The sequence below is a fragment of the Streptomyces marokkonensis genome (genome assembly GCF_008312835.1).
In the GTDB taxonomy this organism is placed as follows: Bacteria; Actinomycetota; Actinomycetes; order Streptomycetales; family Streptomycetaceae; genus Streptomyces; species Streptomyces marokkonensis_A.
This window is the reverse complement of the sequence record NZ_VSKS01000032.1, coordinates 1-55333: the sequence shown is the minus strand read 5'-3', so window position 1 is coordinate 55333 and position 55333 is coordinate 1. Positions and strand designations below refer to the sequence as shown.

At 71.6% G+C, this 55333-nt stretch carries 59 protein-coding genes, 1 tRNA gene and 1 riboswitch (1 of these 61 cut by a window edge); of the genes, 27 read left to right on the top strand and 33 right to left on the bottom strand.

Annotated elements, in window-relative coordinates; all coding sequences use genetic code 11:
• A protein-coding gene (locus F1615_RS34170) for a DoxX family protein (protein ID WP_149552932.1) crosses the window boundary here: on the top strand, positions 1 to 1160 show its 3' portion. It extends 499 nt beyond the left edge of the window; the window shows 1160 of its 1659 coding nt (coding positions 500–1659); its start codon lies off the left edge, out of view; its stop codon occupies positions 1158 to 1160.
• Between the two features lie 84 nt (positions 1161 to 1244).
• Here F1615_RS34170 and F1615_RS34165 read toward each other — a convergent pair whose 3' ends face one another.
• The 4 genes from F1615_RS34165 to F1615_RS34150 form a co-directional block, all read right to left on the bottom strand.
• Entirely contained in the window at positions 1245 to 1976 is a 732-nt protein-coding gene (locus F1615_RS34165; protein ID WP_149552931.1) for a nucleotidyltransferase family protein, read from the bottom strand.
• Between the two features lie 304 nt (positions 1977 to 2280).
• Complete coding sequence (locus F1615_RS34160) at positions 2281 to 2736, bottom strand: hypothetical protein (protein ID WP_149552930.1); 456 nt, start codon at positions 2734 to 2736, stop codon at positions 2281 to 2283.
• 188 nt (positions 2737 to 2924) lie between these two features.
• Positions 2925 to 4013, bottom strand: coding sequence for an ABC transporter ATP-binding protein (locus F1615_RS34155; protein ID WP_149552929.1), 1089 nt, complete (start codon positions 4011 to 4013; stop codon positions 2925 to 2927).
• A gap of 210 nt (positions 4014 to 4223) precedes the next feature.
• Positions 4224 to 5195 (bottom strand): helix-turn-helix transcriptional regulator, encoded by a 972-nt coding sequence (locus F1615_RS34150; protein WP_208818473.1) that lies wholly within the window; start codon positions 5193 to 5195, stop codon positions 4224 to 4226.
• A gap of 99 nt (positions 5196 to 5294) precedes the next feature.
• Here F1615_RS34150 and F1615_RS34145 point away from each other — a divergent pair, with 99 nt between their 5' ends.
• Both F1615_RS34145 and F1615_RS34140 read left to right on the top strand, forming a co-directional pair.
• A complete protein-coding gene (locus F1615_RS34145) occupies positions 5295 to 5705 on the top strand; it encodes a DUF3224 domain-containing protein (RefSeq protein ID WP_149552927.1) in 411 nt (136 codons plus the stop codon).
• 85 nt (positions 5706 to 5790) lie between these two features.
• Positions 5791 to 5864 (top strand) — tRNA-Thr (locus F1615_RS34140).
• 97 nt (positions 5865 to 5961) lie between these two features.
• On the opposite strand, the gene F1615_RS34135 is transcribed toward F1615_RS34140, so the two are convergent.
• Together F1615_RS34135 and F1615_RS34130 are read right to left on the bottom strand one after the other, a co-directional pair.
• Positions 5962 to 7161, bottom strand: coding sequence for a tyrosine-type recombinase/integrase (locus tag F1615_RS34135; protein ID WP_149552926.1), 1200 nt, complete (start codon positions 7159 to 7161; stop codon positions 5962 to 5964).
• A complete protein-coding gene (locus F1615_RS34130) occupies positions 7142 to 7690 on the bottom strand; it encodes a helix-turn-helix domain-containing protein (RefSeq protein ID WP_208818472.1) in 549 nt (182 codons plus the stop codon). Before F1615_RS34130 ends, F1615_RS34135 begins: the two co-directional genes overlap by 20 nt.
• 120 nt (positions 7691 to 7810) lie before the next feature.
• Between F1615_RS34130 and F1615_RS34125 the strand changes: the two genes are divergently transcribed.
• The 9 genes from F1615_RS34125 to F1615_RS36920 all read left to right on the top strand — a co-directional run bounded on the left by F1615_RS34125 (position 7811) and on the right by F1615_RS36920 (position 15786).
• Entirely contained in the window at positions 7811 to 8023 is a 213-nt protein-coding gene (locus F1615_RS34125; protein WP_149552925.1) for a helix-turn-helix transcriptional regulator, read from the top strand.
• On the top strand, positions 8020 to 8265 hold the full coding sequence (locus F1615_RS34120) for a hypothetical protein (RefSeq protein WP_149552924.1): 246 nt from the start codon (positions 8020 to 8022) through the stop codon (positions 8263 to 8265). Before F1615_RS34125 ends, F1615_RS34120 begins: the two co-directional genes overlap by 4 nt.
• Positions 8266 to 8269: 4 nt before the next feature.
• A complete protein-coding gene (locus F1615_RS34115) occupies positions 8270 to 9748 on the top strand; it encodes a hypothetical protein (RefSeq protein WP_149552923.1) in 1479 nt (492 codons plus the stop codon).
• A gap of 176 nt (positions 9749 to 9924) precedes the next feature.
• Positions 9925 to 10302 (top strand): hypothetical protein, encoded by a 378-nt coding sequence (locus tag F1615_RS34110; protein ID WP_149552922.1) that lies wholly within the window; start codon positions 9925 to 9927, stop codon positions 10300 to 10302.
• 100 nt (positions 10303 to 10402) lie between these two features.
• Positions 10403 to 10795, top strand: a complete 393-nt coding sequence (locus F1615_RS34105; RefSeq protein ID WP_149552921.1) for an HNH endonuclease — start codon at positions 10403 to 10405, stop codon at positions 10793 to 10795.
• A 101-nt stretch (positions 10796 to 10896) separates the two neighbouring features.
• Positions 10897 to 11046 carry a hypothetical protein gene (locus F1615_RS35865; protein ID WP_167533941.1) on the top strand — a complete coding sequence of 50 codons (150 nt, stop codon included), beginning with the start codon at positions 10897 to 10899 and terminating at the stop codon, positions 11044 to 11046.
• A complete protein-coding gene (locus tag F1615_RS34100) occupies positions 11043 to 11309 on the top strand; it encodes a hypothetical protein (RefSeq protein WP_149552920.1) in 267 nt (88 codons plus the stop codon). The genes F1615_RS35865 and F1615_RS34100 overlap by 4 nt, the downstream gene beginning before the upstream one ends.
• Positions 11310 to 11594: 285 nt before the next feature.
• Positions 11595 to 12806, top strand: a complete 1212-nt coding sequence (locus tag F1615_RS34095) for a phage major capsid protein (RefSeq protein WP_149552919.1) — start codon at positions 11595 to 11597, stop codon at positions 12804 to 12806.
• 10 nt (positions 12807 to 12816) lie between these two features.
• A complete protein-coding gene (locus F1615_RS36920; RefSeq protein WP_149552918.1) occupies positions 12817 to 15786 on the top strand; it encodes a phage tail tape measure protein in 2970 nt (989 codons plus the stop codon).
• A gap of 129 nt (positions 15787 to 15915) precedes the next feature.
• Here F1615_RS36920 and F1615_RS34085 read toward each other — a convergent pair whose 3' ends face one another.
• From F1615_RS34085 to F1615_RS34035, 12 genes are all read right to left on the bottom strand, one after another.
• A complete protein-coding gene (locus F1615_RS34085; RefSeq protein WP_149552917.1) occupies positions 15916 to 18120 on the bottom strand; it encodes an FtsK/SpoIIIE domain-containing protein in 2205 nt (734 codons plus the stop codon).
• An 87-nt stretch (positions 18121 to 18207) separates the two neighbouring features.
• Positions 18208 to 18393: a DUF6257 family protein gene (locus tag F1615_RS34080; RefSeq protein ID WP_149552916.1), complete on the bottom strand. Its 186-nt coding sequence runs from the start codon at positions 18391 to 18393 to the stop codon at positions 18208 to 18210.
• A 2-nt stretch (positions 18394 to 18395) separates the two neighbouring features.
• Positions 18396 to 18557, bottom strand: coding sequence for a hypothetical protein (locus tag F1615_RS35860; protein ID WP_167533940.1), 162 nt, complete (start codon positions 18555 to 18557; stop codon positions 18396 to 18398).
• Positions 18558 to 18572: 15 nt separating this feature from the next.
• Positions 18573 to 18875, bottom strand: coding sequence for a hypothetical protein (locus tag F1615_RS34075; protein ID WP_149552915.1), 303 nt, complete (start codon positions 18873 to 18875; stop codon positions 18573 to 18575).
• Entirely contained in the window at positions 18872 to 19819 is a 948-nt protein-coding gene (locus tag F1615_RS34070; RefSeq protein WP_149552914.1) for a hypothetical protein, read from the bottom strand. Before F1615_RS34070 ends, F1615_RS34075 begins: the two co-directional genes overlap by 4 nt.
• 184 nt (positions 19820 to 20003) lie before the next feature.
• Positions 20004 to 20225: a hypothetical protein gene (locus tag F1615_RS34060; protein WP_149552912.1), complete on the bottom strand. Its 222-nt coding sequence runs from the start codon at positions 20223 to 20225 to the stop codon at positions 20004 to 20006.
• Positions 20222 to 20599: a DUF6907 domain-containing protein gene (locus F1615_RS34055; protein WP_149552911.1), complete on the bottom strand. Its 378-nt coding sequence runs from the start codon at positions 20597 to 20599 to the stop codon at positions 20222 to 20224. The genes F1615_RS34060 and F1615_RS34055 overlap by 4 nt, the downstream gene beginning before the upstream one ends.
• Positions 20600 to 20601: 2 nt before the next feature.
• Entirely contained in the window at positions 20602 to 20751 is a 150-nt protein-coding gene (locus F1615_RS35855; RefSeq protein WP_167533939.1) for a hypothetical protein, read from the bottom strand.
• The gene (locus F1615_RS34050) at positions 20751 to 21299 is read right to left on the bottom strand and encodes a DUF6907 domain-containing protein (protein WP_149552910.1); all 549 of its coding nucleotides are present in this window, start codon (positions 21297 to 21299) and stop codon (positions 20751 to 20753) included. Before F1615_RS34050 ends, F1615_RS35855 begins: the two co-directional genes overlap by 1 nt.
• 407 nt (positions 21300 to 21706) lie before the next feature.
• Entirely contained in the window at positions 21707 to 22603 is an 897-nt protein-coding gene (locus F1615_RS34045; RefSeq protein ID WP_425385678.1) for an aminoglycoside phosphotransferase family protein, read from the bottom strand.
• Between the two features lie 46 nt (positions 22604 to 22649).
• Positions 22650 to 23624, bottom strand: a complete 975-nt coding sequence (locus tag F1615_RS34040) for a zinc-binding dehydrogenase (protein WP_149552908.1) — start codon at positions 23622 to 23624, stop codon at positions 22650 to 22652.
• 85 nt (positions 23625 to 23709) lie between these two features.
• Entirely contained in the window at positions 23710 to 24870 is a 1161-nt protein-coding gene (locus F1615_RS34035; protein WP_149552907.1) for an NAD(P)-binding protein, read from the bottom strand.
• 144 nt (positions 24871 to 25014) lie between these two features.
• Between F1615_RS34035 and F1615_RS34030 the strand changes: the two genes are divergently transcribed.
• Positions 25015 to 25692: a pentapeptide repeat-containing protein gene (locus F1615_RS34030; RefSeq protein WP_149552906.1), complete on the top strand. Its 678-nt coding sequence runs from the start codon at positions 25015 to 25017 to the stop codon at positions 25690 to 25692.
• 50 nt (positions 25693 to 25742) lie between these two features.
• On the opposite strand, the gene F1615_RS34025 is transcribed toward F1615_RS34030, so the two are convergent.
• Entirely contained in the window at positions 25743 to 26243 is a 501-nt protein-coding gene (locus tag F1615_RS34025) for a hypothetical protein (protein WP_149552905.1), read from the bottom strand.
• A gap of 50 nt (positions 26244 to 26293) precedes the next feature.
• On the opposite strand from F1615_RS34025, the gene F1615_RS34020 reads away from it, so the two are divergent.
• Positions 26294 to 27712 carry a M1 family metallopeptidase gene (locus F1615_RS34020; protein ID WP_149552904.1) on the top strand — a complete coding sequence of 473 codons (1419 nt, stop codon included), beginning with the start codon at positions 26294 to 26296 and terminating at the stop codon, positions 27710 to 27712.
• Between the two features lie 102 nt (positions 27713 to 27814).
• Here F1615_RS34020 and F1615_RS34015 read toward each other — a convergent pair whose 3' ends face one another.
• The gene (locus F1615_RS34015; protein WP_030829245.1) at positions 27815 to 28390 is read right to left on the bottom strand and encodes a TerD family protein; all 576 of its coding nucleotides are present in this window, start codon (positions 28388 to 28390) and stop codon (positions 27815 to 27817) included.
• Between the two features lie 196 nt (positions 28391 to 28586).
• Between F1615_RS34015 and arfB the strand changes: the two genes are divergently transcribed.
• On the top strand, positions 28587 to 29024 hold the full coding sequence (gene arfB, locus F1615_RS34010) for an alternative ribosome rescue aminoacyl-tRNA hydrolase ArfB (protein ID WP_149552903.1): 438 nt from the start codon (positions 28587 to 28589) through the stop codon (positions 29022 to 29024).
• 212 nt (positions 29025 to 29236) lie between these two features.
• Here arfB and F1615_RS34005 read toward each other — a convergent pair whose 3' ends face one another.
• On the bottom strand, positions 29237 to 29707 hold the full coding sequence (locus tag F1615_RS34005; RefSeq protein ID WP_149552902.1) for a GNAT family N-acetyltransferase: 471 nt from the start codon (positions 29705 to 29707) through the stop codon (positions 29237 to 29239).
• Positions 29708 to 29781: 74 nt separating this feature from the next.
• On the bottom strand, positions 29782 to 30273 hold the full coding sequence (locus F1615_RS34000) for a flavin reductase family protein (protein ID WP_425385677.1): 492 nt from the start codon (positions 30271 to 30273) through the stop codon (positions 29782 to 29784).
• Positions 30274 to 30679: 406 nt separating this feature from the next.
• On the opposite strand from F1615_RS34000, the gene cdgB reads away from it, so the two are divergent.
• Both cdgB and F1615_RS33990 read left to right on the top strand, forming a co-directional pair.
• Entirely contained in the window at positions 30680 to 32368 is a 1689-nt protein-coding gene (gene cdgB, locus F1615_RS33995; RefSeq protein WP_149552900.1) for a diguanylate cyclase CdgB, read from the top strand.
• Positions 32369 to 32478: 110 nt separating this feature from the next.
• Positions 32479 to 33414: a carbohydrate-binding protein gene (locus tag F1615_RS33990; RefSeq protein ID WP_149552899.1), complete on the top strand. Its 936-nt coding sequence runs from the start codon at positions 32479 to 32481 to the stop codon at positions 33412 to 33414.
• Positions 33415 to 33420: 6 nt separating this feature from the next.
• On the opposite strand, the gene F1615_RS33985 is transcribed toward F1615_RS33990, so the two are convergent.
• The 3 genes from F1615_RS33985 to F1615_RS33975 all read right to left on the bottom strand — a co-directional run bounded on the left by F1615_RS33985 (position 33421) and on the right by F1615_RS33975 (position 36557).
• A complete protein-coding gene (locus tag F1615_RS33985; protein ID WP_149552898.1) occupies positions 33421 to 34350 on the bottom strand; it encodes a 1-phosphofructokinase family hexose kinase in 930 nt (309 codons plus the stop codon).
• A gap of 117 nt (positions 34351 to 34467) precedes the next feature.
• Positions 34468 to 35613, bottom strand: coding sequence for an N-acetylglucosamine-6-phosphate deacetylase (gene nagA / locus F1615_RS33980; protein WP_149552897.1), 1146 nt, complete (start codon positions 35611 to 35613; stop codon positions 34468 to 34470).
• Complete coding sequence (locus F1615_RS33975; RefSeq protein WP_149552896.1) at positions 35613 to 36557, bottom strand: ROK family protein; 945 nt, start codon at positions 36555 to 36557, stop codon at positions 35613 to 35615. The genes nagA and F1615_RS33975 overlap by 1 nt, the downstream gene beginning before the upstream one ends.
• A gap of 171 nt (positions 36558 to 36728) precedes the next feature.
• Between F1615_RS33975 and F1615_RS33970 the strand changes: the two genes are divergently transcribed.
• Both F1615_RS33970 and F1615_RS33965 read left to right on the top strand, forming a co-directional pair.
• Positions 36729 to 37943 (top strand): extracellular solute-binding protein, encoded by a 1215-nt coding sequence (locus F1615_RS33970; protein ID WP_425385676.1) that lies wholly within the window; start codon positions 36729 to 36731, stop codon positions 37941 to 37943.
• 10 nt (positions 37944 to 37953) lie between these two features.
• On the top strand, positions 37954 to 38214 hold the full coding sequence (locus F1615_RS33965; RefSeq protein WP_149552894.1) for a DUF3263 domain-containing protein: 261 nt from the start codon (positions 37954 to 37956) through the stop codon (positions 38212 to 38214).
• A 214-nt stretch (positions 38215 to 38428) separates the two neighbouring features.
• Here the strand turns inward: F1615_RS33965 and otsB are convergent, their stop codons facing one another.
• From otsB to F1615_RS33950, 3 genes are all read right to left on the bottom strand, one after another.
• Positions 38429 to 39289, bottom strand: coding sequence for a trehalose-phosphatase (otsB, locus tag F1615_RS33960; protein ID WP_149552893.1), 861 nt, complete (start codon positions 39287 to 39289; stop codon positions 38429 to 38431).
• A 56-nt stretch (positions 39290 to 39345) separates the two neighbouring features.
• On the bottom strand, positions 39346 to 40749 hold the full coding sequence (locus F1615_RS33955) for an alpha,alpha-trehalose-phosphate synthase (UDP-forming) (RefSeq protein WP_149552892.1): 1404 nt from the start codon (positions 40747 to 40749) through the stop codon (positions 39346 to 39348).
• Between the two features lie 111 nt (positions 40750 to 40860).
• Positions 40861 to 41832 carry a glucosyl-3-phosphoglycerate synthase gene (locus tag F1615_RS33950; protein ID WP_149552891.1) on the bottom strand — a complete coding sequence of 324 codons (972 nt, stop codon included), beginning with the start codon at positions 41830 to 41832 and terminating at the stop codon, positions 40861 to 40863.
• Positions 41833 to 41970: 138 nt separating this feature from the next.
• A riboswitch (SAM riboswitch) is annotated at positions 41971 to 42118 on the top strand.
• An 18-nt stretch (positions 42119 to 42136) separates the two neighbouring features.
• Here F1615_RS33950 and thrC point away from each other — a divergent pair.
• The 5 genes from thrC (at position 42137) to F1615_RS33925 (ending at position 47802) form a co-directional block, all read left to right on the top strand.
• On the top strand, positions 42137 to 43432 hold the full coding sequence (thrC, locus tag F1615_RS33945; protein WP_149552890.1) for a threonine synthase: 1296 nt from the start codon (positions 42137 to 42139) through the stop codon (positions 43430 to 43432).
• Positions 43433 to 43513: 81 nt separating this feature from the next.
• Positions 43514 to 43789, top strand: a complete 276-nt coding sequence (locus F1615_RS33940; RefSeq protein ID WP_149552889.1) for a MoaD/ThiS family protein — start codon at positions 43514 to 43516, stop codon at positions 43787 to 43789.
• Between the two features lie 430 nt (positions 43790 to 44219).
• Complete coding sequence (locus F1615_RS33935) at positions 44220 to 44423, top strand: cold-shock protein (RefSeq protein WP_004929928.1); 204 nt, start codon at positions 44220 to 44222, stop codon at positions 44421 to 44423.
• A gap of 382 nt (positions 44424 to 44805) precedes the next feature.
• Positions 44806 to 46428, top strand: coding sequence for a chaperonin GroEL (groL, locus tag F1615_RS33930; protein ID WP_149552888.1), 1623 nt, complete (start codon positions 44806 to 44808; stop codon positions 46426 to 46428).
• Between the two features lie 243 nt (positions 46429 to 46671).
• Positions 46672 to 47802 carry an NADH:flavin oxidoreductase gene (locus F1615_RS33925; protein WP_149552887.1) on the top strand — a complete coding sequence of 377 codons (1131 nt, stop codon included), beginning with the start codon at positions 46672 to 46674 and terminating at the stop codon, positions 47800 to 47802.
• Between the two features lie 122 nt (positions 47803 to 47924).
• On the opposite strand, the gene F1615_RS33920 is transcribed toward F1615_RS33925, so the two are convergent.
• The 3 genes from F1615_RS33920 to F1615_RS33910 all read right to left on the bottom strand — a co-directional run bounded on the left by F1615_RS33920 (position 47925) and on the right by F1615_RS33910 (position 50543).
• Entirely contained in the window at positions 47925 to 48494 is a 570-nt protein-coding gene (locus F1615_RS33920; protein ID WP_149552886.1) for a hypothetical protein, read from the bottom strand.
• Positions 48495 to 48547: 53 nt separating this feature from the next.
• Positions 48548 to 49483, bottom strand: a complete 936-nt coding sequence (gene murQ, locus F1615_RS33915; protein ID WP_149552885.1) for an N-acetylmuramic acid 6-phosphate etherase — start codon at positions 49481 to 49483, stop codon at positions 48548 to 48550.
• Positions 49484 to 49610: 127 nt separating this feature from the next.
• Complete coding sequence (locus F1615_RS33910) at positions 49611 to 50543, bottom strand: MurR/RpiR family transcriptional regulator (protein WP_149552884.1); 933 nt, start codon at positions 50541 to 50543, stop codon at positions 49611 to 49613.
• Between the two features lie 57 nt (positions 50544 to 50600).
• On the opposite strand from F1615_RS33910, the gene F1615_RS33905 reads away from it, so the two are divergent.
• On the top strand, positions 50601 to 50996 hold the full coding sequence (locus F1615_RS33905; protein WP_149552883.1) for a hypothetical protein: 396 nt from the start codon (positions 50601 to 50603) through the stop codon (positions 50994 to 50996).
• Positions 50993 to 51271 carry a DUF4031 domain-containing protein gene (locus tag F1615_RS33900; protein WP_149552882.1) on the top strand — a complete coding sequence of 93 codons (279 nt, stop codon included), beginning with the start codon at positions 50993 to 50995 and terminating at the stop codon, positions 51269 to 51271. The genes F1615_RS33905 and F1615_RS33900 overlap by 4 nt, the downstream gene beginning before the upstream one ends.
• On the opposite strand, the gene F1615_RS33895 is transcribed toward F1615_RS33900, so the two are convergent.
• Both F1615_RS33895 and F1615_RS33890 read right to left on the bottom strand, forming a co-directional pair.
• The gene (locus F1615_RS33895; RefSeq protein WP_149552938.1) at positions 51253 to 52314 is read right to left on the bottom strand and encodes a GNAT family N-acetyltransferase; all 1062 of its coding nucleotides are present in this window, start codon (positions 52312 to 52314) and stop codon (positions 51253 to 51255) included. The two genes, F1615_RS33900 and F1615_RS33895, sit on opposite strands and share 19 nt — an antisense overlap.
• 34 nt (positions 52315 to 52348) lie before the next feature.
• Positions 52349 to 53011, bottom strand: a complete 663-nt coding sequence (locus F1615_RS33890; protein WP_149552881.1) for an HD domain-containing protein — start codon at positions 53009 to 53011, stop codon at positions 52349 to 52351.
• Between the two features lie 344 nt (positions 53012 to 53355).
• On the opposite strand from F1615_RS33890, the gene F1615_RS33885 reads away from it, so the two are divergent.
• Positions 53356 to 55155 (top strand): S8 family peptidase, encoded by a 1800-nt coding sequence (locus F1615_RS33885; protein ID WP_244328951.1) that lies wholly within the window; start codon positions 53356 to 53358, stop codon positions 55153 to 55155.
• Positions 55156 to 55333: the final 178 nt, after the last annotated feature.

Here is a 55333-nt window from a genome sequence, read left to right as displayed (position 1 = left end):
CCCTGCTGCCCCCGATGCGCACGTCCGGCAGCGCCTACGACGAACCCGCCTACGACCACGGCTACGGCGACCCGGACTACGACGAGCCCGTCCACGACGACGCGTTCGAGAGCACGGGCCGGCGCGGCAGGCGGCACGGAGACGACCCGGCCCGCCACGCCTACTACCCCGGCCGCCGGATGAACCTCGGCGTCGTCCTGCTCCCGCTGCGTGTCTTCCTCGGCGGCATCTCCGTCTACGCCGGGATGAGCAAGCTCTGCGACCCCCTCTACTTCGAGGGCGGCAAGCGCGGCTCCATGGTCAAGTGGCTGCACACCCTGCACCCCTGGGAAGCCGCCGAGCCGCTGCGCCAGTTCGCCCTCGAGCACCCCATCGGCGCCGGGCTGGCCATCGCCTTCGCCCAGATCGTCGTCGGTGTCCTGACCGTCCTCGGCTGCTGGCAGCGGCTGGCCGCCGTCGTCGGGGCGACGCTGTCGGCGGCGCTGCTGGTCACCGTCAGCTGGAAGAGCGTCCCCGCCTACGAGACGCCCGACATCATCTACCTCGCCGCCTGGTCGCCGCTGATCATCGCGGGCGCCCCCGTCTACTCCGTCGACGGCCGTCTCGCGGGCGGTGCCTGGCGCCGGCTCGGCCCCCGCGCGGACATCTGGGACCTGCGGCGCTACGTGCTGCGCCGCGGCGTCCTCATCACCTTCGTGGTGTGCGGGCTGACCATGCTCGTCGGCTCGCTGCTCGGCGGTGCGGTCCGGGACGCGGACCGGGTGGTCGTCCCCGGGCCCGGCGAGGCCCCGCGCAACGAACTCCCGGGATCGCCGCTGCCGGAGGAGTCGGGCGAGCGGCAGGAGGAGCGGCGGACCCCGTCCGCCTCCACCTCGCCCACCCGGAGCGCCACGTCGGGCTCGGCGAGCCCGTCCGCCGGGACCACCACCCCCGGGGCGACCCAGGGCGCCGGTGCGGCCACCGGCGCGCCCAGCCAGACGCAGGGCAGCGCCGGCCAGGCCCCGCCGCAGCAGACCGCCCCGGCAGGCCGGGCGCCGAGCACCACCTCCGGCCCCACCTCGGGCGGCGGCGGCGCCTCCGGCGGCAGCGGCGGCGCCCCGAGCGGGGACAGCGGCGGCTCCTCGGGGGAACCGGGGCTCGTGGGCGGCCTGCTGGGCTAGCGGAGGCCACCTCCGTACGCAGACGGGGTCCCGCACGTTTCGTCCGTGCGGGACCCCGTCCCGTCGTATCCGGGTGACGTCGGGTCAGCGGCCCTGCGCCGCCAGCTCCTTCGCCGCCTCCGTCAGGTCCTTCGCGGTGTCGATCGCCCTCCAGTAGGAGCCCTGGGGGATCGGGAACCCGGCCAGGCGCCGTTCACGCGCCAGATGCGGGAACGTGGTGCGCTCGTGGTCGCCGCGCTCCGGGAGCAGGCCGGCGAACTCGGGGGAGAAGACGTACACGCCCGCGTTGATCTCGAAGGTCGACGGCGGGGCCTCGATGAAGTCGGTGATGTGGCCGAAGCCGTCGGTGCGCACCGCGCCCCACGGGATGCGCGGGCGGGCCAGGGCGAGGGTCGCGACGGCGTCCCGCTCGGTGTGGAAGTCGGCCATGTCGCGCAGCGAGAAACGGGTCCAGATGTCGCCGTTGGTGGCGTACCAGGGCCGGTCCGGGTGCGGGAGGCGGGCGGCGGCGTACTTGAGGCCCCCGCCGCGGCCGAGGGGTTCCGTCTCGACGACGGTGGTGACGGAGACGGGGAGGTCGGTGGTCTCCAGCCACTTCTGCAGCACTTCGGCGAGGTGGCCGCAGGAGACGACGACGTCGGTGACGCCCTCCTCGGCGAGCCAGGTGAGCTGATGGCCGATGATCGGGGTTCCCGTGCCGGGGATCTCGACCATCGGCTTGGGCCGGTCGTCGGTGTACGGGCGGAGCCGGGAGCCCTGGCCGCCGGCCAGGACGACGGCTTGGGTGGGGCGGGAGGCGGCACGCGGGTCGGTCATGCCCGAACTTTACGCGGCGCTGGGAGGTCGGCTGCGGGCAGTCCGTGCGTGCCGGTGCGTTGGCGGCGCGCCCCGTGTTGGGCGGGGGGTGTTGCGCAGCCCGGCGTGGCGGGGCGCCTCCCCCACTCTCGTTCCCTCGGGCGGGAGGTACCCCCATCGCCCACCCTCCCCCACTCTCGGCTTCACTCGAGCGGGGGGACCCCCATCGCCCTGGGGGTACCTCCCAGGCCCTTGAGGCACTGGGGGAGGCACGACTGCCCGCAGCTGGGCTGCGTCGGGACTGCCCGCAGCTGGGCTGCGTCGGTCAGCGGGTGGCCGTGACGACGCCTGTGGCGTAGGCGGTGTCGCAGACCGGGCGGGCGTAGGACTGGGCCTTGGTGGGGCCGTGGACGCGGACCGCGGCCCTGCCCAGGGAGCGGGCGATGGAGGCGCAGTGCTTCGCCAGGGACGGTCGGTCGTTCACGGCCTGCTGGAGGTGGGTGAGCGCCACACCCGGGTTCTCCTTCTGGAGTTCGGTCAGCAGCCTGTCGCGCAGCACGTCCTGCGGCGCGCGTGCGCCGGTCCGCGACGAGGCGCCGGAGGCGGCGGTGTCGGCGGCGGTGAGCACCGGGCTCGTGGGGGCTCCGGACCAGTTGACCCCCGCGACCGCGAGAGTCCCGGAGAGCACCAGGACGACAGGCAGGACGAGGGCGAGGGAGCGGCCGATCCGGCGGGCGGGGCCCCGGCCGCGTCGCGTCTGAGGGTTAGTGGAGTGCTTCACGCGTGTGAGGGTAGCGCCCGGTAGCCGCGGGAAAACATTCCGTCACCGTTACGGGGGACGGGGAACCCGGAATTCCGGGCGGCGTGTTGACGTATGCGCCCGAAATGCCTGGTGTGCCGGGGTATTTGTCGACAACGTGAAGGACCCCGCAGAACTCTGCGGGGCCCTTCACGTCGTTGCGGTCGACCTCAGTCGGACAGGCGCGCACCGGTCGACGTCGAGAACACGTGGGTCTCGCCCGGACGCGGCACGACGTGCAGCACGCTGCCCTTCTCCGGGACGTCCCGGCCGCCGACGCGGACCACGATGTCCTTGGACTCGCCGCCGACCTGCGCGGTGCCGTACACGAACGCGTCGGAGCCCAGCTCCTCCACGACGTTGACGGTCACGGCGACACCCAGGTCGGCGTCGGCGCCGGCCACGTCGAAGTGCTCGGGGCGGACGCCCACGGTGACGGTCTTGTCGCTGGTCGCGGCGAGCGCGTCACGCTGCACCGGCACCACCGAGTTGCCGAACTTCACGCCGCCGTCGGCGACCGGGACCTCGATCAGGTTCATGGCCGGGGAGCCGATGAAGCCGGCGACGAAGAGGTTCGCGGGCTTGTCGTACATGTTGCGCGGGGTGTCGACCTGCTGGAGCAGGCCGTCCTTGAGCACCGCGACGCGGTCGCCCATGGTCAGGGCCTCGACCTGGTCGTGGGTGACGTAGACGGTGGTGATGCCGAGCCGGCGCTGGAGCGAGGCGATCTGCGTACGGGTGGACACACGGAGCTTGGCGTCCAGGTTGGACAGCGGCTCGTCCATGAGGAACACCTGCGGCTCACGCACGATGGCGCGGCCCATGGCGACACGCTGGCGCTGACCGCCGGAGAGCGCCTTCGGCTTGCGGTCCAGGTACTCCGTCAGGTCGAGGATCTTCGCGGCCTCTTCGACCTTCTGCCGGATCTCCGCCTTGTTGACGCCGGCGATCTTGAGCGCGAAGCCCATGTTGTCGGCGACCGTCATGTGCGGGTAGAGCGCGTAGTTCTGGAACACCATGGCGATGTCCCGGTCCTTGGGCGGCAGGTGGGTGACGTCGCGGTCGCCGATGCGGATGGCACCGCCGTTGACGTCCTCGAGCCCCGCGAGCATGCGGAGCGAGGTGGACTTGCCGCAGCCGGACGGGCCGACGAGGACGAGGAACTCGCCGTCCGCGATCTCGATGTCCAGGGCGTCGACGGCGGGCTTGGTGGAACCCGGGTAGATCCGGGTCGCCTTGTCGAACGTGACAGTGGCCATGGTGAATGGTCCCCTTCTACCGGCAGGAACGTGCCGGACGATCCGAGTAGGAAGGTGGTGCCACGACGGGTGTTCCGTTGTGGTGTCGTCCACATGGGTGAACTGGATCAGGACGGTACCTGGCGTTCACCTGGTCTGTCAGTAGTTCCAGTGCTGTGAATTTCGCGGAAACTCTCGATCATGGAGGTGACTGTTCGGTTTCGTAGGTGATCACCGCTCGTCCGCGTACCGGTCCGCCAGCACCGCCACCGCCGCCGCGACCGCCCGCCGCAGTCCCGCGGGGCCGAGCACCTCCGCCTCGACGCCGAGCCGCAGGAGATCACCCGTGGCCACCGCCTCCGACTCCACGGACAGCTCCACCTCCACCCAGCCGTCCCCGTCCGGCGGCCCCGCGTCCGCGAGGGCCCGTACCCCCGCCGCCCCGAACTGCATCGGCAGCAGCTTGCGGCCGCGCGGCGAGAGCCGCAGCCGGGCCGTGCCCTGCCGCATCGCCGCCTCCATCCGCCGGGAGGACTCCGCCCAGTACGCGGCCAGGTCGAACCCGGCGGGCCGGCCGAACTCCTCACCCGTCTCCGCGACCGCCTGGAACCGCGACACCCGGTAGGTGCGCACCGCGTCCTCCGCCAGCGCGACCAGGTACCAGATGCCGCCCTTCAGGACGAGCCCCAGCGGGCGCAGCTCCCGGTGCACCTCGCCGCGCCAGCGCAGGTAGTGGGTCCGCAGCACCCGCCGTTCCCACACCGCCCGCGCGATCGGCTCCAGGTACGGCACCGGATCGGCGTCCCGGAACCAGGCGGGCGCATCCAGATGGAACCTCTCGCGCACCCGCCGTGCCTGGCCGGCCAGTTCCCCCGGCAGGGCGGCCTCGATCTTCAGCTGGGCGCTCGCCAGCACGGCGCCCAGGCCCAGATCCCGGGCCGGCCCCGGCAGCCCCGCGAGGACCAGCGAACCGGCCTCCGCGTCCGTCAGCCCGGTCAGCCGTGTCCGGTAGCCCTCCATCAGGCGGTAGCCGCCCTCCGGCCCGCGATCGGCCCGTACCGGCACCCCGGCGGCACCGAGCGCCTCGACGTCCCGGTAGACGGTGCGGACCGACACCTCCAGCTCCGCCGCCAGCTCGGGAGCGGTCATCCGGCCGCGGTTCTGGAGCAGCAGGAGGAGGGAGAGGAGCCGGTCGGCGCGCATGGGGGCCATTGTCGCCCGTACCTGACAGGAGGTGTCAGGTACGGGCGGAAGGGTCGGGGAGCACACCGGGAACGTCAGTCACCTCGGAAGGGGACACCCATGCCGACCACCAAGGTCACCGGCCACTTCACCTTCGCCGACTGGAAGGAGGGCCCCGTCACGCCGGAGGGCACCTTCCCCCGGCTCGCGCACGCCACGGTCACCAACGCCTTCTCGGGCGGGATCGAGGCCGAGGCCACGACCTGCGACTACGCGATCGCCTACCTGACGGAGACGACCGGTGTCTTCGCGGGCACCGAGCTGGTCACCGGACGCGTCGACGGCCGCGCGGGCACCTTCGTCCTGGAGGAGCGGGGCCGCTTCGAGAGCGACGGCACCGTCCACTGCGCCTTCGAGGTCGTCGGCGGCTCCGGAACCGAGGGGCTGAGGGGGCTGCGCGGCACGGGCGGATTCACCTACCGGCACGGGGAGACGGAGGTGCCGTACGCCTTCGAGTACGACGTGGAGTGAACGGGCGGGCTCCGGCCCGCAAGTGCGTGGCTCGGCGAAACCGGCACTGTGTACAGTGGACCAGCCTCCGCGCGCGCCGCGCGGCGCCTCCTTAGCTCAGCTGGCCAGAGCAACGCACTTGTAATGCGTAGGTCGTCGGTTCGAATCCGACAGGGGGCTCAGAACCTCAGCCGCAGGTCAGCGGCCAAATAGGGCGGGCCCCCTGCAAGATCACTGCGGGGGGCCCGTACACATTTAGTACATGCTGGTTTGATCGCTAAGCATCCGTGAGCGGCGCATCGGCAAGTGCCAGTGCGACCTTCCGCCCGGCGTCGAGAGCGTCCGCCACTTCGTCCAGCCGGTCCGGGAACAGGTGCCCGTAGACGTTCAGCGTCATGGACGCGTCCTTGTGCCCCAGCATCGTCTGCACGACCTTCACGTCCGCGCCGGCCGCGATGGCGAGCGAAGCCGCGGTGTGCCTCAGCTTGTGCGGGGTCACGCCCATGCCATCGAGGCCCGCCGCCTTCACCGCGGGGTCAAAGACCCGCTGGCGGAAGTTGCTGTACCTCAGCGGCCCGCCGCCCGGCGCGGTGAACAGGAGGTCGTCTGACCGTCTCCCGCGGGCGAGGGTGCCCAGCTCGTCGGCGAACGACCGGGGAAGTGGCACAGAGCGCTTCTCGTGGTTCTTCACCGGCCCCAGGGCCAGCTCCCCGCGGACGTCCGTGTAGTTCTGCACGATCCGTATCCGCCGCTTCGGTACCTGCAGACGCCCGACCTTGATGGCGGACGCCTCCGCCCACCGGATACCGCAGTAGCCCAGGGTGAGGACGAGCAGCCGGTACTCATCGGCGGCGAGCGCCAGCCGCTCCAGCTGGTCGTAGGTGAGGTAGACGTGCTCGTCCTCGTCGTCCGGGCGCGGGAGTTCATGGTCATGGCACGGGCTGACGGCGACCCGCTTGGAGAACACGGCGTGCTTCATCACCATGGACAGCACCCGGTACGCCTTGATGATGCGCGCCGGCCCGAGCAGCCGGCCGGACTTCCCCGGCTTCGTCTCCAGCTCGGTCACCCACGCGTTCACGTCCTCCCACTGAACCGCGGCGACTTGCCAGTCACCCCACTTCGGGATCACGTAGTTGTCCAGCAGATCCCGGTAGTCGCGGCGCGTCGTCCTGCCGATCTTCCGCTTCGACGTGAACCACTCCTCGGCGACCACGCGCACGGGCGCCTTCCCCGACTTCGGGTCGCGGTACACGCCCTTCTCCAGCCGGGCCGTGATGGCGTCCTTCTCCGCCTCAGCCTGCGGCAGCTTGGCGAACGTCCTCGCCTTCGGCTTCCCGTCCGGGCCGTACCAGCGCACCCGCCACCGGCCCGGAGCCTGCCGCTTGGAACCCTCCCGCTTCGCCTCCTGCCAGGCCTCGTAAGCGGCCTGGTAGTCGGCGTGGTTCGCGCGGTCCTCAATCCACACTCGGGCCACGGCGCCCCCTCCGACGCGTACCAGCAGCGGCCGACATGATCCGATCGTCCTCGGTGGCCGACAGGAGGCCGATCGGACGGGAGTTCAGCAGGAAGTCCATGACCAGGCGGTCCGCCTCCTCGTCGCTCAGGTCAGGGTCGATGTGCAGCGGATCCTCACACCACGCCCAGCGCCAAGCGCTCACCACGCCGACTTCGCCGGCCCCCGTCACCTCCGTCCGCGCCTCCGTAGGAATGCCGTTCTGATCCTTCGGTCCGCGCGCATTGGGGGGCAGCAACAGTGTCACTGGGGACACGCCGAGGGCGACAGCCAACGCCATGAGGTCGTCGACCGACACCTGCCGCTCCTGCCGTTCGATCTTGCCGACGGCCGCCGGGGTGATCGCACGTCCAGCGGACCGAAGCAGCGCCGAAAGCTGATAGATCGACAGCTGCCGTCGCTTCCGCAGACTCTGCACGTTGCTGGCCACCGTGCCAGCGGTAGGGCCGTACTGCACTGCTGGGCGCGTGCGCCGCTTCTCGTCGCTCATGAGCCACAGCGTATGGCTCGAGGGTGTCCACTTCAGCCCCTCGGGTGCTACCTTCGTGTCTGTTATGTAGTCACTATACGAACTTTAGTATTCGTAGTGAATACCTGAGAAGGGAAAGTGATGAGCGAACGGGACGAGCTGCTCACGCCGAAGCAGGTGTACGCCGAGTACGGCTTCAGCCCGCAGACCCTCGCCAACTGGCGGTGGATGGACATGGGCCCCGACTACATCAAGCAGACCCCCGGCAAGGGCGGCCGCATCAAGTACAAGCGCAGCGCCATCGAGGCATGGCTGGAGTCGGTGACGGTGAAGACCGGAGGCGCCGCAGCATGACCAGGAACGCAGAAACGCCCCGGGGGCTGACCGGGGCGTTTCCAGAAGACTCCGCGGCGGGCGGTCGTCCGGCTGCCACCGTACCGCAGGGCGACGCCCTCAGGCTCGTCACCCGCGGACGCATCGAATACCTCGTGCACTGCCCCGGCTGCGCCGAACTCCACCGGCACCTCGCCCTCGGCAGCACCAAAGGCCCCTGCGGCGCCCTGTACGAGCTCCAGCCGCACCACAGGAGGGGCTGACGCCGTGGGCATCCGACTCATCGTCGAAGTCCTCGACCACTGGCAGGACGCCGGCCTGACGGCCGGCGAGAAAGGCGACCTGCTCGTCCTCGCCGAGAACGCTAACGACAAGTCACGGGAGACCTGGGGGCCCGTCCACGCCCCGCACATCCTGAAGCGCGCAGGCAAGTCTGCCGCCTCCTGGCGCATCTCCATCAATCGCCTGATGAAGAAGAAGGCGCTGGAGTTCGCCAAGCGCGACGGCAAGGAGATCCGCGGCTACACCGGCCAGCACGCCGTGTACCGGCTCGTCGAGCTGTGCTCTCAGCCCCCGCACGAGGGCTACAAGGGTCACTGCACCAGGCCCGCGAAGGACGCCGAGCTGACTGCCGAGGACACCCAGGGAGAGGGTAATCCCACAGCTAACCCAGTCTCCGAAGATCAGGAAGAGGGTTATCTGACAGCTAACCCTGAGGGTTATCTGACAGCTAACGCAGTCGACGGACTGGGTTATCTGACAGATACAGAGAGGGTTAGCGGACAGCTAACCCCCTCTCCTCCTGTCTCCTCTTTTAAAGAAACTCCTCTTACTACCCCCTCCTCCTCCGTGGCCGAGGACGCCCCGGAGGCGTCCGTCGAGTCGACCGAGGGCGGCGGAGGCGGAGGGGAGATTCCTTCAGAAGAACAAGACCAAAACGACACCCGGGCCGCGGCTCTCGTCGCCAAACTCGACTACCGGGGCAAGACGCCCGACAAGCAGCAGCAGAAGCAGCTACGCGCCCTCGTTGCTGCCGCTCTCACGGCCGGATGGACCGAACGCGGACTCACCCGCTATCTCGACATCAGCGACGACCTGACCGTCCGCTCTCCCGCCGGCCTCTACCTGCACCGGCTCAACCCCGACCGGCTCCCCGACGTCGCCGACGTCGAAGCGGTCACGACCGCCGAGGAGCGAGAGATCTCCCCCGGCCTGCCGCCCGTCTGCGACTCCTGCGTCAGGGCCAACCCCGCCGCCCGGACCAACGTGCGCTGGCGGACCCGGGTCGTCGACGACGTTCACCAGGCGTGCCCCGACTGCCACCCGACCCGCGTAGCCATCCTGCAGCAGGACACCGCGGACGGAGGCATGTGGGACCGCGCCATGGCCCGCGCTCAAGCCCGCATGGGAGCACGCGCCGACGCCCACACGGCAGACGACTACGCCAGCTCATCCGTGGACGACCTGTACGGCCCCCGCCAGTCTCTGAAGGGCACCGACGCGAAGGTCGCGGGATGGCTGGCCCTCAGCCGCCAGTTGTCCGCCCAGGAGAAGGCGGGACGTCGGCACCAGCCGTACAGCGACGACCACTGGCATGAGCCTGCCGACCCCGCCGCAGCGGCCAGGATCCCGCACTGCGGCGCCCCCAGCTGTGACCCCTTCACTCGCCTGAAGACCGAACCCGACTGGACAGGCGAACCCCACACGTCCGCATGCGACGACTGCCACCCCGCTCTGAAGTTCTGAGAGGTACCCATGACCGCCCGTATCCGCTGCGCCGCCTGTGACCGGCCCCTCGGCAGACGCGGCCGGACCTGCGTCCGCGGGTGCGGGGCCCGGCTCTGCACCGCCCGGCACCTCCCCCCGTGCAACGACGTCCACGGCGGCCAGTGCCCCAACCTCAACCCACCCGAGGAGGAAGCATGAACATCAACGACATCGTCCAGCAGCAGATAGACGCAGCCGAAGCCAGACGGCGAGCCGAACGCGACAGGCGAGCCGCATTCAAGAAACCACGGCAAGCGGGAGTCCAGGCACGACACCGCGGCAAGCTCGCCCGCATCGGCAGCACCGAACAGCACGGCGCCACGCTCGCACTCGCCAGCCTCAACCGCGACCACGAGACCGTAGCGAGGCTCCTCGACCTCCAGGACACCGCCAGCGTCCGCCAGACGGCAGCGCTCGCCCTCGGAGCCCTTGCCGAACTCGCCCTCAACGCACGGCCCACCAGCATCACCCGCACCCGCGACGCCCTCCAGCGGATGCAGGCCGCCGGCCCCGACCAGCCACCCGCCGCATGACGGGAAGGGGGAGACCATCCCCACCCCCCGGCCAGGGCGACCGTCGCGGTGAGTGCGAAGAACAGCACCGAAGGTTTCCGACATTTGTGAGGCAGGCCAGATGCCGACAGCACCACGCAGCAGATGCAGCGAACCAACCTGCCACCAGTTCGCCACCGACCACGGCAAGTGCGAGGAGCACAAGCGGCCAGCGTGGGCGAACCGGCCGACCATCCGCGAGCGGTACGGCATCAGCGGCGGCAAGTGGCGCAGCCTCAAACGGCAGGTCAGCAGGCGAGACAACGGCTGCTGCTACATGTGCGGGCGCGAGCCCCACGAGGGCGAGACGTTCGAGCTGGACCACATCACGCCCATTGCAGAGAACGGCTCTGCGGCAGACCTCGACAACCTCGGCTTGGCCTGCAAGGACTGCCACGCCGAGAAGTCGAAGGCGGAGTCCGCGCGCGGCAACGCCCGCCGCCGGGCCAGGGGTAGAGGGCGTGGCGATCGCTGACGTGATCGGTTGGGCTACCGCCGCGGTCAGTGAGACTCACGCATGCTCAGAATCGTCGATAGGGGGTCTACGGGAGATCCTCGCAGGTCAGGAGGTAAATCGTGTCGAAAGTCGTTGACGGCGAGGAGCCGCAGGATGAGCAGGAGCCGGCGACCGGCCCGGTGACCACGGTGCCGACCGTCGAGGGCCCGGTGCAGGCGCCGGCCGACGCGGCGTCGCATTGGGACGCGCGGATTTGGGGGCGGGCATGAGGGTGCGCACGCTGGACGGTACGGAGGCTGCGGGCCTGGTTCTGGTGCTGGACGTCCTGGAGCACGCTGAGAGGGCCCCTGAGGGGCCGTGGACGGCCGCTGTGGGTATGGCGGCGGTGGTGGACGGCTCGGGGGCTGTGTGGTTCGTCGGGGAGGGTGAGGTGGGCCGTCTGGTGCCGCTGCCTTGCCGGTGTGAGCACGTGGAGTTGACGACGTACAGCAAGGGTGCGGAGATCTGCCGCACGGTGACGACCAGCGGCTAGAATGATCCCAGGTTGATCAACGGCCCGTTTCGGCCCGCGAGATTCCATCCGTGAGCGTGACGCTCGCGAGAGGCCAGCATCGGCCGGCGGTCCTCACGCCCGCCTGTTGCCCGCCTCTCGCCGGTAGTTCCCCCGGATGTCTCGCCCGCTGGTGCCCGCGGTTGTGCGCCCCCGGCATCCTCTGTCGAGCCAGCGTTGCTCCGGCCGCCTCTGCATAAGGCCACCGTCGAGCCGCCCGTTCCAGTGCGCCGGGAAGACACTCATGACTTCCCGAGAGGGCATCCCATGCAGAAGAACGCCGAGCAGCTGGCCGGTGAGCTGAAGTCCACGGTCAAGCGCGCTCAGGACATCGCGGCCAAGGCGGAATCGGAGGGGCGGGACTTCACCGCGGACGAAGCGTCCGAGGTGGACGAGCTGCTGAAGGCCGGTAAGGGCCTGCAGGCGGAGCTGGAGAAGGCGAAGGCGTCGGAGACGATGCGCACGGCGCTGGCGGAGCTGGGCGAGGGCGTCCAGGCGGGTGGGCAGGGCTCGAAGGCGGCCGTGCACCCGCGGGTGAAGGCGTCGGGCGGTACGGACTGGGCCGACACGATGCTGAAGGCTCTGGGCGGCCCGCAGGGCTACAAGGGTGTCCTGGCGAACGGCACGGTCGCGGTGAACGTGCCGATCAGCCCGGACCCGGTCCGCATGGACGTGCCGGTTCTGTCTCTGCGGCAGCTGATGCCGAACGTGCAGAACACGTCGGGCCGGTTCGCGTATCTGCGGCAGACGGTCCGCACGAACAACGCGGCCGTGGTCGCGCACGGCGCGAAGAAGCCCACGTCCGTCTACACGATGGACCGGGTCGACGACCGGGTGCGGACGATCGCGCACCTGTCGGAGCCGATCGCGAAGCAGGACCTGGACGACGTGCCGCTTCTGCGGACGTTCATCGACCAGGAGATGCGTCTCGGTCTCGACCTGGCGCTCGAGGACGAGATCCTGAACGGGGACGGCACTGGCGAGCACTGGACGGGCATGGGGAACGTGTCCGGGTCGCAGACGCAGGCGTTCGACACGAACGTGCTGACGACGGCCCGTAAGGCCGTGACGAAGCTGGAGCGGTACGGCTACCTGTCGGGGGCCGGCTGGGTGATGACCCCGGAGGACTGGGAGTCCATCGAGCTGCTGGCGGACGCGAACGGGCAGTTCTACTACGGGGGCCCGCAGGCGGCGGTGAACCCGTCGTCGCGGCGCCTGTGGTCGGTGCCGGTGGTGGTGACGGACGCTGCGACGGCCGGCACGGCCTATCTGGCGGACTTCTCGCAGATGCGGCTGCAGGTGCGTCAGGACGGTGTCCTGGACTGGTCGGAGAACGTCTACGACCCGAACGCCCTCGGGGCCGGTTCCGGCGCGACGGACTTCGAGCGGAACATGCTGCGCTTCCGCTTCGAGGGCCGGTTCGGTCTGGAGATCCTCCGCCCCTCGGCGATCGTCGAAGTCGACCTGACCGCAGCGTAAGGGGACGGCGATGCCCAATGTGGGCTACGCCACCATCTCCATCATCCCCAGTGTCCGCGGTATCGCGGATGACCTGCGCCGCCAGCTCGTCGCTCCTGCGGCTGATGCTGGCGGCCAGGCCGGGGAGGCGGCGGGCGGCGGACTGAGGGACGGTCTGAAGGCGGGTGCTGCGGCGGCGGCTGCGGCGGCGGGTGCGCTCCTGGTGAAGGGGCTGGGCGACGCGCTCGACCACATGAACGTCTCGTCGAAGCTGCAGGCGCAGCTGGGCGCGTCGGGGAAGGATGCGGCGAAGTACGGCAAGGTCGCGGGGAAGCTGTACAGCTCCGGTGTGACGGACTCGTTCCAGGGGGCCGCGGACGCCATCAAGTCGGTGATGCAGTCGGGTATCGCTCCTCCGGGGGCGACGAACCAGCAGCTGCAGCAGATCGCGACGAAGGCGTCGGATGTCGCGAGCATCTTCGGGCAGGATCTCGGCGGCGTGACGAACGCGGTGTCGCAGATGATGCGCACCGGTCTGGCGAAGTCGTCGACGGAGGCGTTCGACCTCATCACCGCCGGATTCCAGGGCGGCACCGACAAGGCCGGCGACTTCCTCGACACGATCAACGAGTACGGCGTCCAGTTCCAGAAGGCGGGCCTTGATGGCGCGTCGGCGATCGGCCTGCTCAACCAGGCCATCGCCGCGGGCGCCCGGGACTCCGACGTCGCGGCTGACGCCATCAAGGAGTTCTCCATCCGCGCGGTGGACGGCTCGAAGACCTCGGCCGACGGCTTCAAGATGCTCGGCCTCAACGCGGACGACATGGCGAAGAGGTTCGCCAAGGGCGGCTCGTCTGCGAACGCCGTCCTCGACCTGACCCTCGACCGACTGCGCGGCATCAAGGACCCCGTCAAGCAGTCGCAGATCGCTGTCCAGCTGTTCGGTACGCAGGCCGAAGACCTTGGTAAGGCGTTGTTCGCCATGGACCCGTCGAAGGCCGCGAAGGGTCTCGGCGATGTGGGCGGCGCCGCGAAGAAGGCCGGCGACACGATCAGATCGGGGCCTTCGCACACGCTGACCCTGTTCACCCGCAGCCTGCAGAAGGGGCTGGTCGACGTCGTCGGCACCTATGTGGTTCCGGCGCTGACGAAGATGGCGGGCGCGGCCCGTTCGGCGTTCGGCTGGCTGAGGGACAACCAGGGCTGGGTTCTGCCGCTGGCGGCCGGCCTGGGCACCCTGGCGGCGTCCATCGGCCTGTATGTGGCCGTGACGCGCACGGCGTCTCTGGTGACGCGCGGCTGGGCGGCCGCTCAGGCTCTCTTCAACGCGGTGATGGCCGTGAACCCGTTCGTCCTCGTGATCGGCGCTCTCGTGGCCCTGGGCGTGGCTCTGTTCGTCGCCTGGAAGAAGTCGGAGACGTTCCGCAGCATCGTGAAGGCCGTCTGGCAGGCGGTCCAGAACGCTGCCCTGTGGGCGTGGAACAACGTGCTGAAGCCGACGTTCGAGGGCATCAAGTCGGGCCTGACCACGCTGGGCGGCTGGTTCAAGTGGTTGTGGGACCACGGCGTGAAGCCCGCTTTCAACGGCATCAAGTCGACCATCTCCACGGTGTACTCGGTCGGCATCAAGCCGGTGTTCGACAAGCTGAAGACCGCCACAGGCAAGGTCGCCGACGCCTTCGGGGTCGCCAAGGACGGCATCAAGAAGGCCTGGGACCAGATCAAGGGCATCGCCAAAGCGCCGGTGAAGTTCGTGATCGACACGGTCTACAACAACGGTGTGGTGAAGGTCTGGAACGCGGTTGCGGACAAGTTCGGGGCGCCGACTCTGGATCCCATCAAGGGCTTCGCCACCGGTGGTGTGCTGCCCGGCTACACCCCGGGCCGTGACGTCCACCTGGCTGCCCTGTCCGGCGGCGAGGCCGTGATGCGCCCGGAGTGGACCCGTGCGGTCGGCCCTGGCTACGTGAACACGATGAACGCCGCGGCTCGCAGCGGGGGCGTGAGTGCGATCCGCCGCATGGTCAGCGGCGGCATGCCGGCCTTCGCCGATGGCGGCATCTTCGGATGGGTGAAGAACGCCGCAAGCAAGGGCGTCGACCTTGCCAAGGGCGGCTTCGACTGGCTGAAGGACGGCATCAAGGCCAGCGCGGTGGCCGGACTCAACAAGATCGTGAAGCCGCTGATCGACAAGATCGCAGGATCAGCCTCCGTCTACCGAGACATGATCTCAGGCGTCCCGAAGCGCATGATCAAGGCGATCGTCTCCTTCTCCGGCGAAGCCGACAAAAAGATGGAAGCCCTCGGCATCGGCGGAGGCAGCTTCAAGAGCGCGCTGTCCTTCGCCCGCGCCCAGTCCGGGAAGCCGTACATCTGGGGCGGCGTCGGCCCGACGGGCTACGACTGCTCCGGCTTCATGAGCGCGATCGAGAACGTGATCCGCGGCATGCGGCCCTACTCGCGCAGGTGGGCGACGATGGCGTTCTCCGGGTCCCGTGCGGCATCGGGCTGGACCCGGAACAGGAAGTCGCCGTTCATGGTCGGCATCACGAACGCGGGCGTCGGCCACACGGCGGGCACCCTGAACGGCGTCAACGTCGAGTCCAGGGGCGGGGACGGCGTCGTCGTGGGCAAACGAGCCCGCGGCTACAACTCGTCGCTGTTCACCGACTGGTACGGCTTCAAGTACGACGCGGGCGGCTGGCTGCAGCCGGGCCAGGCCGGCGTCAACCACCTCGGAGAGCCGGAGGCTGTTCTCACACCGGCGCAGTCGACCGCCTTCGTGCGAATGGCTGCCGCCGCAGCGCAGCTTGCAGCTCAGCCTGCCCGCACGGCTGAGCCCGCCGGCGCCACGGTGGGCGGCTTCGCGCCGGGGCAGAAGGTGCGCCTGGTCGTCCGCGACCGGGAGTTCGACGCCTTCCTCGAGGAGGTCGCCGACGGGCGGATAGCGGCAGGCTTCACCGCGGTCCGCCGCCACGTGAAGAACGGCCCCAAGCGCTGACGGGGCAACGCGAAAAAGGGCCCCGCCGCGGGTATGCGGCGGGGCCCTTCTCTTCCCCTCTACGGGCGCTACCTTGCAGGTCACAGCCCTCTACCGGGCCCGCTACCGGGGTAGCGGGCCCCCTCTACATCAGGCGCCCTCGGCGGCGGGCCCGGGAGGGGTGTTCGTAGCGGGGTCCGTAGCGGGGGTGGGGTCTACCCGCCGTGCGTAGAGCAGGAGTTCGGCGGGCACGGCGGCCTCGAGGTCCGCTCGCCGGTAGCCGGCCCGGTTCACTCCGCTCACCTTCACCTGCTTGGTGGTGCGGTCGACGCCGGCGGCCTCCAGTTCGGCGGCGAGCTGCTCGGCGTCCCAGTCGCCGTAGCGGTCTTCGTCGACGTTGACGAGCCGGTCGAGGAGGTCGACGGTGTGCATCCGGTCGGTGTGCCGCATGACGTCGAGGCAGTCGGAGAGGACGGGCGCGATGGTGACGCCGGCCTGGTCGGCGGCCGCGGTGACGTCGCCGACGGCGTCCCCGGTCAACTGGTTGTGCTTGACCCTGAGGGCGCGGCCACGCTGGCAGAGCTCGGCGAACGCGGGGCCGTCGAGGAAGTCGGCCCGCACGGTCACGAACGATGCGGGCCCGGTGACGAGGACGCCGGTGCCCTTGTGCTCCTCGGAGAGGACGGACGCGTCGGCGCCCTGGGCGGCCTTCCCCTTGCCCAGGATCATGTCGGAGGACGTCTGGTCGACGACCTGCGTCGAATAGCGCAGGGTGATGATCTCCCGCAGCTTCGTCGGAACCGAGTCGGCGTCGGGGCGCTGGGAGGCGAAGTTGCAGATGAACCCTGCGGCCGGCCCGCGGCGGGCGATGCGGCACAGGTCGTTGATGACCTGCTCCCGGTCGTCCTTCTCCATCGCGGTGAAGTACTCCTGCAGCTCGTCGATGGTCACGAAGATGACCGGCAGGTTGTACCGCTCGACGATGCCCGGGGTCAGCTTCCCCTCGGGGCACACCGACACCGGGAGGCCGCGCAGCAGCACGAAACGGCTCTCCATCTCCGCCAGCAGCTCCTTCAGCATCGCCTTCAGGGCCTCCACCGCGTCGTCCTCGGCGCCCATGACGAGCCGGTGGGCAACGGCCTTCATGGGCATCCAGTCGGCGCCGCCCTTGCCGTCGGCGACGTAGTGCCGCACGTAGGGGTCGAGGAGCCCGGCGGCGGTCATGAGCCGCTGCGTGAACGTCTTCCCCCGGCGGGGCAGGCCGCCGAAGAACAGGGACTGCCACATGACCGGCACGGTGATGCGCGTCCCGCGGGCATCTCCGCCGAACGGGATCGGGTCCCACACAGAGAACCGGTCGGCCTTGACCAGCGGCGACGGCACCGGGGCACCGAGGTACGGGTCGTCGTCGGCAACCCACATCGAGACGCGGCCCGCGTTGCCGCCGGCGGCCGCGCGCACCCGGGCGGCGATCACCTGGATTTCGTCGACCCCGAGCTCGGCGGCGATCGCCGTGCGCTTGGCGAGGACGTCAGCGGCGGTCTTCCCGCCGCCCTTGGGCAGGTCGAAGATGACCGCCCAGCCGTTCCCGTCCCGCACCGGCCCCATCACGCAGGTGACGCGCGGCCCTTCGTCGTCACCCTTCCCAGCCTTCAGCAGGCCCGCGGCCCGGAGGGCGTCGTTGAGCTGCTGGGCGGACATGTCGACGCGCAGGGGCGGGGTCGGGTTGTCGAGGAGCTGCACGTCGTCCCCGCGGCCGAGGTAGGCCAGGGGCAGGGCGGCGGCGGCGACCATGCCGGCCTGCAGCAGCGGCGGCGCGAGATACCAGCCGACCGCCGTGGCGGCGACGGCGGTAGCGGCGGCACCCCACCGCCAGCGGCGGGCGAGAGTGCGGTCCCGGTGGGCGAGCGCGTACCGGGCGGCCGTCTCGACGTCCTCCGGCTTGGCCTTCACCTGGGCGCGCAGGGCCTTCACGGCGGCGGACTGGTCGTGCGCGGTCAGCGTCGGCCACAGGCCCCGCAGCGCGCGCCACAGGCCCTTGGTGGCCAGCCAGGCGGTACGCCACGCGTACTTGGGGGTGCGCAGCAGGTGATACCGGGCGTGCCAGGCGCACAGCCTGCCCAGGGCGGCCGTGTTCGCGCGCAGGGACGCAGCCGACCGCGCCCATGCCGGGAGGATCGGCGCATCCGGCACGGTCAGCCAGTCGGCAAGGGGGTTGTCGGGGCGGTCGACGGCCTCGACCTCGGCCGGCTCCTCGACGGTCGGCGCGGCAGGCTGCTCGGGGGCGAACTTCAACAGGGAGACCTGCGGCTTGTCGTGCCCGTTGACTACGGGCCGCGGCAGAAGGTCGGTCATGATGGGATCTCCGGTTGCTCGTATGGGTGGCTGGGAGCCCGGGGCGGCCGGCGAGCCTGGCAGCATGGCGGCCGCCCCGGGGCGTAGCTACTTGCCGTTCTTGCGCTTGCGGGCCTGGTTCTCGATGCGCTCGAACCGGCGCTTCAGGTCGGAGAGGTCGACGTTCCCGGTGCCGTCGTCGGCCAGGCCCCGCTTCGCCATGCGGGCGATCAGCCCGGCCAGGCGGACCTTCTCGCCGGCGGTGAAGTCGCTCATGTCGAGACCGTCAGGCATGGTCACTTCCCCCTCTTGGCGCTGGCCTGGTGCTCGCGGCCCATCTGGGCGGCGCGGCTAGAGCTGTCCGTCTCCCAGCCGCGGGCACCGCACGAGCACTCGTAGACGTACTTACGGCCGCCCCGGGCGGGCTTCACGTTGATGTGGTGGCTGCTGCCGAACATGGCTTCTCCTTCTGGTCAGCGGTTCTTCTGGGCCTGGCCCCACACGGAGCGCAGGACGAGCAGACATGTGGTGGCGCACACGGCGCCGATGGCGATGGCGATGGCGAACAGGGAGGCGACCAGGCCGGCCGACACGACGACCCCGCCGATGACGACCCACTTCTTCGCGTCGAACTCCTGCCGCACAGGCGCCGGCGCCTGAGGCTGCTGGGCGTTCAGGAGCTGCTGCGCGGCCAGGATCGCCGCGATCTGCCGGGTGAGCTCCGTGTTGTCCGCAGCCTCGACCGCGTCCCGCGCGGCCTTCTCCAGGTCGCTCACGGCTGGCCCCCGCCCGGCCCGGGGAGAGCCTTCTCCCGGTCGTACAGGGCGTCGATGGTGTCCCACGACCCGGTGAGCCCGCGGGCGTTCATCTCGGCCCGCATCGCGGCACGGAACTTCCGCTTCGACGGCGGGGGGTCGGTCGCGTACAGCTGCGCGGCCAGGAGTGCGACGGCCCGGTTGTTGGCCTCCTTCGCGGACTCCTGCGGGGGCGTGCCGTCGTCCGTGCCGGAACGGTCCCCTGAGGGCGTCTCACCCCCCGTGCCAAGTGCGGGAACCCCTTCCGGCACGCCCCCCGACAGCAGGGCCTCGAGGTCCCTGTCAGAGACCAGGCCGGGCAGTTCCCCGACCGGCTCCGGCAAGGGGTGCCGGTCGATCACCTCCGCGTACTTCTCGAACGCGTCGTGCGTGACCGTGACGGCGTCCGCCTCCGCCTCCCGCGTCGCCTTCAGGATCCCGGCGGCGGCCTTCGTCTCGTCGGCCCGGGCGGCGGCCACCGCACGAGAGACGGCGATACGGTCACGGGTCGCGGCACGGGTGCGGTCGATGGCGGCCTGCGCCCGGGCACTGATGCGGGTGGCGTCCCGGTCGATGGCCATCACCAGCGTCACCTTCGCCAGCACCGGAATCAGGGCGCCGACCACGGCGGCCAGGACGTCACCGGCCAGCAGGCCGTGAACGGCCAGCACGGCGACGGTCAGCGGCAGGAACGTCCAGCCGATCGCCTTCGGCAGTCGGGCGCTGGACCCCTGCCGGCGGTGCGCGGTCTCCTGCGCTAGGGCGTACAGCCAGACGGCGTCATAGAGGACGGCGACGGAGTAGGCGAACGCGGGGTGAGCCTGCGCGGTGAGCGTGTCGCCGATCGCGGCGACCGCCCACACGACGGCCACGGCCGTCAGAGTGCCCGGCAGCACCCACGGCGCTGCCTTCCTTACGTTGCTCATGAGGTCTCCTCGGCGGCCCGCACGACACGGTGCGCGGCCAAACAGACGCCCTCACGGTCCCGGCGCTCACTCGCGTCGAGGAGCGCGGCCATCAGGGCAGGAACAGACGGGGTCGGCCGGGCCGACCGGCACACCGCGCGAAGGGCGGCATGCTCGGTCGGCCGGCGGATCGGCCAGCGGGCGGTCATTCGACGTCCCCGCCGGACAGCGACTCGGCGCACTTCGGACAGTCGGGGTGGCACTCCTCGACGGCCTCCCGGGGGAGCGTCGCCCAGCGGACGGCGATGACGGCGAAGGCCAGGAGAGCGAACAGGGTGACCAGCCGGCCGTCGTGCAGCACGAACTGGGCGACGCACTCCGCGACCAGCAGCGGCAGCACCAGGGCGAAGAACAGGGCGCGGCTCATCGCTGACCACCCCCGGCTTCGAGTAGCTGCAGCCGCTCGATGAAGCGGTGCAGCGGGCCCACGGCCAGGACGACGAGCGAGTCCGTGAGCTGGGCAAGCTGACCGGCAGACAAGTCGTGCCAGTCCCCGTCCAACTCGACCGTCACCTTCACGTCCCGGTCCGTGGGGGAGAACGGGCGCTGCACCAGGGTCAGCGTCGAAAGCTTCGTCTCGCCGTGGCACGGCGTCGGCACGGTCAACACGACGTCCTCGCCGCGGTGCTCGACGTCCTCCCGGTACCCCTCCGGCTCGTGGTCCCCCAGGCACCAGAACGGCTCCGGGATCGTCACGTCACCGTGGTCACCGGTCCACACGGTCACAGTGCGGGCGGTCACGCTCACCACCCCCGGACGCGCATCGCGCGGCGGCGGGAAGCCTGCTTGCGGGGCAGCGGGCGGGGGGCCAGCGTGTCCTCGACCCGCGACAGGTCGACCGACTCGACGACCAGGTAGCGGGACCGGTCGACGTTCTGGTTGCGGCGCGGCATCAGACGGCCTCCCCACGGACACGGCGCAGGGCCTCGTCAGCCTGCGAACGGACCGTGCGGCCCCGCCGCATGTACTCCTCGCGGACCTCGACCAGACGGCGGTGCGTCGCCCGCATCTGCTCCAGCCGCTCCTGCAGCGAGTTGATGACCGTCTCCAGGCCGTCCGGGTCCAGGCCCTCAACGAAGTGGTCGTCGACCAGCTCGACCACCGCATACGGCAGACGCTCGGCGACCTTGCTCGACCACGGCTCGACCTTGATGACCGTCGACAGGACGGCGAACTCCTCCGGCCGGCCGTTCGTGTTCACCGGCAGCGTCAGCGGCTCCGGCGTCGTCCAGCACCACACGTCCTCCGGGAACAGGTGCCGGCCGGACTCGCGGGTGTGGTCGAGGGTGCAGCCCTGCATGCACGTGACGTGCATGCGCTCGCCCGTGTAGCGGTTGATGAACGACCACGTGCGCGGCTCCTCGACCGCGGGGGCCGCCGGCTGCTGCGGGATGGAGCCCATGAGGGCGGCGACGTGCTGGCTGATGGCAGACTGAGCCATAGCGGTCTCCTGGGTTGTCAGGTGATCCGTCAGGCCCCTTCACGGTGCGGGAACACCGGGTTGGGGCCGCTTCCGTTTGGAAGCGATGACGTCACCGTAGCACGTCGAGTATTCAGAATGAATACCTCACGCGAGATTCTGAGAATGTAGTCCGGGAGGCTTCCCGTACACATGCCGTACACATGGTGCCGAGACAGTCCGGGAGATCACGAGACAGTCCGAGACTGCAAACGCGCAGCTCAAGCGGCTTCCCGGCGCGAACCGCTGATCAGGAAGACGTCACGAGAGACCTTGTAATGCGTAGGTCGTCGGTTCGAATCCGACAGGGGGCTCCACCTCATCCCGGGCCGGGACGTCTTCGGCCCGGGATGTCTCATGCCGTGCGACGCCTCACGCCGTACGACGCCTCACGCCGTGCGGGCGCGCAGGCGGCGGGCGATCTCCAGGTCGTTCTCGTCCAGGGGGCGGCCGTCCTCGGTCTCCCACAGGCAGTTCTGCAGCACCCGCCCGTACGTCCACGCGCGCGCCCGCGCGCGGTCCAGGCCGAGGACGTCGGTCATGGCGTCGAAGCGCCAGACGATGTCGTCGGGGTCGAAGTTGTTGGCCAGGGCGGGCCAGAGGTCGAAGCCGGGGTCGCCGGCCAGTGGTTTGGGGTCGATGGCGAGCCAGGGGGCGCGGTCGGCGGCGAGGACGTTCTCGTCGTGCAGGTCCCAGTGGAGGAGACGGTCGCCGGGTTCGCCGGCCACTTCGCGTACGGCGGCGGCACAGTCGGCGACGAGGCGGCGGGCCGCCGGGTCCGGGACGCGGTCCAGCGCCCCGGGGGTCCGCTCCAGCATGGCGGCGGTCATGTCGCCCAGGCGGCGCATGCCCTCGGGCGCCGTGGTGGCGTGGAGGTGGGCGAGGAGGCGTGCGATCACCAGGACGCCCTCGTGGACGTCCGGCTGGTGGGCGAGCATCCGGGAGGCGTCGAGGCGTTCCAGGAGCATGGTGCCGGTGGGTTCGTCGTGGTCGAGCAGGCGGACCGCTCCGTCGCCGTTCCACAGGCGCAGGGCGACCGGCTCGCCCTCGCTCTCGTGGTCGCGGATCTGGAGCTTCAGCACCGCCGGTGTGCCGTCCGCCCGGTCGACGGGGAGGACCAGGGCGCTGACACCGTGCATGGGTGCCCCGGCGAGGCGCAGGTCCCAGCGGTCCAGGAAGGCGGCGGTGAGGTCCGGCAGGGCGGCGATGAAGGCCCGGCCGGCCTCCTTGTTGAACTTCTCCTGTGCGGCGGCGAGTTCCGCGGGAATGTCGATCACTTCCCGCAGGGTAGTGGCGTACGGCGGCCGGGTCGTGCGGTTTCGGCGGGCGCCGTCAGGGCTCCAGGACGACCTTGCCCGTGGTGCCCCTGTTCTCCAGGGCCCGGTGGGCGGCGGCGGCCTCGGCGAGCGGGAAGCGCTGCACGGCGGGGGTGAGCCGGCCCTCGGCGGCCTCGGCGAGGGCGCGCAGTTCGAGGGTGCGGACGGGGTTGGGGCCGCCGGCCCTGCGCATCATCTCGGGGCCGAGGACGTTGACCGAGACGCCCTCGACGATGTACGGGCTGTCGCTGTCGAGGCCCTCGGCCGACCAGCCGAACACGACGTGCCGGCCGCCGGGCGCGAGGAGACCGACCACCGCGCGGGCGACGTCGCCGCCCACACCGTCGTACACGACGGTGACCTTGCCCCGGTGGCCGTCGAGCCGTTCGGTCCACCGCGGGTCCGTGTAGTCGACGGCGAGGTCGGCGCCGCCTGCCTCCACGCGGGCCGTCTTGGCGGGGCCGCCGGCCAGACCGATGACGGTGGCGCCGGCGTTCCCGGCGTACTGCACGAGGAGCGTGCCGATGCCGCCGGCCGCGGCCGGGACGACGACCACGTCGCCGGGGCCCGGTTCGGCGAACTGCACGATCCCCATGGCCGTGCGGCCCGTGCCGATCATGGCGACGGCCTGGGCGAAGTCCAGCCGGCCGGGGATCTCGTGCAGGCGGTCGGCGTCGGTGACGGCCAGTTCGGCGTAGCCTCCGGGCACGAAGCCGAGGTGGGCGACCACGCGGCGGCCGAGCAGGTCCCCGGGGGTGCCCTCGCCGAGCGCGTCGACCACCCCGGCGACCTCGCGTCCGGGGATGGTCGGCAGGGCGGCCGGTGCGGGGCCCGGCCCGCGCATGCCCGTGCGCAGGGCCGCGTCCAGGAGGTGGACTCCGGCGGCCCGGACGGCGATACGGACCTGGCCCGGGCCCGGCCGCGGGTCCTCGACCTCCTCGTAGGTGAGGTTCTCGGCCGGGCCGAAGGCGTGCAGACGGATGGCGTGCATGTGGGATCCCCCCGGGGTCGGTCGCCGGTGTGTGGCGGCGGTGTGTGGCGTCGGTGTGCGCCGCCACGGCTCCCACGGTGCGACCTCAAGCGTGCTTGAGGTCAAGCGTGTTCCGGCCCAGCGCGAGCGAGACGGCCGTCAGGGCGCTGTTGAAGGACACCTCCGAGAGCACGCCGGGCACGGCGACCTGGTCACCGGCGAGGTAGACGCCGTCGCCCCGGTCGACGGCGGGCCGGTCGCGCCAGCTGGTGCCGGGCAGGTCGACGGCGCCGGTGCGGCCGTTCGCCACCGCCTGCCGCCGCCAGGTGAGCCGCTCCCGCCAGCCCTCGAAGGCCAGGTCCAGCAGTTCCTCCGCGCGGGCGGTGCCGTCCGCCTTGGACTCGCCCGGCGCGATGGGGATCTGGCCCTGGATCAGCTGCTCGCCGGCCGGGGCGAGGGTGCGGTCCTGGGCGGTGAACCGCTCCAGCCAGCCCGGCGCGTCCAGGTCGGACACGGCGAACGCGTCACCGCGCCGGGTGCGTACGGCGAGGTCGACCAGGACGGTGCGGCCGCTCGGCCAGGTCAGGGAGGGGTCGCCGAGGAGACGGCGGGCGGAGTCCAGGGAGGTGGCGACGACCACCGGGGTGTCGGTGGGCACCGTGTCGACGCGGGACAGCGTCTCCATCCGCACGCCCAGGTTCCACGCGTGGGCGGCCATCCGGTCGATGAGCCCGCCCCAGCCGCCGCGCGGGTAGTGCGCCTCCGGGGGGAGCTTGGTGGCGCGGCGCAGGCGTTCCTGGACGAACGCGGCGGACAGGGCGCCCGGGTCGTGGTGGAACAGCGCGACCGCCGCGTAGTGGGCGGCGGCCCGCGCGCCCTCCTCGCCGGCGATCCCGGTGGCCCAGGTGAGGAAGTCGGTGCCGACGGGGGCGCGCGTGCCGCCGCGGCGCAGCAGTCTCAGCATCGCGAAGGGCGGGGTGCGGCGCAGGGCGCCCCGGTGGCGGAACCGCAGCCGGGCCGCCTCCAGGGGCGGGAGCGGGGCGAGCGGTCCGATGAGGCCGCGCCGGCGCAGCCAGGTCCAGTGCGGGCCGCCGTTGTAGAGGGCGTGCGGTCCGTCGTTGGTCCGGTAGGGGCCGTCGGCGGTGCGGGCGCGGCCGCCCAGGGTGTGGTGGGCCTCGTGGACGGTGACCTTGGCGCCCGCCTCTGCCGCGGTGATGGCCGCGGTGAGTCCGGCGAAGCCGCCGCCGATGACGGTGATGCGGTGCATGGCTGGGGTCTCCCTTGGTCGTCCGGTGGTCGAACGTCGTCTTCCGGCTGTCGCGCAGAAGACGGAGCGAGGGCGCCGGATGTGACATGCGCGGGGTTTCCCCAGGTCAGGTGGATTGTCAGTGGTGGGGTGCAGCATGGGGTCATGGCGAGCGGAGCGGCGGGTGGTCCGGGAGTGAAGGGGGCGCGGCGGCCGGAGCTGCGGCTGCCCGCGCTGGAGCGGTACGAGGGGGGCGGGCTGGAGCCCGACGGGGACTACGACGGGCTGGAGTTCCGGGAGGCGGACCTCTCGGGGCAGGACGGCGGCGGGGCGCGCTTCATGGACTGCGCGCTGACGGGGTGCGCGCTGGACGGGACGCGGCTGTCCCGGGCGCGGGTGCTGGACTCGTCCCTGGCCGGTGTCCGGGGCGTGGGCACCGACCTCGCCGAGGCGACCCTGCGCGACGTCGAGCTGACCGGCGCGCGGCTCGGGGGGACGCAGTTGCACGGGGCGGCGCTGGAGCGGGTGCTGATCCGCGGCGGCAAGATCGACTTTTTGAACCTGCGCGGGGCCCGGCTCAAGGACGTGGTCTTCGAGGGCTGTGTGCTGGTGGAGCCGGACTTCGGCGGGGCACGTCTGGAGCGCGTGGAGTTCGTGGACTGCGCGCTGAAGGGCGCGGACCTTTCGGGGGCCACGCTGAAGGACGTCGACCTGCGGGGCGCGGCCGCGCTGGAGATCGCGAGGGGGGTGGACCGGCTGTCGGGGGCGCTGATCAGCACGACCCAGCTCCTGGACCTGGCACCGGTGCTGGCGGGGGAGCTGGGGATCAGGGTGGAGGGGTGAGCGGGGGCGGGCGGGCCCGATGCGTGTTCCCGTCCGGTGATCGGCAGTGGTCAGGGGAGTCTCGGGTAGCGGGCCAGGAGGGTCCAGATGGCGGGGTTGTCGGCGAGGTCGTCGTGGAGGTCGGTCAGGTCGGCGACGAGGTCGTGGAGGAAGTCACGGGCCTCGCGGCGTAGTTCGGTGTGGGAGAAGGTCAGCGGGGGTTCGGAGGCGGGCAGCCACTCCGCCTCGATGTCCACCCAGCCGAAGCGGCGTTCGAACAGCAGGCGGTCGGTGGACTCGGTGAAGTCCAGTTCCGCGTGCTGGGGCCGCGAGGCGCGCGAGCCGGCCGGGTCCCGGTCGACGCGCTCCACGATGTCGCACAGCGCCCACGCGAAGTCGAGCACCGGCACCCATCCCCAGGCTGTGGACACCTCGCGGTCCGACGCGGTGTCGGCGAGATAGACGTCACCGCAGAACAGGTCGTGGCGCAGGGCGTGGACGTCCGCGCGGCGGTAGTCGGTCTGCGGGGGGTCGGGGAAGCGGTGGGAGAGGGCGTAGCCGATGTCGAGCACGTGGGTGATGGTGTCACGGCACGGCGCACCCGCCCTCGTAGGATCCGGAAGTGCGCTCCTACCTCCTCCGTTCCCGCACCGTCGCCGCCGCCGCGCTCACGGTCTCGCTGGCCGCGTGCGGAAGCGGTTCCGGGACCGGCCCCGGCGGGTCCGGCGGGGCCGGTGCGGGTGATCCGTACTTCCCGAAGGCCGGCAACGGCGGCTACGACGTCACCCACTACGCCCTCGACCTCGCCCACGACCCGCGCGCCCACCACCTCACCGGCACCGCGACGATCACCGCCCGCGCGACGCGGGACCTCTCCGCGCTGAACCTGGACCTCAAGGGTCTCGACGTCGGGTCCGTCACCGTGGACGGCGCGACCGCGCGGTGGAGCCGCGACGGCCAGGAGCTGACCGTCCGGCCGCGCGGCGCACTCGAACGGGACGCGCGCTTCCGTGTCGTCGTCCGCTACTCCGGCGCCCCGGAGACCGTCACCGACCCGGACGGCTCCGAGGAGGGCTGGCTGCGCACCGCCGACGGGGCGCTGGCCCTGGGGCAGCCGACGGGCTCCATGGCGTGGTTCCCGGGCAACCACCACCCCTCCGACAAGGCGACGTACAGCATCGCGGTGACGGTGCCCGAGGGGCTGCGGGCGGTGTCCAACGGGGAGCCGGCCGGTGAGGAGACGAAGGGGAGCCGCACCACCTACCGGTGGCGTGTCGGCGAGCCGATGGCGAGCTACCTCGCCACCCTCGCCATCGGCAGGTACGAGGTCGACCGCACCAGGACCGCGGACGGGTTGCCGGTGTACACGGCCGTCGACCCCTCACAGGCGGCGGCGAGCCGCGCGGTCCTGGCGCGGATTCCCGAGGTCGTGGCGTGGGCGGAGCGGACCTTCGGTCCGTACCCCTTCTCGTCCGTCGGCGCGGTCGTCGAACGTCCGGAGGACGCCGGTTACGCCCTGGAGACGCAGAACCGGCCCGTCTTCCCCGGCGCCCCCGACACCGGGCTGCTGGTGCACGAGATCGCCCACCAGTGGTACGGCAACTCCGTGACCCCGCGCACCTGGCGGGACATGTGGCTCAACGAGGGCTTCGCGACGTACGCGCAGTGGCTGTGGCAGGAGGACCACGGCGGCGACACCGCGCAGCGGACCTTCGACTCGCTGTACGCCGGCGGGTACTTCCCGGACGCGGAGACCAACGCGGCGCTCTGGTCCTTCCCGCCGGCCGAGCCGCCGGACGCGGCGCACATCTCCGCGACCCCCGTCTACTGGCGCGGCGCGATGGTCCTGCACAAGATCCGGCGGACGGTGGGCGACGACGCCTTCGCCGCCCTCCTGCGCGGCTGGGCGGCGGAGCACCGGCACGGTACGGCGGACACCGGCCAGTTCACGGCGTACGTGGAGAAGTCGGCGCCGGGCAAGGACTTCGGCGCGATCTGGGCGGACTGGCTCTACGGGGAGGGGCGGCCGGGCAGGCCCTGAGGCCTCCTGCGGCGTGCCGCCCCCGTCAGGCCCCGGTGCGCGCCGGAGCCCCCGGCCGGGCGGGAGGCCGGGCCGGGGGCTCCGTCACGGAGACGGTGTCCGTCAGACGTTCACGCCGAAGTCCTGGGCGATGCCCACGAGGCCCGAGGCGTAGCCCTGGCCGACCGCGCGGAACTTCCACTCCGCGCCGTTGCGGTACAGCTCGCCGAAGACCATGGCCGTCTCGGTGGCCGCGTCCTCCGACAGGTCGTAGCGGGCGATCTCGGCGCCGCCGGCCTGGTTGACGATGCGGATGTAGGCGTTGCGCACCTGGCCGAAGTTCTGCGAACGGTTCTCGGCGTCGTAGATCGAGACCGGGAAGACGATCTTGTCGATGTCGGCCGGGAGCGCGGCCAGGTTGACGTTGATCGCCTCGTCGTCGCCGGCGCCCTCACCCGTGCGGTTGTCACCCGTGTGGACGATGGTGTTGTCCGGGGTCTGCTTGTTGTTGAAGAACACGAAGTGGGCGTCCGAGTAGACCTTGCCCTGCGTGTTGACCGCGATCGCCGAGGCGTCGAGGTCGAAGTCCGTGCCGGTGGTGGTGCGGACGTCCCAGCCGAGGCCCACGGTGACGGCGGTCAGGCCCGGAGCCTCCTTGGTGAGCGAGACGTTGCCACCCTTGGACAGGCTTACAGCCATTGTTGGGAGTCCCTTCCCTCGTTTACGTACGGCTAGAAGCTACAGCTACCACCTTGAACGCGGAGAGGGGTACGCGAGGTTCCGGCTCGCTTTACTTTCTTTACCCGGGTTTCGCGGGATCCTCCGGGAACCGGTCAGGGCCTCCGGTTACGGGGACCGGTTATTGGGATGACGTGACCCTGTCGGACGCGGGAACCTGTACGGCATGTCCGGTCCCTATCTCATCCGCGGTTCCGTCTCCCTGCCCGAGACGGAGCTCATGTGGCGTTTCTCGCGGTCGTCCGGGCCGGGTGGACAGCATGTGAACACCAGCGACTCCCAGGTCGAACTGCGCTTCGATCTCGCCCGCACCGAGGCGCTGCCCGAGGTGTGGAAGCAGCGGGCGCTCGAACGGCTGGCCGGACGGCTGACCGACGGGGTGATCGCTGTTCGCGCTTCGGAGCACCGCTCGCAGTGGCGCAATCGCGAAACCGCCGCGGTGCGGCTGGCGGCGCTGCTCGCGGAGGCGACCGCGCCCCCGCCGAAGCCGCGGAGGCCGACGCGCATCCCGCGGGGCATCAACGAGCGGCGGCTGCGGGAGAAGAAGCAGCGCTCCGAGACGAAGCGGGGGCGCTCCGCGCGGGACTGGGGCTGACCCCGGTGCCCCTCCCCGGGCGCGCCCCGCCCCGGGCCCCGGCCCTGGGGACCCGTGTGCGCCTGCGGGTGCGTCGTGGCTGGTCGCGCAGTTCCCCGCGCCCCTGGTGGCCCCCGTCCGGGTGGTCCTGGGGGTTCCGTGTGTGCCTGCGGGTGCGTCGTGGCTGGTCGCGCAGTTCCCCGCGCCCCTTTGGGGGTGCGGTGCCCTCGTGTCTAGTTCAGGTTCAGTACGCCCACCGTCTCGCCCTCGGCGAGTTCGCCGTTCTTGCGGAAGCCGAGGCCCAGGTAGAAGTTCTCGGGGCCGTTGTCGCCGGGGTGCCAGGTGACGTAGAGCTCCTTGGTGCCGCGGCGGCGCAGTTCCTCGGCCACCGACCGCACCGCGAAGCGGCCGTAGCCCTTGCCCTGCTCCTCCGCCGCGATGTTCAGCCGCCACAGTCCGGAGCGGATGGCGCTGCCGTCGTCGTGCCAGTCGATGTCGAGGAAAGCCATCAGGAAGCCGACCGCGCGGTCGCCGTCCATGATCAGCCGGGGCCAGGCGGTGCCGGGGTGGACGTAGGCCTCGGCGAGGGAGTCGGCCACCGGCTCGACGGCGAATTCCTGGTCGGGGCGCACCCGTATGCCGAGGGCGGCCTTGAGGTTCCCGGCGGTGATCTCTTCGAGGCGCGGAGCCGTGGTCGTCGTCACGTGGGCACCCTAGGCGGGGAAATCCCGTGACGTGAAAGGGATTTCGCGACCGGAGCGGGAATTCCGTCCGGCGTTCAGCCCAACTGCCGGTAACGGCCCCGGAAATACGTCAGCGGACCGCCCTCCGCGCTCGGTACGCGGGCGGTCATGACGCGGCCGATCACCAGGGTGTGGTCCCCGGCCGGCACCCGCTGCTCGGTGCGGCACTCCAGCGTCGCCAGCGCGCCGCCCACCAGCGGGGCCCCGCTGTACTCGCCGCGCAGGTACGGGATGTCCGCGAACAGCAGGCGGTCGCTGACCCTGCCCTTCATCGCGAAGCGGCCCGCGATGTGGCGCTGGCTCTCGGAGAGCACGGACACCGCCCACGTCGGCTGTTCGTCGAGGAGGTCGTCCATGCGGGAGCCGTCGCGCAGGCTGACCAGCACCAGCGGGGGGTCCAGGGAGACCGAGAGGAACCCGGTCGCGGTCATGCCGACGTCCTCCCCGGCCGGCGCTCCGGGGTCGTCCGGGTCCAGCGGCGGCTCCTGCGCGGTCACCAGGACCACGCCGGAGGCCAGACGGGACATGGCTGCGCGGAACTCGTCGTTGCTCACCCCCTCAGCATGCCGGGCGTGGGGTGGAACGGTGATCGTGGCCGGGGCGGCAGGAGTGTTCACACGCCGGAACGCTAATCTCCGCTCCACGGGCACCGCATCGGGCCCCGGCCCGAACCGGGACCTAGGACCAACGCCCGATCCGGACGCAGGTCCTGCGCAACAGGCGTAAAAACCGTGTTCGGCGAAAGCCGGGGAAACCACGGAGAGACCACGCAATTGTTCACGTTTAGCTGTGACTTGAGTCACAAGGGGCAGTAATTGTTGACCCTGTGTACCGAGTGGGCAGCGCGCTGTGATTCAGTGGCGGGGAAGCTGGTAGGACGATACGCCGAAGAGAACCCTTGATTCGCTCCGAGGTCTCGGGGGGAGGGCGAGGATGGAGACCGAGTCGGAACCCTACGTCCGTCTTGCGTCGCTGCGGCAACTGCACCAGGCCATGGCCGACATGAACACGGCACGCAGCCTGGCGGACACGTTGCAGACGGTCGCCGACGGCGTCGTGGGCGCCCTCGGGTACGAGCTGGCGTGCGTCAATCTCGTACGCCCCGACGGCGATCTCGTCGTCGCCGCCCTGGCCGGCAACTCCGCCGCCGAGGCCCTCATCACCGGCCGGGCCGGCTCCCGCGAGTCCTGGGACCGCCGCCTCGGCATGGGCGAACGCTGGGGCGACCTGGTCTTCATACCGCACACCGAGGGCTGGGTCCTCGACGACGACGACGTCCCGCAGTGGTACACCGACGGGCCCGCGCCCCGCTTCGAGGACGAGTGGCATCCCTCCGACCGGCTCTTCGCCCCGATGTACGCCCCCGGCCCGCAGGGCGGCGGCACCTCCGGCGAACTGGTCGGCGTGCTGTCCGTGGACCGTCCGCGCAACGGCCGGCGGCCCGGCGCCTGGGGCCGCGAGGCCCTGCAGATGTACGCCTTCCAGGCCGCCATCGCGATCAGCAACGCCCGGCTGCGCGCCAACATGCAGCGCGCCCTGGTCCGCCTGGAGCGCGACCAGCAGGCACTGCGGGCCAGTGAGGAGAGCTTCCGGCAGGCCTTCGAGTACGCCCCCTCCGGCATGGCCATCGCCGAGATGGGCGGCGACCAGCACGGCCGCATCCTGCGCACCAACGACGCCCTGTGCCGCCTGCTCGGCCGCCCCGCCTCCGCGATGCGCCGCTACTCCTTCTCCGACCTGGTCCACCCCGAGGACATCGGCACCCTGCTGCGCACCTCCGCCGAGGGCGGCCGGGCCGAGCTGCGCCTGGGCCGCCGCGACGGGACGTACGTCTGGGTCTCCCTGCGCAACTCCGTCGTCGCCGACGCCGCGGACGGCCCCCGCTTCCTGCTCACCCACGTCGAGGACATCGAGGAGCGCAAGCGGCGCGAGCTCCAGCTCGCCCACCGCGCCTCCCACGACTCGCTCACCGGGCTGCCGAACTCCGCCGAGCTGCGGGCGCGGCTGTCGTCCCGGCTGTGCCGGCAGCAGCCGCAGAGCGCGCTGCCCGCCGACGTCGACTCCATGGACCCCTTCGAGTCCTTCGACTCCCACGACGCCGCCTACGGCCCGCCCGTATTCGACCGGGGGCACGACTTCGACTTCCCGCCGGGCGCCGAGGGGTACGAGGGTTTCGACCACCACGTGCACACCATCGCCCCGGCCGCGGAGTTCGACGACGGCACCAAGGGTCTCGCGGTGCTCTTCTGCGACCTCGACGGCTTCAAGTCGATCAACGACCGGTTCGGGCACAACGCGGGTGACGCGGTGCTCATCGAGGTCGCCCGCCGCCTGAGCAACGGCGTACGGGACGGCGACACCGTCGCCCGGCTCGGCGGCGACGAGTTCGTGATCCTCGCCGACGGGCTCGGCCGGGCCGACGCCCAGGACCTCGCCGTACGGCTGCGCAACGAGATCATCCAGCCCATCCGGGCCGAGGGGCGGGCCGTGCGGGTCGGGGCCAGCTTCGGCATCGGGTGGGCGCATTGCGGGATGACCGCGGACGAAGTGCTGAAGTCCGCTGACGAACGGATGTACGTCGAGAAACGATCTCGTCCCAAACAGCACCGGCGTGCGGGATGATGCGCAGGTCAGTGAGTTGACGCGGTCGGAGCCACCCATTCGGGCCACGGCGAGCGGGTAGGCTCGCCTTCTCCACACCGCACCCGATCCGCAGCTAGGAGCACCAAGGGATGACGCCCGGCAACAACGGCGCGAGCACGCCCGAGGACGACGACCCGTTCGGCTACCTCTACGCCGACGGGCAGGCCAACGGCGCCCAGCCGCCGTCCGGAGGCTACGGCTACCCGAACTCGGTCAACCGGGTGCGGCCGGTCGGGACCCGGCAGTACGGCCAGCAGGCCCCCGCTCCGCAGGCACCGCAGCAGGGCTCCTACGGCCAGCCGAGCGCCCACTACGCCGCCCCGGAGACGCTGCCGGGCGGAGCACCGGCCGCCCACTCCCCGCAGCCGTCGCACGGCGGCGGTGGCGGCCGGGGCCGCGGCCCGAACACCAAGGGCCTCCTCATCGGCGCGATCGCGGTGGTCGCCGCGGTCGTGATCGGCATCAGCGTGGCCATGATCGGCGGCGACGACGACGAAAAGGGCGGCAACCAGGCGGACGCGTCCCCGACCCAGACCCAGGGCAGCACCGAACCGAGCCCGTCGGCGAGCGAGGGTGAGCCGGAGGAGAAGGCCGACCTGCCGACCATCGACGCGAAGGCGCTCCGCCTGGACGGTGGAGCGGGCCTCGCGTCCGACGTCGAGGGTGCGCAGTCCGACGGCGGTATCTACGTGGCGGGCCTCAACAAGCCCGGTGCCACGGTCACCTGGACCGTCAACGGCGTCCCCGAGGACGGCGCCTACACCGTCTTCGTGCGGTACAGCACGACCGACGACCCCCAGTCGATGACGCTCACCGTCAACGGCAAGCCGTTCGGCACCAAACTGAACATGGACAACTTCGCCCGCGCCAAGGACGGCGACTTCTCCAAGGGCTGGACCAAGACCTTCGCGTGGCCCACGCTCAACAAGGGCACCAACACGATCTCGGTCTCCTGCGCCGACGGCGACAAGTGCAACGTCCTGCTCGACCAGCTGTGGCTCAAGGAGGGCCAGGTCAAGGACTGACCTGCCCTACGCCGCGTGCGCTTCCCCGGTCACCATGACCTCCGGCAGCAGCTCCTCGTACACCGCGCGGTCGAACTCGCCGGCCACCGGGGAGAGGACCGTGGCCGAGGCCAGGGCGAGCGCCCGGGACAGGCGGGCCGGCCAGGGCTCGTGGGCGGTCAGGGACGAGAGGAGACCGGCGACGACCGAGTCGCCGGCGCCGGTCGGGTTGCCGCGGAGGCGGGCCGGAGGGGTGGCACGCCAGAGGGAGTCCGGGGTCGCCGCGAGGAGCCCGTCCGGGCCCAGGGAGGCGACCACCGTTCCCGCGCCCCGGCGGCGGGCGTCCTGGGTGGCGCGCAAGGGGTCGTGGGAGCCGGTGAGTTCGGCCAGTTCCCCGGCGTTCGGCTTGAGGATGTCGGGGCGGCCCGCCACCCCGCGGCGCAGCGCCGCCCCGCTGGTGTCGAGGAGGGCCGGGACCCCGGCCGCGCGCGCCGTGCGGATCAGGCCCGCGTACGCGCCCACCGGGACGCCCGGGGGCAGGCTGCCGCACAGGGCCACCGCCGAGGCGGAGGACAGCAGGTCCTCGTACACCTCCTGGAAGGCGGACCACTCGGCGTGGCTGATGGCCGGGCCGGGCTCGTTGAGCTGGGTGGTGCCGCCTGAGCGCTCGTCGACCACGGCTATGGTGCGCCGGGTGGTGCCGCTGACCGGGACCAGAGCGTCCGTCAGATGGGGCACCTCGGTGAGCCGGTCGCGCAGGACGCGCCCCGTCGTACCGCCCGAGAAGCCGGTGACCGTCACCTCGTGGCCGAGGGCGGCGAGCACCCGGGCCACGTTGACGCCCTTGCCGCCGGGGCGTTCCGTCACCTCGGAGACCCGGTGGGAGCTCCCCGGCCGCAGGGACGGCACGTGGTAGGTGATGTCGAGCGCGGTGTTCAGTGTGACCGTGAGGATCACCGGGCCGGCCTCCCCTCTTGCCTGCGCATGTCCGTGTCCCGGGGACACGATCATGCCAAACGGACGGCGGTCGGCCCACCCCTCGGACCGGCCGCCGTCCCCCGACGGCGGGACGGATCAGCCCAGTTGGGGATCGACCACCCATTCTCCCCGGCGCATCACGCCCACCAGGTCGAACCCGTCGTCCAGAACCACCAGGTCGGCGTCCTTCCCGGGCTCCAGGGAGCCGATCCGCCCGTCCAGGCCGAGCAGCCGTGCCGGGTTGGCGGAGATCGCCGCGACGACGTCCTCGACGGGCAGTCCGTCCACCGTCACCGCCCGCTTGAAGGCACGGTCCAGGGTGAGCGTGGAGCCGGCGATCGAGCCGCCCTCCACCAGCCGGGCCACACCGTCCGCGACCTCGACCTCCATCGGGCCCAGCATGTAGCGGCCGTCCCCGAAGCCGGCCGCGTCCATCGCGTCGGTGATGAAGGCGACGCGTTCCCGGCCGGCGTGGTGGAAGGCCAGCTGGAGCGCGGCCGGATGCAGATGCGTACCGTCGTTGATCAGCTCGACGGTGACCCGCTCGTCCTCGAGCAGCGCGGTGATCGGCCCCGGGGCGCGGTGGCCGAGCGGGGGCATCGCGTTGAACAGGTGGGTGGCGACGGTCGCGCCCGCGTCGATCGCCTGGAGCGTCTGCTCGTACGTCGCGTCCGTGTGTCCCACGGCCGCGATCACCCCGTGCTCGGCGAGCAGCCGTACGGAGTCCAGGCCGCCCGGCAGTTCCGTGGCCAGCGTCATCATCCGGGCCTGGCCGTGCGCCGCGTCGAGCAGCTTGCGGACCTCGGCCGGGTCGGGGTCGCGCAGCAGCTGCCCGTCGTGCGCGCCCTTGCGGCAGGGGGAGATGAACGGCCCCTCGAAGTGGATGCCGGCGATGTCGCCCTGCTGTGCCAGTTCGGCCAGCATCCCGGCGTGCCGGGCGAGGAAGTCCAGGTCACCGGTGACGGCGGAGGCGACCACGGTGGTGGTGCCGTGCAGGCGGTGGGTGCGCACGCCCCGCAGGATGTCCTCGGCGGTGCCGCCGGCGAAGGACGCCCCTCCGCCCCCGTGGTTGTGCATGTCGACGAAGCCGGGGACCAGCCAGTGGCCGGACAGGTCGACCGTCGCGGCGTCGCCGGGCCCGGTGTCCGCGATCCGTGTGCCCTCGACGATCAGGCGGCCGTCGTCGACGGTCCCGGTGGGCAGTACCACCCGGGCACCGGTGAGAACCTTGGTGTGGGCCATCAGGCGGTTACCTCCGCGGGGTCAGTGGTGTCGATCAGATCCCAGGCGAGGAGCCCCGCGCCCAGGCATCCGGCGGTGTCCCCGAGGGCGGCGGGGACCAGGGACGGCAGCTTCTGGAAGGTGACCCGCCGCCGGACGGCCTCCCGCAGCGGTGTGAACAAGGTTTCCCCCGCCTCGGCGAGCCCGCCACCGATGATCAGCGTGCGGGGGTCCAGCAGGGTGAGCGCGGTGACCAGCCCGTCGGCGAGCGCGTCCACCGCCTCCTGCCACACCTCACGGGCCCGGACGTCCCCGGACCCGACGGCCTTCGCACAGTCCGCGGCGTCCGCGCCGGGGTCGCCGCAGGCGGCCGCCCACGCCTCGCTCACCGCCGCGGCGGACGCGTACCGCTCGAGACAGCCGTGCTGCCCGCACGGACAGGGGGCGCCCCCGGGCCGTACGACGATGTGCCCGATCTCTCCGGCGAAGCCGTGCGCGCCCGCCTCGACCCGGCCGTCGATGCCGATGGCGCCCGCGATACCGGTGCCCAGCGGCACGAACAGGAAACGGTCCGCGCCCCGGCCCGCCCCGATGCGGCCCTCGGCGAGCCCGCCGGTGCGCACGTCGTGGCCGAGGGCGACGGGGACGCCGCCGAGGCGCTCGGTGAGCAGGGCGCGCAGCGGGACGTCGCGCCAGCCGAGGTTGGCGGCGTAGACGGCGGTGCCCTCCGCCTCGTCGACGATGCCGGGGACGGCCACCCCGGCGGCCGACGCGGGTTCGCCGTGCCGGCGGATGCCGTGGGCGCGCAGTTCGGCCGCGAAGCCGAGGATGCCGGCGACGACCGCGTCCGGGCCGCGCTCGCGGCCGGTGGGCCGGCGGGCCTGGTGCAGCAGCTCGCCGTCCGCCCCGACCAGGGCGGCCTTCATCCCGGTGCCGCCCACGTCGAGGGCGATGACATGTCTCACGGAGGACAGTGTGGACCGGGTACCCTCAAGAGGTCTAGTCCACTCACGTGGTGTAGACCTTATTCCGACTATCGAAAAGTTTCGGATGGCGCGGGGCGCCGGGGTAGGGGCGAGGCAGTGCAGCGGCGGGTCAGGACAAGGACGATCGCGGCGGTGTCCGCGCTGGGGCTGATGGGTGTCCTCGGCGGATGCGGAGCCGGCGGCGGCTCGTCGGACGTGACGCTGACCCTCGTCGCCGCCGACTACGGCACCGGCGCGGCCAACAGCTCCGAGAAGTACTGGGCCGACCTGGTCGAGCGGTACGAGTCCGACCACCCCGGCGTGACGATCGACGTCAGCGTGCACTCCTGGAACGACGTCGACCGCGAGGTCAAGGAGATGGTCGACGCCGGCGACCCGCCGGACATGGCGCAGATCGGCGCGTACGCCGACTACGCGGCCGAGGGCCGGCTCTACCGGGTCGGCGACCTGCTCTCCATCCCCGTCCAGGCGGACTTCCTCTCGCAGCTCTCCGCCGCGGGGGAGGTCAACAGCGTGCAGTACGGCATGCCGTTCGCCGCCTCCACACGCGTGCTGTTCTACAACAAGGACCTGTTCGCCGAGGCCGGCCTCACCCCGCCGAAGACCTGGGACGAACTCGCCGAGAACGCCGAGGCGCTCGAGGCCCGGGGAGTGACCTACCCGTACGCGCTGCCGCTCGGCCCGGAGGAGGCGCAGGCCGAGACCATGCAGTGGCTGCTCAGCGGCGACGGCGGCTACACCGACCTGGCGGGCACGTACGGCATCGACTCCACGGAGAACGTCGAGACCTTCAGCTGGCTGCGGGACGAACTGGTCGGCAAGGGCCTCACCGGTCCCGTCGCCCCCGGCAAGCTGGACCGGGCCAAGGCGTTCGAGGCGTTCGCCGCCGGTGACGTCGGCATGCTCAACGGGCATCCCTCGCTGATGGAGATGGCGGGGAAGAAGGGCGTGGAGTTCGGCATGGTGCCGACGCCCGGGGCCGACGGCGCGAGCTCCGCCACGCTCGGGGTCGCCGACTGGATGATGGCCTTCAACGAGAACGGCCACCGCGACGAGGTCGGCGACTTCCTCGACTTCGTCTACAGCGAGGAGAACGTGCTCGACTTCTCCCGCGAGTACAACCTGCTGCCGGTCACCGGCTCCGCGTCCCGCACGATGGCCGCGTCCGAGCGGGACAAGGACCTCGAGCCGTTCCTCGACCAGCTGCCGACCTCGGAGCTCTACCCGGTCGGCAACACGTCCTGGGCGGCGGTCAACGCGGCGATCAAGAAGCAGATCGGCAAGGCGGTCGCCCCGGGCGGCAGCCCCGCGGGCGTCCTGGGCGCACTCCAGGCGACGGCCACGCGCGCGGAGAGCGCGGAGTAGCGTGCGCGGCATGGACCAGGGGAACGAGAATCACGCGGACGGCGGCGGCGGGCTGGGGCGACGCGAGCAGGACATCCTCGCGCTGGAGCGTCGCGGGTTCGCCGGGCCCGGCGTGAAGGAGCGGGCGATCCGTGAGGAGCTGGGGCTGGCTCCGGTGCGGTACTACCAGCTCCTCAACGCCCTCCTGGACGATCCCCGGGCCCTGGCCCACGACCCCGTGACGGTCAACCGTCTGCGCCGCCTCCGCGAGACCCGCCGCGCGGAACGCTGAGGCGGGTCGGGTCGGCACCCTGACCTGGATCCCGGAAGGTTGTTCCGCCCCCGCCGCCCCTTCCCGTCCCGACCTGGGGCTCCGCCCCAGACCCCGCTCCTCAAACGCCGGAGGGGCTGACTTTCAGCCCCTCCGGCGTTTGAGGACGAGGCCCGTCCAGGGCCGAAAGGGGGGTCTGGGGGCGCAGCCCCCAGGGACGGGAAGGGGAACCGCCTCAGGGCATCCGCTCCGCCAGCCCCCGCAGTAGCCGCACGACGCCGGACGGGCCCTCCGTCACCACGTCCGCGCGTTCCCGCAGCTCCGTGACCTCTTCGCTGCCGCTGCAGACCAGCAGGCCGGGTGTGCCGGCCGAGCGGAGCTTGTCGACGGCCGTGTAGGCGGCGAGGTCACCCAGGTCGTCGCCGGCGTAGAGAACGCACTCCGCGCCGATCTCACGGGCGTACTCCGTCAGGGCGACGCCCTTGTCCATGCCGGGCGGGCGCAGCTCCAGGACCATGCGGCCGGGCTCGACCACGAGGCCGTGCCGGGTGGCGAGGTCGGCGAGCGGCTCGCGCAGGGCCTCGAACGCCGCCTGGGGATCGGAGGCACGGCGGGTGTGGACGGCCACCGCCCGCCCCTTCTCCTCGATCCAGGTGCCCTGCCACGCGCCGACCCGGTCGAGCAGCCCCGGCAGTTCCGCGCGGGCGGCGGCGACACCGGGGTGCGGGGCGGGCGCGGCGACCGTACCGGTGACGGCGTCCCAGCGCTCGGCGCCGTAGTGGCCGAGAACGACGAGGTGCTCCAGGCCGGGAACGCCCGCGAAGCCCCCGTGCCGGACCGCGACACCCGCCGGGCGGCCCGTGACGACCGCGACCGCGGCCACCTTCGGGGCGAGCGCGGCGAGCGCGGGCACCGCGTCGGGGTGCGCGCGGGCCTGTTCGGGATCGGCCACGATCGGCGCGAGCGTCCCGTCGAAGTCGAGCCCGATCAGCGCCTTCTCCGGGCGGGAGAGAAGCGCCTCCAGCCCTTCCCGTCCGGCCTGCGTGGCGGGTGTCGGCATGGCGTTCGGGTCCGTGGAATCCGTGTGGCTGCCCATACGCCCAACCTATCCACGGTCGCCCCGTCGCACGCCTGCCCGACCGGCCATACCGGTCAGCGGGACACCGGTCCCTCCCGCAGCGCGTCCAGCTGGTCCAGGAACCAGCGTGCCGGGGGGAGGGCGGTGGCCGCCGCCGCCAGGCGTTTGGTGCGGTCGGCGCGCTCGTCGCCGCTCATCGTCAGGGCCTCGTGCAGGGCGCGGGAGGTCTCGACGACGTCGTACGGGTTGACCGTGATCGCGTCCTCGCCCAGCTCCTCGTGGGCGCCCGCCTCCCGGGACAGCACCAGCGCGCAGGCGCCGTCGGAGACGACCGGGACCTCCTTGGCGACCAGGTTCATGCCGTCGCGGATGGGGTTGACCAGCGCCACGTCCGCCAGCCGGTACGCGGCGAGCGAGCGCGCGAAGTCGTCCTTGACGTGGAGGACGACCGGCCGCCAGCCCGGCGTCCCGTACCGCTCGTTGATCTCCTCCGCGACCCGCTGCACCTCGGCGGTGTAGTCGCGGTACACGGCGAGGTCCTGCCGGGAGGGGTAGGCGAACGCGACGTGCACGACGCGTTCGCGCCACTCGGGGTGGTCGTCCAGGAGCTGCCGGTACGCCAGCAGGCCGCGCACGATGTTCTTGGACAGTTCGGTGCGGTCGACCCGGACGATCGTCCGGCGGCCCTCACCGATCTCCGCGCGCAGCGCGACGATCCGCTCCTCGACGTCCGCCTCGTGGGACCGGGCGCGCAGGAAGTCCGCGTCGGCCCCCAGCCCGTGCACGCCCACCGCCGTGTCGCCGAGCCCGCCCGCGAAGCGCTCGCAGCACGCGGTGAACGCGTCCGCCCAGCGCCGGGTGAGGAAGCCGAGCCGGTCGGCGCCGAGCATGCCGCGCAGCACCTGGGCGGCGATGTCGCCGGGCAGCATCGCGAAGTACTCCGGCGGCGCCCACGGCGTGTGCGAGAAGTGCCCGATGCGCAGGTCGGGGCGGAGCTCGCGGAGCATCCCGGGGACGAGGGTCAGGTGGTAGTCCTGGACGAGCACCGCCGCACCCTGCGCCGCCTCCTCGGCCAGCGCCTCGGCGAACGCGCGGTTGTAGGTCTCGTACGACGCCCACTGACGGCGGAACTCCGCGTCGAAGACCGGCTCGAGGGGTGTCTGGTAAAGCATGTGGTGCACGAACCACAACACCGAGTTGGCGATCCCGTTGTACGCGTCCGCGTGCACGTCCGCAGGGATGTCCAGCATCCGCACGCCGTCCTCGCCGGCCCCGCGCCGCACCGCCTCGCGGTCGCCGTCGGACAGTGCCGAGCACACCCACAGCGCCCCCGCCTCGGGACCGATGGCCGACAGCCCGGACACCAGTCCGCCACCGCCCCGCCTGGCCCGCAGCGAGCCGTCCTCTCCCACCTCGTACGAGACCGGCCCCCGGTTGGAGGCGACCAGCACCTGAGCAGCACCGAAGCTTGAAGCCATACGCCTCAACCTAGCCCGGCCCCCGGAACCTCAAACGTGCCCCCGCGTCCCCTCCATGGCGATTTGGTCACACGCCTCCGACGGAACGGACGCCTCCCCGCGGCCGAGGGCTCAGGCCACCCTGCGCGCCTGGTACTCCGCGATCTCCGTCATCGGCGGCCGTTCCTCCGTGTCGACGGAGTACGTGCGGGGTTCGAAGGCGTCGCCCGAGCGCTCGAACTGGGTCAGGGACGGCCGGATCATGTGGCCGCGGGCCAGGCGGAGCTGGGCGGTGCGGTAGATCGCGGCGGCCATCCGCCCGAGGGCCTGGCCGTCCTGGTGCCGGTGCCTGCGCACACCGACGTCGACCTGGGCCAGCGCGTCCAGGCCCACCAGATGCAGGGCGTCGACCAGCATGCCCAGCTCGACGCCGTAGCCGACCGGGAACGGGAGCTGTTCGAGCAGGCTCCGGCGGGCCGCGTACTCGCCGCCCAGCGGCTGGACGAAGCCGGCCAGCCGGGGCCAGTGCATGTTCAGCAGCGGGCGGGCCATCAGCTCCGTGACCCGGCCGCCCTGACCGGCCGCCGCCGTGCCGGAGGCGGGTCCGCCGGACACCGTCAGGGGGCGGTCGTACATGGCCTTGACCAGGTGCACGTCGGGCTCGGTCAGCAGCGGGCCGACGATGCCGGAGACGAAGTCGGAGGAGAACTCCCTGAGGTCCGCGTCGACGAAGCACACGATGTCGCCCCGGGTGACCAGCAGCGACCGCCACAGCACCTCGCCCTTGCCGGGCACCGCCGGTATGCGGGGCAGGATCGCGTCCCGGTGCACCACCCTGGCGCCCGCTGCCGCCGCCTCCTCGGCCGTGCGGTCCGTCGAGCCCGAGTCGACCACCACGACCTCGTCGACCAGCGGGACCCCGAGCACCAGATCGCGCCGGACGGCCGAGACGATCTCGCCGACCGTCGCCTCCTCGTTCAGCGCGGGCAGCACCACGCTCACCGTCTGCCCGGTGGCCCGTTTCGCCGCCAGGATCCGGTGGAGCGGGCGGTCGGCCACGGACCAGGAGCGGTCGGCCAGCCAGCGCTCGACTTCTTCCAGCACGGTCCCCGGCTCCTCACTGGCCTGTGATCCATCTCGCGGTTCGGACGGACTGTCTCAACCATCCAGGCCTTCGGTTACAGTCTTGAACAACGCCGATGACCATCGCATGCCGGGGTCGTCGCGCGGACAACTGAACACCGCTCATCCAGAGGGGCAGAGGGACACGGCCCGATGAAGCCCCGGCAACCCTCCAGTCGGTTCTTGTCACGCAGACGTGGCGAGGCTCCCGGCTAGGGAAGGTGCCAAATCCGTCTCACGGCGAGATGCGTCGTGAGGAAGATGAGGAGAAAGGGCCTCGCCTCACATGGCTGTGCAGACTGTTGCAAGCACCACCGATTCCGCCATCGCGAACGCCGTCGATCTCGGCCCCGCCGCCGCGCTCTCCTGCCGCGAATGCGGTCACCGCGTGCCCCTCGGCCCCGTCTTCGCCTGCGAGGAGTGTTTCGGCCCGCTGGAGATCGCCTACGACTTCTCGGCCCACGACACCGAGGAGCTGCGCAAGCGGATCGAGGCGGGACCCGCGAACATCTGGCGCTACGCGCCCCTGCTGCCCGTCCCGGCGGACGTGGCGACCAAGCCGAACCTGAACCCCGGCTGGACCAAGCTCGTCCAGGCCGACAACCTGGCGCGCGAGCTGGGCGTCACCGGCGGTCTGTACATCAAGGACGACTCCGGCAACCCGACGCACTCCTTCAAGGACCGCGTCGTCGCCCAGGCCCTCGAGGCCGCCCGCGCCTTCGGCTTCACCACCCTGTCCTGCTCCTCGACCGGCAACCTCGCCGGGGCGGTCGGTGCCGCCGCCGCCCGGGCGGGCTTCCGCTCCTGCGTGTTCATCCCGCACGACCTGGAGCAGGGCAAGGTCGTCATGGCCGCCGTCTACGGCGGCGAGCTCGTCGGCATCGAGGGCAACTACGACGACGTGAACCGCTTCTGCTCCGAGCTGATCGGCGACCCGGCCGGCGAGGGCTGGGGCTTCGTCAACGTCAACCTGCGGCCGTACTACGCCGAGGGCTCGAAGACCCTCGCGTACGAGATCTGCGAGCAGCTCGGCTGGCGGCTCCCGGACCAGCTCGTGATCCCGATCGCCTCCGGCTCCCAGCTCACGAAGATCGACAAGGGCCTGCGGGAGCTGATCGGGCTCGGGCTGGTCGAGGACAAGCCGTACCGGATCTTCGGCGCCCAGGCGGAGGGGTGCTCGCCGGTGTCCACCGCCTACAAGGCCGGGCACGACGTCGTGCGTCCGCAGAAGCCGGACACGATCGCCAAGTCGCTGGCGATCGGGAACCCGGCGGACGGGCCGTACGTCCTGGACATCGCGCGCCGCACGGGCGGGGCCGTGGAGGACGTGACCGACGGGCAGATCGTCGACGCGATCAAGCTGCTGGCGCGCACCGAGGGGATCTTCGCGGAGACCGCGGGGGGTGTCACGGTCGGCGTGACGAAGAAGCTTCTTGAGAGCGGGGCGCTCGATCCGTCTCTGACCACGGTGGTGCTCAACACGGGTGACGGTCTGAAGACGTTGGACGCGGTCGCCGGCACGGGGTTGAGCGCGACGATCCGTCCGAGCCTTGAGTCGTTCCGTGAAGCCGGGCTTGTCTGAGTCGTTCGTCTGCGGGTCCGTTGTGGCTGGTCGCGCAGTTCCCCGCGCCCCCAGGGTGCTGTCCCTTCCGGAGGTTTTGTCGTGAGCGTGACTGTTCGTATCCCCACCATCCTGCGTACCTACACCGGTGGGCAGGCCGAGGTGAGCGCCGAGGGCGCCACCCTTTCCGAGGTCATCTCGGACCTGGAGAAGAACCACACCGGGATCGCCGCCCGCGTGCTCGACGATCAGGGCAGGCTGCGGCGGTTCGTGAACGTCTACGTCAATGACGACGACGTGCGGTTCGAGCAGGGGCTCGAGACGGCCACCCCGGACGGGGCCGGCGTGTCGATCATCCCGGCGGTCGCCGGAGGCTGATCATTACCTTCGGTAATGATGGTGACCGAGTGTTTAGGACTTTGCCCCTTCCGTGAGAGAACCGGAGGGGGCAATTCCATGGGATTGAGCGCGGTAGAGTTGGGGAACGCGCTCCTGATCCACTGATCGAGCACCCTGAATTCCTGCCGTACGCCCGACTGGATGTAGCCAAAGTGTGGGCACGTTTCGCGGCATTTGTGACCATTGTCCGGCCCGACTTGCCCTGGAATCGGGTGAATTCTCGCCACATTCCGGACCGGTGTCGTCCAGATTTCTCGTCCGATTGACCTGTTGCAGACGGCAGTTGGACAGATACATTCAGCCGCGGTCGACGCGTTCCGGCGCACGCCCCCAACCGTTGGGGGGTGAGGTCTGACCCGGATCCGCGAAGTGTGGATCTGTGCAAGGGCCAGTAATAGGGGAGTTAGGCATGGCTCAGGGCACCGTCAAGTGGTTCAACGCGGAGAAGGGGTACGGCTTCATCGCGGTCGACGGTGGTGCGGATGTTTTCGTCCACTACAGCGCGATCCAGATGGACGGCTACCGCACCCTCGAAGAAGGCCAGCGGGTCGAGTTCGAGATCTCGCAGGGTCAGAAGGGCCCACAGGCCGACATGGTTCGTCTCAGCGCCTGAACGCGCTACCAGCCGCAAGCATCTTCTGCCGACGAAGGGCCCGCATCCCCCGGGGTGCGGGCCCTTCGCCCTGCCCGGACCGGTGCGCGCCGGTGTTCGCGTGCGGCTGAGCGCCCCGTGTCCCCCGATGGGCGCTTGCGCCCACCCGTCACCCGACCGCCACCCCTCAATGAGCCCGCTTCGCGGGCGCGCCTTGCACTCGGGTGGGTCGAGTGCTAATCATTGGCGTTAGCACTCTGAAGGTGAGAGTGACAACGAAGGACCGGGTCGGTGAGGCCCGCGGGCCGTGTGGGGCAAGGAACCACGAGGCCGGCGAGCCGTCCGTCGCGGGCGCGGGCGCGGTCCGAAGGAATCACCCCCAGTCCTGGAGGGACCACTTCACATGGCCAAGATCATCGCGTTCGACGAGGAGGCGCGGCGCGGCCTCGAGCGCGGCATGAACCAGCTCGCGGACGCCGTCAAGGTGACGCTCGGCCCCAAGGGCCGCAACGTCGTCCTCGAGAAGAAGTGGGGCGCCCCCACGATCACCAACGATGGTGTGTCCATCGCCAAGGAGATCGAGCTCGAGGACCCGTACGAGAAGATCGGCGCCGAGCTGGTCAAGGAAGTCGCCAAGAAGACGGACGACGTCGCCGGTGACGGTACGACCACCGCGACCGTTCTCGCCCAGGCCCTGGTCAAGGAGGGCCTGCGCAACGTCGCCGCCGGTGCCAACCCGATGGCTCTGAAGCGCGGTATCGAGAAGGCCGTCGAGGCCGTCTCCGGTGCCCTGCTCGAGCAGGCGAAGGATGTCGAGACCAAGGAGCAGATCGCCTCCACGGCCTCCATCTCCGCCGCCGACACCCAGATCGGCGAGCTCATCGCCGAGGCCATGGACAAGGTCGGCAAGGAAGGCGTCATCACCGTCGAGGAGTCCCAGACCTTCGGTCTGGAGCTGGAGCTCACCGAGGGTATGCGCTTCGACAAGGGCTACATCTCGGCGTACTTCGCCACCGACATGGAGCGCATGGAGGCCGTCCTCGACGAGCCGTACATCCTGATCGCGAACTCCAAGATCTCCAACGTCAAGGACCTGCTCCCGCTCCTGGAGAAGGTCATGCAGTCGGGCAAGCCGCTGCTGATCATCGCCGAGGACGTCGAGGGCGAGGCCCTGTCGACCCTGGTCGTCAACAAGATCCGCGGCACCTTCAAGTCCGTCGCCGTCAAGGCTCCGGGCTTCGGTGACCGCCGCAAGGCCATGCTCGGCGACATCGCCATCCTCACGGGCGGCGAGGTCATCTCCGAGGAGGTCGGCCTCAAGCTGGAGAACGCCACGGTCGACCTGCTGGGCAAGGCCCGCAAGGTCGTCATCACCAAGGACGAGACCACCATCGTCGACGGTGCGGGCTCGGCCGACCAGGTCCAGGGCCGGGTCAACCAGATCCGCGCCGAGATCGAGAACAGCGACTCGGACTACGACCGCGAGAAGCTGCAGGAGCGCCTGGCGAAGCTCGCCGGCGGTGTCGCGGTCATCAAGGCCGGTGCCGCCACCGAGGTGGAGCTCAAGGAGCGCAAGCACCGCATCGAGGACGCCGTGCGCAACGCCAAGGCGGCCGTCGAGGAGGGCATCGTCGCCGGTGGTGGCGTGGCCCTGCTGCAGGCCTCCCAGGTCTTCGAGAAGCTGGAGCTCCAGGGCGACGAGGCGACCGGCGCCAACGCCGTGCGCATCGCGCTCGAGGCCCCGCTGAAGCAGATCGCCGTGAACGCCGGCCTCGAGGGCGGTGTCGTGGTGGAGAAGGTGCGCAACCTGACCCCGGGCCACGGCCTGAACGCCGCGACCGGCGAGTACGTCGACCTGGTCAAGGAAGGCATCATCGACCCGGCGAAGGTGACCCGTTCCGCGCTGCAGAACGCCGCCTCCATCGCCGCGCTGTTCCTCACCACCGAGGCCGTCATCGCCGACAAGCCGGAGAAGGCCGCGGCCCCGGCCGGCGGCGGCATGCCGGGCGGTGACATGGACTTCTGATCCCTTCGAGGATCGGATCCGTCCGTCGCGTGACCGAGGGCGGCATCCCCTGTTCCGACAGGGGGTGCCGCCCTCGGGCGTGTCCGGGAGTGATCGGGTCGTCCTGACGGACGTGTGTGTGACCGGGATCACGGGTGGGTGTTCCGGGGCGGCGGAATGCCTCCGCGTACGCCCCGGTTGACGTCGAAGCGCGTTCAATGCATGCGCACATACCGTCCGGTACCCACCTGAGGAGCCCCCCACGTGACCGTCACCGCTTCGGACACCGCCGCCCGGGCCGCCGGGATTCTCTCCCGGCCCGCCACGATCAACGGCCTGACCGTCCCCAACCGCATCGTCATGGCGCCGATGACCCGGATGTTCTCGCCGGGCGGTGTTCCGGGCGACGACGTGGTGTCGTACTACTCGCGTCGCGCCGCCGCCGGTGTCGGGCTGATCGTCACCGAGGGGACGTACGTGGGGCACGAGTCGGCCGGGATGAGCGACCGGGTGCCGCGGTTCCACGGGGAGGAGCAGCTCGCGGGCTGGGCGCGGGTCGCCGAGGCCGTGCACGCGGCCGGCGGCGCCATCGTGCCGCAGCTCTGGCACATCGGCATGGTCCGTGAGCAGGGGCAGGCGCCGTACCCCGAGGCTCCGGCGGTCGGCCCGTCCGGGGTGCGCACGGACGGCACCGAGGGCAAGGGCAAGGCGATGACGCAGGCCGACATCGACGCCGTCGTCGCCGCGTTCGCCCGGGCGGCCGCCGACGCCGAGCGGATCGGCTTCGACGGCGTGGAGCTGCACGGCGCGCACGGCTACCTCATCGACCAGTTCCTGTGGTCCGGCACCAACCGCCGCACCGACGCCTACGGCGGCGACCCGGTGGCCCGTGCGGCGTTCGCCGCCGAGATCGTGGCCGCGGTGCGTGCGGCCGTGTCGCCCGGGTTCCCGGTGATCTTCCGCTACTCGCAGTGGAAGCAGGACGCCTACGACGCCCGGCTCGCCGAGACGCCCCAGGAGCTGGAGGCGATCCTCGCCCCGCTCGCCGCGGCCGGTGTCGACGCCTTCCACGCGTCCACGCGCCGCTACTGGCTGCCGGAGTTCGAGGACTCCGACCTCAACCTGGCCGGCTGGACGAAGAAGCTGACCGGCCTGCCCGCCGTCACCGTCGGCTCCGTCGGTCTCGACGGCGAGTTCCTCAAGGCCTTCCAGGGGGAGGGCGCCGAGCTCGGCAGCATCGACAACCTGCTCGACCGGATGGAGCGGGACGAGTTCGACCTCGTCGCCGTGGGCCGCGCGCTGCTCCAGGACCCAAACTGGGCGGCCAAGGTGCTCGCCGGGCGCTTCGACGAACTGGCGCCGTACGACGCGGCGTCCCTGCGGACGCTGAGCTGAGCCGACCGGTCCCGGCGGTGCGGCGCTCCCCGGTCGCGGGGGCGGCGCGCCGCCGGGCCCGTCACCCGCCCGTCACACGGTTTTCATTTGCTCAAGTCAATCAATCGCCATGGCCTGGGCCGTCACAGGTTCCCCAGCGGCTCGATGTCGACCCGCACCGGCGTCCCCCACACGCGCAGCACCTCGTAGTCGGTGAACTCGTGCACGATCCGGTACGCCATGGCGGGCCGGGGCCCGCGCCGCTGCGCCGCGATGTACAGCTCGGCCTCGCGCCGGTCCCGGCGCGGGGTCCCGCACAGCTGCCACGCCTGGCCGTTCCACAGCTCCGGCAGCCAGCGCTGCTGCGGCTGCGGCCGGTCGCCGCGCACCCCGTACCGGGACGGCGCGGGCTCGGCGGGCGGGGCGTGCGGGGCGGGGCCGTTGAACTCGGCGCGGCGGGCGGCGCGGCGCCGGGTCTCGCACAGCAGGCACAGGTCCGGGGCGCTCTCGTCGACCGGTCCCGTGGGGTGCTCGGCGCAGCGCGTGCTGGGCACGGCCGTGGTGACGCTCTCCTCCAGCAGGTCCAGGGCCCGCCGCAGGTCGTCCTTCACTTCGTGCAGCCTGGCGTCCGGGGTGTCGGCGGACAGTGCCTCGCCGTGCTCACCCAGGACGCGCAGGGCCCGGCCCAGTGCGGTGAGCTGCGCGTGGTTCATGGTGGCTTCTCCGGGTGGGGGACGGCCTCCAGTATCCCAGCAGTCCCCCCGGGTCAGCCCGCGGCCGCCGCCAGTGCGGCCCGCAGGCGGCCGTCGGACTCGGCGAGCAGACGGGCGGCCGTGGCGCCGTCCACACCGGCCAGCAGCACCAGGATCGCGTTCTTGACCTCGCCGTCCGTGGCGGCCAGGGCCCGCTCGACGGCGTCGTCGTCCGCTCCCGTCACCTGGGCGACGATGCGGCGGGAACGGGCGCGCAGCTTCTCGTTGGAGGCGCGGACGTCGACCATCAGGTTCCCGTACGTCTTGCCCAGCCGGATCATCGTGATCGTCGACAGCATGTTCAGGACGAGCTTCTGGGCCGTACCGGCCTTCAGACGGGTGGAGCCGGTGAGGAACTCCGGGCCCACCACGACCTCGATGCCGTGCTCGGCCGCCGCCGCCAGCGCGCTGCCCCGGTTGCAGGCCAGGCCCACGGTGAGGGCGCCGCGCGTGCGGGCGTACGCGACGGCGCCGATGGCGTAGGGGGTGCGGCCGGAGGCGGAGACGCCGACCACCGTGTCGTCGGCGGTCAGCCCCAGCGCGGCGAGGTCGGCCTCGGCCAGCTCCCGGGAGTCCTCGGCGCCCTCGACCGAGGTGACCATGGCGTCGGGGCCGCCCGCGATGAGGCCGACGACCTGAGCGGGGTCGGTGTTGAAGGTCGGCGGGCACTCGGAGGCGTCCAGTACGCCCAGCCGTCCGGCGGTGCCCGCGCCCGCGTAGACCAGCCGGCCGCCGCGGGCCATCCGGTCGGCGACGGCGTCGACCGTGGCGGCGATCACCGGCAACCGCTCGGCCACGGCACGGGCCACCGTGGCGTCCTCGCTGTTCATCAACCGCGCGATCTCGAGCGTCGGCAGCCGGTCGACGTCCGCCAGCTCCGGCCGGAACGCCTCGGTGGTCAGCGTCTCCAACTGGGCGCGGAGCTCACTGTGGTGGGAAGCAGAAGGCATGGGTGACTTTCCAGTCTCGGGTCGGGCGGCACACTCAGGGGCGCGGGACTGTACTCGGCGTGCGGCTGCCGCCGCGTGGGCGCTGATCGACCACGGACCACCCGCGGACCATCACGATGGTCGCCCTCTACGGTCCTTTGCGAGCCCGGTGCCGGTGCGCCAACGCCTCGTACGACGCGGCCAGCGCGGGCGCCGCCGCCTCGTACGTCCGCTGGGCGACCCCCACGAACAGACAGTCCACCACGAGCAGCTGCCCCGTCCGGGAGGACATCGCGGCCGGCCGCAGCTCGCTCTCGCGGGCCGTGGACGTGGTCAGGACGTGGTCGGCGTACTGCGTGACGGGGCTGTCCGGGCGGCCGGTGACCGCCACCGTGGTCGCCCCGTGCTCGAAGGCCACCCGGAGCGGTTCTATGACGTCCCCGGTCGACCCGGAGTGGGTGATGGCGATCGCCACGTCGCCCGAGCGCAGCTGCACGGCGTTGGTGACGGCGAGGTGCGGGTCGCTGTGGGCGTGCGCCAGGAGGCCTATGCGCAGCAGCTTCTGGGTGAGATCCTGGGCGACCAGACCCGACGCGCCGACGCCGTACACATCGGTGCGGCGGGCGCCGGCCAGGGCGCTCACGGCGGCGGCGAGCTGCACGGTGTCGAGACCGGCCGCGGTGTCGGCGAGGGTCTGCTGCTCGTCGTAGGCGAGCTTGGCCACGACGTCGGCCATGGGGTCGTCCACCGCGATGTCCGTCGTGATGGCGGGCGCGCGCCCGGACTGCTGCTGGGCGGCGAGGCCGGCCAGCGCCAGGCGCAGGTCGCGGTAGCCGGGGTAGCCGAGCAGTCGGGCGGTGCGGACGACGGTGGCCTCGCTGGTGCCGGTGAGCTCGGCGAGTCCGGTGACCGTGAGGGCCGCGCAGCCGGCCGGGTCGTCGGCGACGGCCTCGGCGACCCGCTGCATGGAACGGGTCATCGAGGGAGCCAGCGTGCGCACCTTGGCCGCGAGGGCGGCGGGCGCGGGCGGCGCGGGCGTGGCGCCGCCGCCGGCGAAAATTTCCTTCACGTCATTGGTCACGGTATGAAAGATATTTTCGTCTCGGCGCCGTGGTCAAGAGTGCGCACAATAGGGGGCATGGACCCCCACGGCGAACCCGGCGCCCACCCGCTCGGCCCCCTGGAACAGGCGTTGCACGCGGCGCGTGCCCTCGTGCTGGCCGACCTGGTCGCGCGCGAGGTCGCCGAGGCGGACGTGGTGTCCATGGTCGAGGACTCCGTGTCGCACCGGCGCTGGTGGGTCGAACAGTGGCCGGACGGCGCCGGTTTCCTCCCCGGCCTGGTCGCCCAGGACGTCCAGGACGCCCTGCTGGAGCGGTACGGGCGCTGGCCGCTGTGCCCGGTGTGCCCCACCGGCGACCCGCACGCGCTGGAAGTGGAGCCGGAACTCGGCCCCGACCCGCACTGGGTGTGCCACAAGGCGGGCGTGAAGGTCGCGGCGGTGGGCGGCCTGGCCGGAGCGGCGCCCTCGTGACCGTGTACATCGACCCGCCCACCTGGCCGGGCCACGGCCGGCTCTGGTCCCACCTCGTCAGCGACCTCTCCTACGCCGAACTGCACGCCTTCGCCGACCGCCTGGGCGTGCCCCGCCGCGCCTTCGAACGCGACCACTACGACATCCCCCGGCACCGGTACGCCGACGCGGTGCGCGCCGGGGCGGTCGAGGTCAGCAGCCGCGAGGTGGTGCGGCTGCTGCACGCGGCGGGGCTGCGGCGCCGCAAGGGCGCGGGTCAGCCGCGCAGTTCGTAGGAGATCTGCCCCACGTCCTCGGAGACCCGGGTGAAGCCGGCCCGGGTGACGACCTTCTGCGAGGGCACGTTCTCGTGGTCGACGACGGCGACCACGGTCCGTACGCCGTCCTGCTCCAGCGCCCGGCGCGACAGCGTGCGCAGCGCCTCGGTGGCGTAGCCGTGGCCGCGGGCGCCCTCGACGAGGTCGTAGCCGATCTCCACGCGGCCGTCCCCGTCCGGGACGCCGTGGAAGCCCATCGCGCCCACCGCGAGGTCGTCGTCCCGCCGGACCAGCACGTACATGCCCCACTCGGGGTGGAACACGCCTTCCTCGTACCGCTTCACCGCGTGCCCGGCACCCACGCGGGTACCGTCCGCGGGGGCGCCGCCGACCCACGTGTAGCCGCCGTCACCGGCCAGGGACAGGTCGGCGGCGGTGGCCGGGGTGACGCCCTCCAGGGTGAGCCGCTCCGAGCGGAGCACCGGGTTGTTGCTCCAGCGCCACGTGGTGACGGGCTCCCGGCCCGGCAGGTCGCCGCGCCCGGTGGCCCAGAGCAGGGTCTCCCACGGCGTGGGCCCGGGCCGGACCTGGGGGAAGATCCGGGTCAGGACGAAGGAGGCGAGCTCGGCGGGTGGTGCGTAGCCGATGCCCAGCCCTTCGGCGACGTCGTGCGTGTGCAGCAGCACTTCGGCCACGCCCATCGCGGCGAAGCCCTCGCGGTTCGCGTGCCGGAAGGGGTAAGGGTGGAAGGCGCGGACCGGGCGGGGGGTGGTGCGGACGGCGGCGGCGAGCAGGGCGCCGGTCGTGGTGATCACTTGGAGGACGCCGGCGTTGTCGGCGGGGTCCAGGCCGTCCTCGCTGCCCTCGAGGCTGATGTCGAAGGGCACGTACGCGTCCTGCGCCCGCCCGGCGATCTGCCCCGCGTAGGCGATGAGATCGCTCGCGATGTGCTCCGCCGTCTCCCGGCAGCTCCACTCCAGCCGCCCGGCCCTCACCCCCGCCCAGTCCCGGTCGGCGACCGCCCCCAGCGTCGCCACGCAGTGCGCGACGGCTTCCTCCACCTGTTCCGCTCCCACAGCACGCATGCGGGGCAGGCTAGGCGGGCGGAACCGCCGGGGTCGACAGCATTTCCAGCTCGCCGCGCATGTTGTAGCGGGCGGTGGCCTCCCAGTGCTCCCGGCCGTACGGCGTGCGGAACAGGCGGGTCAGGGCGAGGAGGTGCCGCAGCACCTCGGCACGGCCCTCGCGGAAGGCGTCGTTCGGCACGAAGTGGTACTCCTCGCGGACGGCGGCGGTGTAGGCGGCGTACGACGACGGCGACGCGGCGAGGATCGCGAGGTCGGCGTCGCACAGCACCTGCCCGTCGGGGTCGTCGTCGGCCGGATCGTGCGTGACGGTGAGCCGCACCAGCCGGGCCACTTCGGCGGTCTTCTCCTCCGGCACCCCGGCCTCGGTCAGGGCCCGTTCGGCGAGGCGGGCGGAGCGCTCCTCGTTCTCGGAGCGGTCCGGCAGGTACACGGCGTCGTGGAACCAGGCGGCGAGCCGTACGACGTCCGGGTCGCCCGCGTGTTCCGCCAGCTCGTCGACGTGGCCGAGGACGGCGGTGAGGTGGGTGAGCGTGTGGTAGTGCCGCTGCGGTTCCCGCCAGCGGCCGAGCAGGGCGTCGGCGTACGGCAGCGGATCGGGGCCGCGCCCGGGTCCGCGGGCTCCTTCCAGGGCACGGACGAAACGGGCACGCAGGGCTTCGGTGTCGGCCATGTGCCCATTGTCCTCCGGCACGGCGCGGGGGCGGCGCCGCCCGCCGGGACGGCGCGGGAGTTAATTGCGTATCCGTAGGTAACAGGCTCCGGATAGTGGGCCGGAGAGGGTGCCCGTAGGTTCCAGGCCACCGGTTCACCGAACGTTCAACCATCGCAGCGGACTTCGTTGTGATCGCGCTCGGTCGAACGGGTCGTGCTTGCCCGTGTCCCCCCACCCGGCCGCCCCTCCCCAACTGCCCCGCCGGGGCCGCCGCGCACGGGTGAGCACGCCACATTGTCATGAGCAGAACCATTTTGCCGGTGCCGTACGTCCGGTGCCGGCTCGTGAAAGGCAACCCCACCTTGAACGGTTCCAGACGCCTGCGCATATCCCTCCTGGCGGTGACCTCGGCCGCGCTCCTGGGCTCAGGAGTCACGGCCGCCGCCGCGACGCCGGGCGCCCAGCCCGACCGGGACCGGCCGAAGGCCGCCTCCGAGGCGCCCGTCGAGCGCCTCATCGTCGGGTACGAGACGAAGGCCGCCGAGGCGAAGTCCGACACCGAGGCCAGGGAGGACGCCGAGGCCAAGGGCAGGAAGGCCGGCGAGGCCCTCTCCTTCGAACGCCGGCTGGGCACCGGCGCCGCGCTCGTGGACCTCGGCGACGAGCTGAAGGGGGGCTCCCTCCAGGACGTCATCGACACCTTCGAGGCCGACCCGGACGTCGCCTACGTCGACCGCGACACCCGCATGTACGCGACCGCCGCGCCCAACGACACGTACTACAACCGCCAGTGGGACCTCTTCGAGGCCACCGCGGGCATGAACGTCCAGAACGCCTGGGACGGCGGCGCCACCGGACGGGGCGTCACCGTCGCCGTCATCGACACCGGTTACGTCACCCACTCCGACCTGGGCGCCAACATCGTCCCGGGCTACGACTTCATCTCCGACGCCACGGCCGCCCGCGACGGCGGCGGCCGGGACGGCAACCCCCGCGACGAGGGCGACTGGAGCGCCGAGAACGAGTGCTACTCCGGCTCCCGGGCGAGCGACTCCTCCTGGCACGGCACGCACGTCGCGGGCACCGTGGCCGCCGTCGCGAACAACGGCAAGGGCGTCGCCGGCGTCGCGTACAACGCGAAGGTCCAGCCCGTCCGCGTCCTCGGCAAGTGCGGCGGCAGCACCGCGGACATCGCCGACGCCATCGTGTGGGCGTCCGGCGGCTCCGTCCCCGGCGTGCCCGCCAACCCCTCCCCGGCCGACGTCATCAACCTCAGCCTCGGCGGCTCCGGTTCCTGCCAGACCATCACCCAGAACGCCGTCAACGGCGCCGTGGGCCGCGGCACCACCGTCGTCGTCGCCGCCGGCAACTCCAACACCAACGCCGCCGGCTTCACCCCGGCGAACTGCGGCAACGTGGTCAACGTCGCCGCGAGCGACCGCGAGGGCAACCGCGCGAGCTACAGCAACTACGGCTCGAGCATCGACATCACCGCCCCCGGCGGCGAGACGGCCTACAGCTCCGCCAACGGCATCCTGTCCACGCTGAACAGCAGCTCCACCACGCCCGGTACCGAGAACTACGAGGCGTACCAGGGCACCAGCATGGCCACGCCGCACATCGCCGGCCTCGCCGCGCTGATGTACGAGAAGGACCCGGCCGTCACGCCGAGCCGCGTCGAGTCCCTCATCAAGAACAACGCCCGCACCCTGCCCGGCACCTGCAGCGGCGGCTGCGGCTACGGACTCGCGGACGCCGCCCGCACCCTCGCCGCGATGGGCGGCGGCACCACCCCGGACCCGGACCCCACCGAGCAGGTCTTCACCAACTCCGAGAACTGGTCGATCCCGGACGCCGACGGCCGCTACGTCTACTCGAACATCAACGTGAGCGGTGTCAGCGGCTACGCGCCCTCCGACCTCAAGGTCTCGGTGGACATCAAGCACACCTACCGCGGTGACCTGAGGGTCCAGCTCGTCGCCCCGGGCGGCAGCATCCGGACGCTGAAGGACACCAGTGCCTCCGACAGCGCCGACAACGTCCTCGCGACGTACACGGTCGACGCCTCGTCCGTCCCGGCGTCCGGTACCTGGCAGCTGCGGGTGACCGACGTCTACTCGGGTGACACCGGCTACATCGACTCCTGGAGTCTGACCTTCTGACGCGTCCGACGCGTCCGACGCGTCCGGCTCGAGGTGACAAGGAAGGGCTTGCCGGTGCCGGGGGGGTGCCTCTATGTCCTTCGTCAAGCGAGCCGACGGCTCCTCGGCTCGTAGAAGGTTCCGTCGCGGAGCATGGCGAAGAGGACGCTGATGCGGTGGCGGGCGAGGCGGAGGAGGG

Excerpts from the sequence above, each read along its gene's own strand:
- thrC (WP_149552890.1), top strand. The coding sequence starts at position 42,137 with ATGGCTGTGCAGACTGTTGCAAGCACCACCGATTCCGCCATCGCGAAC.
- F1615_RS34130 (WP_208818472.1), bottom strand. The coding sequence starts at position 7,690 with ATGAGCGACGAGAAGCGGCGCACGCGCCCAGCAGTGCAGTACGGCCCT.
- F1615_RS34030 (WP_149552906.1), top strand. The coding sequence starts at position 25,015 with ATGGCGAGCGGAGCGGCGGGTGGTCCGGGAGTGAAGGGGGCGCGGCGG.
- F1615_RS33990 (WP_149552899.1), top strand. The coding sequence starts at position 32,479 with ATGACGCCCGGCAACAACGGCGCGAGCACGCCCGAGGACGACGACCCG.
- groL (WP_149552888.1), top strand. The coding sequence starts at position 44,806 with ATGGCCAAGATCATCGCGTTCGACGAGGAGGCGCGGCGCGGCCTCGAG.
- F1615_RS34000 (WP_425385677.1), bottom strand. The coding sequence starts at position 30,273 with ATGTCCCGTCTGGCCTCCGGCGTGGTCCTGGTGACCGCGCAGGAGCCG.
- otsB (WP_149552893.1), bottom strand. The coding sequence starts at position 39,289 with ATGGGCAGCCACACGGATTCCACGGACCCGAACGCCATGCCGACACCC.
- F1615_RS33935 (WP_004929928.1), top strand. The coding sequence starts at position 44,220 with ATGGCTCAGGGCACCGTCAAGTGGTTCAACGCGGAGAAGGGGTACGGC.
- F1615_RS34095 (WP_149552919.1), top strand. The coding sequence starts at position 11,595 with ATGCAGAAGAACGCCGAGCAGCTGGCCGGTGAGCTGAAGTCCACGGTC.
- F1615_RS33965 (WP_149552894.1), top strand. The coding sequence starts at position 37,954 with ATGGACCAGGGGAACGAGAATCACGCGGACGGCGGCGGCGGGCTGGGG.
- F1615_RS35860 (WP_167533940.1), bottom strand. The coding sequence starts at position 18,557 with ATGTTCGGCAGCAGCCACCACATCAACGTGAAGCCCGCCCGGGGCGGC.
- F1615_RS34015 (WP_030829245.1), bottom strand. The coding sequence starts at position 28,390 with ATGGCTGTAAGCCTGTCCAAGGGTGGCAACGTCTCGCTCACCAAGGAG.
- F1615_RS34080 (WP_149552916.1), bottom strand. The coding sequence starts at position 18,393 with ATGCCTGACGGTCTCGACATGAGCGACTTCACCGCCGGCGAGAAGGTC.
- F1615_RS34060 (WP_149552912.1), bottom strand. The coding sequence starts at position 20,225 with ATGAGCCGCGCCCTGTTCTTCGCCCTGGTGCTGCCGCTGCTGGTCGCG.
- F1615_RS34145 (WP_149552927.1), top strand. The coding sequence starts at position 5,295 with ATGCCGACCACCAAGGTCACCGGCCACTTCACCTTCGCCGACTGGAAG.
- F1615_RS33905 (WP_149552883.1), top strand. The coding sequence starts at position 50,601 with ATGGACCCCCACGGCGAACCCGGCGCCCACCCGCTCGGCCCCCTGGAA.
- F1615_RS34035 (WP_149552907.1), bottom strand. The coding sequence starts at position 24,870 with ATGCACCGCATCACCGTCATCGGCGGCGGCTTCGCCGGACTCACCGCG.
- F1615_RS34110 (WP_149552922.1), top strand. The coding sequence starts at position 9,925 with ATGAACATCAACGACATCGTCCAGCAGCAGATAGACGCAGCCGAAGCC.
- F1615_RS33920 (WP_149552886.1), bottom strand. The coding sequence starts at position 48,494 with ATGAACCACGCGCAGCTCACCGCACTGGGCCGGGCCCTGCGCGTCCTG.
- F1615_RS33955 (WP_149552892.1), bottom strand. The coding sequence starts at position 40,749 with ATGGCTTCAAGCTTCGGTGCTGCTCAGGTGCTGGTCGCCTCCAACCGG.
- F1615_RS34100 (WP_149552920.1), top strand. The coding sequence starts at position 11,043 with ATGAGGGTGCGCACGCTGGACGGTACGGAGGCTGCGGGCCTGGTTCTG.
- F1615_RS36920 (WP_149552918.1), top strand. The coding sequence starts at position 12,817 with ATGCCCAATGTGGGCTACGCCACCATCTCCATCATCCCCAGTGTCCGC.
- F1615_RS34040 (WP_149552908.1), bottom strand. The coding sequence starts at position 23,624 with ATGCACGCCATCCGTCTGCACGCCTTCGGCCCGGCCGAGAACCTCACC.
- F1615_RS34105 (WP_149552921.1), top strand. The coding sequence starts at position 10,403 with ATGCCGACAGCACCACGCAGCAGATGCAGCGAACCAACCTGCCACCAG.
- F1615_RS34150 (WP_208818473.1), bottom strand. The coding sequence starts at position 5,195 with ATGCGCGCCGACCGGCTCCTCTCCCTCCTCCTGCTGCTCCAGAACCGC.
- F1615_RS34070 (WP_149552914.1), bottom strand. The coding sequence starts at position 19,819 with ATGAGCAACGTAAGGAAGGCAGCGCCGTGGGTGCTGCCGGGCACTCTG.
- F1615_RS33890 (WP_149552881.1), bottom strand. The coding sequence starts at position 53,011 with ATGGCCGACACCGAAGCCCTGCGTGCCCGTTTCGTCCGTGCCCTGGAA.
- murQ (WP_149552885.1), bottom strand. The coding sequence starts at position 49,483 with ATGCCTTCTGCTTCCCACCACAGTGAGCTCCGCGCCCAGTTGGAGACG.
- F1615_RS35855 (WP_167533939.1), bottom strand. The coding sequence starts at position 20,751 with ATGCCGCGCCGCAACCAGAACGTCGACCGGTCCCGCTACCTGGTCGTC.
- F1615_RS34120 (WP_149552924.1), top strand. The coding sequence starts at position 8,020 with ATGACCAGGAACGCAGAAACGCCCCGGGGGCTGACCGGGGCGTTTCCA.
- F1615_RS34165 (WP_149552931.1), bottom strand. The coding sequence starts at position 1,976 with ATGACCGACCCGCGTGCCGCCTCCCGCCCCACCCAAGCCGTCGTCCTG.
- F1615_RS34125 (WP_149552925.1), top strand. The coding sequence starts at position 7,811 with ATGAGCGAACGGGACGAGCTGCTCACGCCGAAGCAGGTGTACGCCGAG.
- F1615_RS34050 (WP_149552910.1), bottom strand. The coding sequence starts at position 21,299 with ATGGCTCAGTCTGCCATCAGCCAGCACGTCGCCGCCCTCATGGGCTCC.
- F1615_RS34155 (WP_149552929.1), bottom strand. The coding sequence starts at position 4,013 with ATGGCCACTGTCACGTTCGACAAGGCGACCCGGATCTACCCGGGTTCC.
- nagA (WP_149552897.1), bottom strand. The coding sequence starts at position 35,613 with ATGGCCCACACCAAGGTTCTCACCGGTGCCCGGGTGGTACTGCCCACC.
- F1615_RS33970 (WP_425385676.1), top strand. The coding sequence starts at position 36,729 with ATGGGTGTCCTCGGCGGATGCGGAGCCGGCGGCGGCTCGTCGGACGTG.
- cdgB (WP_149552900.1), top strand. The coding sequence starts at position 30,680 with ATGGAGACCGAGTCGGAACCCTACGTCCGTCTTGCGTCGCTGCGGCAA.
- F1615_RS34085 (WP_149552917.1), bottom strand. The coding sequence starts at position 18,120 with ATGACCGACCTTCTGCCGCGGCCCGTAGTCAACGGGCACGACAAGCCG.